The organism is Cupriavidus sp. CP313, assembly GCF_054072015.1.
Genome location: NZ_JBSVZB010000035.1, coordinates 1 through 54,673, shown reverse-complemented (window position 1 = coordinate 54,673; position 54,673 = coordinate 1). Strand labels below are relative to the sequence as shown.

General features: G+C 68.3%; 53 protein-coding genes and 1 pseudogene (1 of these 54 cut by a window edge). 27 read left to right on the top strand and 27 right to left on the bottom strand.

The features are described from left to right. Both ACW4E8_RS33545 and ACW4E8_RS33540 read left to right on the top strand, forming a co-directional pair. Positions 1-96, top strand: the end of a protein-coding gene (locus tag ACW4E8_RS33545; protein ID WP_456808442.1) for a hypothetical protein. It extends 120 nt beyond the left edge of the window; the window shows 96 of its 216 coding nt (coding positions 121-216); the start codon falls outside the window, past its left edge; it ends in the stop codon at positions 94-96. An 83-nt stretch (positions 97-179) separates the two neighbouring features. Continuing rightward, complete coding sequence (locus tag ACW4E8_RS33540; RefSeq protein ID WP_456808441.1) at positions 180-407, top strand: hypothetical protein; 228 nt, start codon at positions 180-182, stop codon at positions 405-407. A gap of 103 nt (positions 408-510) precedes the next feature. Here the strand turns inward: ACW4E8_RS33540 and ACW4E8_RS33535 are convergent, their stop codons facing one another. Together ACW4E8_RS33535 and ACW4E8_RS33530 are read right to left on the bottom strand one after the other, a co-directional pair. Further along, positions 511-1,659, bottom strand: a complete 1,149-nt coding sequence (locus ACW4E8_RS33535) for a hypothetical protein (protein WP_456808440.1) — start codon at positions 1,657-1,659, stop codon at positions 511-513. Positions 1,660-1,700: 41 nt separating this feature from the next. Then, the gene (locus ACW4E8_RS33530) at positions 1,701-2,246 is read right to left on the bottom strand and encodes an N-acetyltransferase family protein (protein WP_456808439.1); all 546 of its coding nucleotides are present in this window, start codon (positions 2,244-2,246) and stop codon (positions 1,701-1,703) included. A 170-nt stretch (positions 2,247-2,416) separates the two neighbouring features. On the opposite strand from ACW4E8_RS33530, the gene ACW4E8_RS33525 reads away from it, so the two are divergent. Next, positions 2,417-2,653, top strand: a complete 237-nt coding sequence (locus tag ACW4E8_RS33525; protein WP_456808438.1) for a hypothetical protein — start codon at positions 2,417-2,419, stop codon at positions 2,651-2,653. A 68-nt stretch (positions 2,654-2,721) separates the two neighbouring features. Here ACW4E8_RS33525 and ACW4E8_RS33520 read toward each other — a convergent pair whose 3' ends face one another. The 4 genes from ACW4E8_RS33520 to ACW4E8_RS33505 form a co-directional block, all read right to left on the bottom strand. Continuing rightward, entirely contained in the window at positions 2,722-3,897 is a 1,176-nt protein-coding gene (locus ACW4E8_RS33520; RefSeq protein ID WP_035815868.1) for an L-rhamnonate dehydratase, read from the bottom strand. A gap of 89 nt (positions 3,898-3,986) precedes the next feature. Next, a complete protein-coding gene (locus ACW4E8_RS33515) occupies positions 3,987-5,003 on the bottom strand; it encodes a 4-hydroxythreonine-4-phosphate dehydrogenase PdxA (RefSeq protein WP_456808437.1) in 1,017 nt (338 codons plus the stop codon). Between the two features lie 16 nt (positions 5,004-5,019). Continuing rightward, complete coding sequence (locus tag ACW4E8_RS33510) at positions 5,020-5,988, bottom strand: Bug family tripartite tricarboxylate transporter substrate binding protein (RefSeq protein WP_456808436.1); 969 nt, start codon at positions 5,986-5,988, stop codon at positions 5,020-5,022. A 109-nt stretch (positions 5,989-6,097) separates the two neighbouring features. Then, complete coding sequence (locus ACW4E8_RS33505; RefSeq protein ID WP_316155228.1) at positions 6,098-7,054, bottom strand: LysR substrate-binding domain-containing protein; 957 nt, start codon at positions 7,052-7,054, stop codon at positions 6,098-6,100. A 113-nt stretch (positions 7,055-7,167) separates the two neighbouring features. Here ACW4E8_RS33505 and ACW4E8_RS33500 point away from each other — a divergent pair, with 113 nt between their 5' ends. Both ACW4E8_RS33500 and ACW4E8_RS33495 read left to right on the top strand, forming a co-directional pair. Continuing rightward, on the top strand, positions 7,168-8,100 hold the full coding sequence (locus ACW4E8_RS33500; protein WP_456808435.1) for a dihydrodipicolinate synthase family protein: 933 nt from the start codon (positions 7,168-7,170) through the stop codon (positions 8,098-8,100). 20 nt (positions 8,101-8,120) lie between these two features. Continuing rightward, positions 8,121-9,704 carry an aldehyde dehydrogenase (NADP(+)) gene (locus tag ACW4E8_RS33495; RefSeq protein ID WP_456808434.1) on the top strand — a complete coding sequence of 528 codons (1,584 nt, stop codon included), beginning with the start codon at positions 8,121-8,123 and terminating at the stop codon, positions 9,702-9,704. 3 nt (positions 9,705-9,707) lie between these two features. Here the strand turns inward: ACW4E8_RS33495 and ACW4E8_RS33490 are convergent, their stop codons facing one another. Next, positions 9,708-10,634, bottom strand: a complete 927-nt coding sequence (locus ACW4E8_RS33490; protein ID WP_456808433.1) for a LysR family transcriptional regulator — start codon at positions 10,632-10,634, stop codon at positions 9,708-9,710. A gap of 155 nt (positions 10,635-10,789) precedes the next feature. Further along, a complete protein-coding gene (locus tag ACW4E8_RS33485; protein WP_456808432.1) occupies positions 10,790-11,275 on the bottom strand; it encodes a SixA phosphatase family protein in 486 nt (161 codons plus the stop codon). Between the two features lie 158 nt (positions 11,276-11,433). Between ACW4E8_RS33485 and ACW4E8_RS33480 the strand changes: the two genes are divergently transcribed. Next, complete coding sequence (locus tag ACW4E8_RS33480; protein ID WP_456808431.1) at positions 11,434-12,090, top strand: dienelactone hydrolase family protein; 657 nt, start codon at positions 11,434-11,436, stop codon at positions 12,088-12,090. A 111-nt stretch (positions 12,091-12,201) separates the two neighbouring features. Then, complete coding sequence (locus ACW4E8_RS33475) at positions 12,202-13,248, top strand: phytoene/squalene synthase family protein (RefSeq protein WP_456808430.1); 1,047 nt, start codon at positions 12,202-12,204, stop codon at positions 13,246-13,248. A gap of 1 nt (position 13,249) precedes the next feature. Here the strand turns inward: ACW4E8_RS33475 and ACW4E8_RS33470 are convergent, their stop codons facing one another. Both ACW4E8_RS33470 and ACW4E8_RS33465 read right to left on the bottom strand, forming a co-directional pair. After that, entirely contained in the window at positions 13,250-14,440 is a 1,191-nt protein-coding gene (locus ACW4E8_RS33470; RefSeq protein ID WP_456808429.1) for an FIST signal transduction protein, read from the bottom strand. Positions 14,441-14,592: 152 nt separating this feature from the next. Next, complete coding sequence (locus ACW4E8_RS33465) at positions 14,593-15,579, bottom strand: Bug family tripartite tricarboxylate transporter substrate binding protein (RefSeq protein ID WP_456808428.1); 987 nt, start codon at positions 15,577-15,579, stop codon at positions 14,593-14,595. Between the two features lie 199 nt (positions 15,580-15,778). On the opposite strand from ACW4E8_RS33465, the gene ACW4E8_RS33460 reads away from it, so the two are divergent. The 3 genes from ACW4E8_RS33460 (at position 15,779) to tcuB (ending at position 19,412) form a co-directional block, all read left to right on the top strand. Continuing rightward, positions 15,779-16,705, top strand: a complete 927-nt coding sequence (locus ACW4E8_RS33460) for a LysR family transcriptional regulator (RefSeq protein ID WP_456808427.1) — start codon at positions 15,779-15,781, stop codon at positions 16,703-16,705. A gap of 111 nt (positions 16,706-16,816) precedes the next feature. Then, the gene (gene tcuA / locus ACW4E8_RS33455) at positions 16,817-18,226 is read left to right on the top strand and encodes an FAD-dependent tricarballylate dehydrogenase TcuA (RefSeq protein ID WP_456808426.1); all 1,410 of its coding nucleotides are present in this window, start codon (positions 16,817-16,819) and stop codon (positions 18,224-18,226) included. Then, positions 18,213-19,412, top strand: a complete 1,200-nt coding sequence (gene tcuB / locus ACW4E8_RS33450) for a tricarballylate utilization 4Fe-4S protein TcuB (RefSeq protein ID WP_456808425.1) — start codon at positions 18,213-18,215, stop codon at positions 19,410-19,412. The genes tcuA and tcuB overlap by 14 nt, the downstream gene beginning before the upstream one ends. Positions 19,413-19,511: 99 nt before the next feature. On the opposite strand, the gene ACW4E8_RS33445 is transcribed toward tcuB, so the two are convergent. The 5 genes from ACW4E8_RS33445 to ACW4E8_RS33425 all read right to left on the bottom strand — a co-directional run bounded on the left by ACW4E8_RS33445 (position 19,512) and on the right by ACW4E8_RS33425 (position 24,132). Continuing rightward, positions 19,512-20,519 carry a Bug family tripartite tricarboxylate transporter substrate binding protein gene (locus ACW4E8_RS33445; protein ID WP_456808424.1) on the bottom strand — a complete coding sequence of 336 codons (1,008 nt, stop codon included), beginning with the start codon at positions 20,517-20,519 and terminating at the stop codon, positions 19,512-19,514. A 205-nt stretch (positions 20,520-20,724) separates the two neighbouring features. Further along, positions 20,725-21,456: an SDR family NAD(P)-dependent oxidoreductase gene (locus ACW4E8_RS33440; protein WP_078198831.1), complete on the bottom strand. Its 732-nt coding sequence runs from the start codon at positions 21,454-21,456 to the stop codon at positions 20,725-20,727. A 90-nt stretch (positions 21,457-21,546) separates the two neighbouring features. Continuing rightward, on the bottom strand, positions 21,547-22,749 hold the full coding sequence (pcaF, locus tag ACW4E8_RS33435; RefSeq protein WP_456808423.1) for a 3-oxoadipyl-CoA thiolase: 1,203 nt from the start codon (positions 22,747-22,749) through the stop codon (positions 21,547-21,549). A 42-nt stretch (positions 22,750-22,791) separates the two neighbouring features. Then, positions 22,792-23,433 carry a CoA transferase subunit B gene (locus ACW4E8_RS33430; RefSeq protein WP_456808422.1) on the bottom strand — a complete coding sequence of 214 codons (642 nt, stop codon included), beginning with the start codon at positions 23,431-23,433 and terminating at the stop codon, positions 22,792-22,794. Positions 23,434-23,460: 27 nt separating this feature from the next. Next, entirely contained in the window at positions 23,461-24,132 is a 672-nt protein-coding gene (locus ACW4E8_RS33425; protein ID WP_456808421.1) for a 3-oxoacid CoA-transferase subunit A, read from the bottom strand. Between the two features lie 487 nt (positions 24,133-24,619). Here ACW4E8_RS33425 and ACW4E8_RS33420 point away from each other — a divergent pair, with 487 nt between their 5' ends. Then, the gene (locus ACW4E8_RS33420; protein WP_456808420.1) at positions 24,620-24,877 is read left to right on the top strand and encodes a hypothetical protein; all 258 of its coding nucleotides are present in this window, start codon (positions 24,620-24,622) and stop codon (positions 24,875-24,877) included. Positions 24,878-24,894: 17 nt separating this feature from the next. Here the strand turns inward: ACW4E8_RS33420 and ACW4E8_RS33415 are convergent, their stop codons facing one another. Beyond that, complete coding sequence (locus tag ACW4E8_RS33415) at positions 24,895-27,957, bottom strand: AAA family ATPase (protein WP_456808419.1); 3,063 nt, start codon at positions 27,955-27,957, stop codon at positions 24,895-24,897. Further along, positions 27,954-29,102 (bottom strand): exonuclease SbcCD subunit D, encoded by a 1,149-nt coding sequence (locus ACW4E8_RS33410; protein ID WP_456808418.1) that lies wholly within the window; start codon positions 29,100-29,102, stop codon positions 27,954-27,956. The genes ACW4E8_RS33415 and ACW4E8_RS33410 overlap by 4 nt, the downstream gene beginning before the upstream one ends. A gap of 137 nt (positions 29,103-29,239) precedes the next feature. Between ACW4E8_RS33410 and ACW4E8_RS33405 the strand changes: the two genes are divergently transcribed. Next, on the top strand, positions 29,240-29,596 hold the full coding sequence (locus ACW4E8_RS33405) for a YgiW/YdeI family stress tolerance OB fold protein (protein ID WP_456808417.1): 357 nt from the start codon (positions 29,240-29,242) through the stop codon (positions 29,594-29,596). A 15-nt stretch (positions 29,597-29,611) separates the two neighbouring features. Here the strand turns inward: ACW4E8_RS33405 and ACW4E8_RS33400 are convergent, their stop codons facing one another. Both ACW4E8_RS33400 and ACW4E8_RS33395 read right to left on the bottom strand, forming a co-directional pair. Continuing rightward, positions 29,612-30,976 carry a sigma 54-interacting transcriptional regulator gene (locus tag ACW4E8_RS33400; RefSeq protein WP_456808416.1) on the bottom strand — a complete coding sequence of 455 codons (1,365 nt, stop codon included), beginning with the start codon at positions 30,974-30,976 and terminating at the stop codon, positions 29,612-29,614. A gap of 38 nt (positions 30,977-31,014) precedes the next feature. Beyond that, positions 31,015-32,565, bottom strand: coding sequence for a TadG family pilus assembly protein (locus ACW4E8_RS33395; protein ID WP_456808415.1), 1,551 nt, complete (start codon positions 32,563-32,565; stop codon positions 31,015-31,017). Here ACW4E8_RS33395 and ACW4E8_RS33390 point away from each other — a divergent pair. Continuing rightward, a pseudogene (locus ACW4E8_RS33390) lies at positions 32,534-33,586 on the top strand (ShlB/FhaC/HecB family hemolysin secretion/activation protein); the annotation flags it as partial. The gene ACW4E8_RS33395 and the pseudogene ACW4E8_RS33390 overlap by 32 nt on opposite strands. A gap of 176 nt (positions 33,587-33,762) precedes the next feature. On the opposite strand, the gene ACW4E8_RS33385 reads toward ACW4E8_RS33390, so the two are convergent. Continuing rightward, a complete protein-coding gene (locus ACW4E8_RS33385) occupies positions 33,763-33,969 on the bottom strand; it encodes a dodecin (RefSeq protein WP_340531098.1) in 207 nt (68 codons plus the stop codon). Between the two features lie 235 nt (positions 33,970-34,204). Here ACW4E8_RS33385 and ACW4E8_RS33380 point away from each other — a divergent pair, with 235 nt between their 5' ends. The 3 genes from ACW4E8_RS33380 to ACW4E8_RS33370 all read left to right on the top strand — a co-directional run bounded on the left by ACW4E8_RS33380 (position 34,205) and on the right by ACW4E8_RS33370 (position 37,424). Beyond that, the gene (locus ACW4E8_RS33380) at positions 34,205-34,921 is read left to right on the top strand and encodes a phospholipase D family nuclease (protein WP_456808414.1); all 717 of its coding nucleotides are present in this window, start codon (positions 34,205-34,207) and stop codon (positions 34,919-34,921) included. Between the two features lie 132 nt (positions 34,922-35,053). Beyond that, positions 35,054-35,764, top strand: a complete 711-nt coding sequence (locus tag ACW4E8_RS33375; protein WP_456808413.1) for a dienelactone hydrolase family protein — start codon at positions 35,054-35,056, stop codon at positions 35,762-35,764. 112 nt (positions 35,765-35,876) lie between these two features. Then, positions 35,877-37,424 carry an acyl-CoA synthetase gene (locus tag ACW4E8_RS33370; RefSeq protein ID WP_456808412.1) on the top strand — a complete coding sequence of 516 codons (1,548 nt, stop codon included), beginning with the start codon at positions 35,877-35,879 and terminating at the stop codon, positions 37,422-37,424. On the opposite strand, the gene ACW4E8_RS33365 is transcribed toward ACW4E8_RS33370, so the two are convergent. Next, entirely contained in the window at positions 37,421-38,140 is a 720-nt protein-coding gene (locus tag ACW4E8_RS33365; protein ID WP_456808411.1) for a glycine zipper 2TM domain-containing protein, read from the bottom strand. The two genes, ACW4E8_RS33370 and ACW4E8_RS33365, sit on opposite strands and share 4 nt — an antisense overlap. Before the next feature lie 131 nt (positions 38,141-38,271). After that, complete coding sequence (locus ACW4E8_RS33360) at positions 38,272-38,730, bottom strand: MarR family winged helix-turn-helix transcriptional regulator (RefSeq protein ID WP_456808410.1); 459 nt, start codon at positions 38,728-38,730, stop codon at positions 38,272-38,274. Positions 38,731-38,968: 238 nt separating this feature from the next. Between ACW4E8_RS33360 and ACW4E8_RS33355 the strand changes: the two genes are divergently transcribed. Both ACW4E8_RS33355 and ACW4E8_RS33350 read left to right on the top strand, forming a co-directional pair. Next, positions 38,969-39,532 carry a YggT family protein gene (locus ACW4E8_RS33355; protein WP_456808409.1) on the top strand — a complete coding sequence of 188 codons (564 nt, stop codon included), beginning with the start codon at positions 38,969-38,971 and terminating at the stop codon, positions 39,530-39,532. A 140-nt stretch (positions 39,533-39,672) separates the two neighbouring features. Further along, positions 39,673-39,954, top strand: a complete 282-nt coding sequence (locus ACW4E8_RS33350; RefSeq protein ID WP_456808408.1) for a hypothetical protein — start codon at positions 39,673-39,675, stop codon at positions 39,952-39,954. A 52-nt stretch (positions 39,955-40,006) separates the two neighbouring features. Here ACW4E8_RS33350 and ACW4E8_RS33345 read toward each other — a convergent pair whose 3' ends face one another. Then, entirely contained in the window at positions 40,007-40,987 is a 981-nt protein-coding gene (locus ACW4E8_RS33345) for a LysR family transcriptional regulator (RefSeq protein ID WP_456808407.1), read from the bottom strand. A 61-nt stretch (positions 40,988-41,048) separates the two neighbouring features. On the opposite strand from ACW4E8_RS33345, the gene ACW4E8_RS33340 reads away from it, so the two are divergent. After that, a complete protein-coding gene (locus ACW4E8_RS33340; RefSeq protein ID WP_456808406.1) occupies positions 41,049-42,647 on the top strand; it encodes an MFS transporter in 1,599 nt (532 codons plus the stop codon). 118 nt (positions 42,648-42,765) lie between these two features. After that, positions 42,766-43,608, top strand: a complete 843-nt coding sequence (locus tag ACW4E8_RS33335; protein WP_035816775.1) for an IclR family transcriptional regulator — start codon at positions 42,766-42,768, stop codon at positions 43,606-43,608. Positions 43,609-43,623: 15 nt separating this feature from the next. On the opposite strand, the gene ACW4E8_RS33330 is transcribed toward ACW4E8_RS33335, so the two are convergent. Further along, a complete protein-coding gene (locus tag ACW4E8_RS33330) occupies positions 43,624-44,445 on the bottom strand; it encodes a phytanoyl-CoA dioxygenase family protein (RefSeq protein ID WP_456808405.1) in 822 nt (273 codons plus the stop codon). A gap of 256 nt (positions 44,446-44,701) precedes the next feature. Here ACW4E8_RS33330 and ACW4E8_RS33325 point away from each other — a divergent pair, with 256 nt between their 5' ends. The 5 genes from ACW4E8_RS33325 (at position 44,702) to ACW4E8_RS33305 (ending at position 50,824) form a co-directional block, all read left to right on the top strand. Beyond that, positions 44,702-45,628, top strand: a complete 927-nt coding sequence (locus ACW4E8_RS33325) for an AAA family ATPase (RefSeq protein ID WP_058698583.1) — start codon at positions 44,702-44,704, stop codon at positions 45,626-45,628. 5 nt (positions 45,629-45,633) lie between these two features. After that, the gene (locus ACW4E8_RS33320) at positions 45,634-46,665 is read left to right on the top strand and encodes a DUF58 domain-containing protein (protein ID WP_456808404.1); all 1,032 of its coding nucleotides are present in this window, start codon (positions 45,634-45,636) and stop codon (positions 46,663-46,665) included. Further along, entirely contained in the window at positions 46,662-48,632 is a 1,971-nt protein-coding gene (locus tag ACW4E8_RS33315) for a transglutaminase TgpA family protein (RefSeq protein WP_456808403.1), read from the top strand. The genes ACW4E8_RS33320 and ACW4E8_RS33315 overlap by 4 nt, the downstream gene beginning before the upstream one ends. 123 nt (positions 48,633-48,755) lie before the next feature. Then, complete coding sequence (locus ACW4E8_RS33310; RefSeq protein ID WP_456808402.1) at positions 48,756-49,244, top strand: MarR family winged helix-turn-helix transcriptional regulator; 489 nt, start codon at positions 48,756-48,758, stop codon at positions 49,242-49,244. Next, a complete protein-coding gene (locus tag ACW4E8_RS33305) occupies positions 49,241-50,824 on the top strand; it encodes an MFS transporter (RefSeq protein WP_456808401.1) in 1,584 nt (527 codons plus the stop codon). Before ACW4E8_RS33310 ends, ACW4E8_RS33305 begins: the two co-directional genes overlap by 4 nt. 153 nt (positions 50,825-50,977) lie before the next feature. Here ACW4E8_RS33305 and ACW4E8_RS33300 read toward each other — a convergent pair whose 3' ends face one another. Both ACW4E8_RS33300 and ACW4E8_RS33295 read right to left on the bottom strand, forming a co-directional pair. Next, positions 50,978-51,310 carry a hypothetical protein gene (locus tag ACW4E8_RS33300; RefSeq protein ID WP_456808400.1) on the bottom strand — a complete coding sequence of 111 codons (333 nt, stop codon included), beginning with the start codon at positions 51,308-51,310 and terminating at the stop codon, positions 50,978-50,980. A 260-nt stretch (positions 51,311-51,570) separates the two neighbouring features. After that, positions 51,571-53,037, bottom strand: coding sequence for a DegQ family serine endoprotease (locus tag ACW4E8_RS33295; protein ID WP_456808399.1), 1,467 nt, complete (start codon positions 53,035-53,037; stop codon positions 51,571-51,573). A gap of 181 nt (positions 53,038-53,218) precedes the next feature. Between ACW4E8_RS33295 and ACW4E8_RS33290 the strand changes: the two genes are divergently transcribed. Together ACW4E8_RS33290 and ACW4E8_RS33285 are read left to right on the top strand one after the other, a co-directional pair. Continuing rightward, positions 53,219-53,695, top strand: coding sequence for a MarR family winged helix-turn-helix transcriptional regulator (locus ACW4E8_RS33290; protein WP_456808398.1), 477 nt, complete (start codon positions 53,219-53,221; stop codon positions 53,693-53,695). Positions 53,696-53,741: 46 nt separating this feature from the next. Continuing rightward, complete coding sequence (locus ACW4E8_RS33285) at positions 53,742-54,164, top strand: organic hydroperoxide resistance protein (RefSeq protein ID WP_010809789.1); 423 nt, start codon at positions 53,742-53,744, stop codon at positions 54,162-54,164. 70 nt (positions 54,165-54,234) lie between these two features. Here the strand turns inward: ACW4E8_RS33285 and ACW4E8_RS33280 are convergent, their stop codons facing one another. Continuing rightward, positions 54,235-54,513 carry a GIY-YIG nuclease family protein gene (locus ACW4E8_RS33280; RefSeq protein ID WP_456808397.1) on the bottom strand — a complete coding sequence of 93 codons (279 nt, stop codon included), beginning with the start codon at positions 54,511-54,513 and terminating at the stop codon, positions 54,235-54,237. Positions 54,514-54,673 lie beyond the last annotated feature (160 nt).

Sequence of the window (54,673 nt, the reverse complement as noted above, 5' to 3'; positions counted from 1 at the left end):
ATCGCCAGCAGATGCCATACATTCATTAAATTTGTCAGTTTCGAAATTTCCTGGCAGACAGAATTAAAAAACGCTGAATGGCATTTTTGCGCTTGATGCAATACATTCCATACATTGAAATCCAGTGCGAGCGCAGTTCCGCCCCCGGCCGCACCTTGCAGCAATCCTGGAGTGTGTCCATGACCGGAAGAATCCTGCTTGCCGAAGAGCGCGACGTGGCCTGGGAAGCCGACGCCGGCGAGCTCCCGTTCGGCATCCTGCCGCCCATGCTCGACAAGGCGCCCATTTACTACCGGCTGCCCGATACGCCGGACGGGCACCATATCAAGGAATACGCCAGCGGGCTGCGCCAGCTGGTGCGCTTCGTCGGCGTCGAAGAACAGGTTGTCAAATACAGCCTGGGCTAACCGGGCACGTAACCGTTTTCCTGTGGTTGTCTCCTCCGAGCCCGTTCCTGCGGGCAGGGACTTGGACCCGCGAATTTCGCGGGTTTTTTCTTGACCGGCCGAATCAGAGCTGCGGCGCGCGGCAGGCCGCGCCGTCCGGGTTGGCCGTTTCCGCCATGCCGAACACGGCCCTGGCGCCACATTGCGAGCCGAACATGCGTGCCTGGTCGTGCCCCACGTCCACCACTTCATAGGCCTGGTGGCGGATCACCAGCCCGGGGCTGGCCAGGTAGCGCTCATAGCGCAGGTAGCCGCGGGCACGCTGCAGGCGCGTGGGACCTTCTGCCTCAGCGCCGCACGCCTTGTCGAGTACGCGGTGGTTGGGGTCGTTGTCTTCCGTGCCGGCCAGGTAGGTCACCTGGCGCCCGGCGTAGCGCTGGTACAGCGACGGGCCATTGGCTCCCCTTGCGTAGGGCACGATGTCCTGCATGCCATAGCGGTATTTGTCGTAATCCGCGCACACCGCCTTGTCGTAAGGCGCAAACGAGCGGCCGTCCGCGCCGGCCGGGCGCACCGGCGTGAAGTACAGGTAGGACGAGGGGTTGGCCACCACATAGCGCAGGTCGATACCGCGCGCGCGGATGCGCTCGTCGACATTGTTCAGCACGGCATAGCGATGCACGATCTGCGCGCCGCCCGAATGCCCGGCCACGGTCACCCTGGCCACGTGCGGCAGGCGCGCCTTGTCGGTGACATAGGCCATCAGGTCATCGAGGACCTGCAGTGAACTGACCGTGAACGGCGTGTTGACCGCGTTCTCGCCACTCATCCAGCCCTGCACCGACCATTGCGGCATGCCGTCGAAGCTCTTGCCGTGGTCGGGCGTGCCGGGGAAGTTGGGCGCGACCAGCAGCACCTCGTCCGGATTGCGGCCGCTGGCCTTGAGCAGTGCAGCACCGGCGGCGTAGTAGTCATCGCCGTTGCGCTGCAGGCCATGCTGCACGAACACCACCTCGCGGATGCGCGACAGGTCGCCATCGAGACGATGGCTGGCATAGACCGGGAAGTCATAGCCTGCGCCCGTGCCCAGGCGCAGCCGTTGCCAGTGCGGCCCGGCCGCTGCTGCCTTGGCCGCCGCCTCGACTGGCTTGCTGGTTGCGGAGGGGGCCGGAGGCGCACCGGCGCAGCCGGTCAGGGCGGCCAAGGCGATGGTCGCGCCGGCCAGGCGCACGGCCGGCTTCGCTGAGAGGACGGGGGCGAACGTTCTAAGCATGAATGATGTCTCCAGTTGGCGTTGGCCGGGCTCGCAGCTGGTCAGCCAAGGCGCCTGACCAGCGCTGCCACGTCTGGCCAGGTCACGCGACGGACCATGACCCTGAGACCCGGGCCCGGGAAATCGTCTTCAAACGCGTCGGATTCCTCACCGTCCAGCCGCCGGTAGAACTCGCGCGCCTGCGTATTGTCTTCCAGCACATAGAGGAACAGCGGCCGGCCGGGCCAGTGCCCGGCCACGCGTTGCGCGCAATGGGCCAGCAAGCGCTTTCCCAGGCCATGGCCGTGAAAGGCGGGCAGGACGTGGAGGTTATCGAGATAGATGCCGAACTGCGGCTCTGCATCAGGCAGCAGGCAGGCAAAGCCGGCGGCTTCGCCGTCGACCATGGCCAGCGTGACTTCCGCCGGGCCGTCCGCGCCGTGGAGCATGCGGGCGCGCCAGGCCGCCAGCCGTTCCGGGTAGGCCTGCTCCTGCAGGTAGGCGGCTGGCAGGATGCCGGGATAGGTGTGCTGCCAGCTGGCGGCGTGCATGGCGGCAAGCCGTTCGGCATCGGCAGCAGTGGCGGGGATCAGCGCAGGATCGGACATGACAGGCGGCACGAATCTGAAGGCCGGGCTCGCCACACACGCGGCGAGGCATCGGGAAGTGCCCATTGTGCCTGCGGCAAGCCCAGGCTTGCAAAATCCGGATGCAGGGATTGCAATTGGCATGCCGGGAACGCAGGATGCAGCACCCGGCACAACGAAGAGGAAGCCCTATGTACATGGTCTACTGGTCCGAAGCCGACGGCACCGGACTCAGTCCGCACGCGCAGTCGTTCCCAGGCGATGCGATGCGTGAAGCCCTGCACTTTACCGAGGCGCTACGCCAGCGCCAGCACGCGGGCGAGCCGGTGAGCTTTGTCACGCTGTGCTCGGAGAATCCCAACGCCGTGGGCCGGGCCGGCGCGGCCGACCCGCCGCCGGACTATGAGTGGAAGAAGAGGCGGCCTTGAAGCGGCGGCGCGCACTGTCGTGAAACATGGCGCGCTGCCCGGCCGGGCAGAACCCGGCAACTGGCCGGTCAGCCGATGATGTCGAACTGGCTGAAATATTCCTCGTTCAGCTCCAGACCCAGCCCCGGCAGGTTGTCGTCCAGCTGCAGGTAGCCGTTGTCGGGTGCGGGATCGCCCTTGAAGATGTAATAGAACAGTTCGTTGCCGACTTCGACGTCGTGCACCGGGAAGTACTCGGCCATTGGCGAAGCGGTCGAGGCCATGGTCAGGTGGTAGTTATGCATCTGCCCGGCGTGCGGGATCACCGGCACCGACCAGGCCTCGGCCATGGCGTTGATCTTCTGCGCCGCGGTGATGCCGCCGACGCGGTTGGTGTCGTACTGGATCACGTCCACCGCGCGGCGCTCCAGCAGGTCCTTGAAGCCGTAAGAGGTGAATTCATGTTCACCGCCGGAGATCGGGAACGGGCTCGCCTTCTTCAGCTCGGCATAGCCTTCGATATCGTCGGCGATCACCGGCTCTTCCAGCCAGCGCGGGTTGAACTCGGCCAGGCGCGGCAGCATGCGGCGCGCGTACTCCAGGGTCCAGCCCATGTAGCACTCCAGCATGATGTCGACGCCGTCGCCAACCAGCTCGCGCAGCAGGCGCACCTGCTCGATGTTCTTCTGCATGCCGGCGGGGCCGTCCTTGGGGCCGTAGCCGAAGCGCATCTTCATCGCGGTAAAGCCCTGGTCGAGATAGCGCTGCGCCTCGGCCAGGAAGGCGTCGCGGTCATCATTGTTGTAGAGCTTGGAGGCGTAGCACCAGATCTTCTCCTTGGTGCGCCCGCCCAGCAGCTTGAACACGGGCTTGCCGACCGCCTTGCCCATCAGGTCCCACAGCGCGATATCGACTGCGGAGATTGCCGCCATGCCGATGCCCTTGCGGCCCCACGCATGGGTGCGGCGGTACATCTTCTGCCACAGGTATTCGTTGTCGAACGGGTCCTGGCCGATCACCACCGGTGCCAGGTACTGGTCGACGATCTCCTTGGCCACGCGCGGCGCCAGCGCGCAGTTGCCGATGCCGACCAGGCCGGTATCGGTTTCCACTTCCACCACCAGCCAGCCATGGAAGCGGAACGAGCCCATGGCGTCGCCGCGCTCAAACAGGATGTCGGTGGCATTGGTGCAGAAATGCGCCTGCGGCGGCACGGTCTTGCCCTTCCATTCAAAAACGCGGGCGCGGACGTTGGTGATCTTCATGTTCAGCTCCTGTGGCGATGCGTTGGCGCGAACGCTCCCCGGCCGCGCCGGGGGCGGTCTTGCTGGTGTTGGTGTGGTGACGGTGGTGGCTAGGACGCGGCGCGCCGCTGCGCACCCATGCTGCAGGCGATCTGGAATGCCTGCAGCGTGGCGCCCGGATCGGCACGGCCCTGCTGCGTAATGTCGAACGCGGTGCCGTGCGCGGGCGTGGTGATCGGCACCGGCAGCCCGCCCTGCACCGTCACGCCGCGCGAGAAGCCCATCAGCTTGATGCCGATCTGGCCCTGGTCGTGGTACATGGTGACGATGGCATCGAACTGCCGCTGCGACGGCCCGCCCTGCACCTTCAGGAAGATGGTGTCGGCCGGGAACGGACCGTCGGCCGCCACGCCGCGTTCACGCGCCGCGGCCACGGCCGGGGCGATCACGTCGATCTCCTCGCGGCCGAAGGCGCCGTTGTCGCCGTTGTGCGGGTTCAGGCCGCACACCGCGATGCGCGGGCGCGCCATGCCGGCGCGGCGCAGGGCGTGGTCGATCAGGTCGATGGCGCCGCCCACGCGTTCCGGCGTGATCATCGCCGGCACGTCCTTGAGCGCCACGTGCGAGGTCACGCGCGAGGTCCACAACCCGTCCAGAACATTGAATTCGCAGAAGTTGCCGTGGTAGCCAAGCTGCTCGGCAAACCAGTGCAGCTCATCGCTGTGCGCCATGCCGGCGGCGTGCAGCGAGCTCTTGTTCAGTGGCCCGAACAGGATCGCGTCGGCCTGGCCCGCCTGCGCCAGCTGCAGCGCCAGCGCCAGCGTGCCCAGGCTGTAGCGCCCGCCCTCGGCACTGGCTTCGCCGCGCGCATACGCCGGGCGCTCCTGCAGCTGCCAGTGGTACAGGCGCGGCTTGCCATCATCGGCAAACGCGGGCGCATCGGTCTCGGCCAGCGCCAGGTCGACGCCTGCGATCCGTATGCCGTGGCGCCATTCGTCGCGGTCGGCGATCAGCAGGATATCCGCCTGCGCGGCGGTCGCGGGGTCGGCCAGCAGCCTGGCGATCAGTTCGGGGCCGATGCCGGCGGGGTCGCCCAGCACCATGGCGATTCTTGGACGGGAATTCATGGGGACTTCCGGGTAGTTATTGGTCGAGCTTGACGCCCAGTTCAGCGATCAGCTTGCCATAGCGCACATACTCGGCACGCGAGAAGGCATCGAACTGCGCCGCGGTCAGCGCGCCGGGCACCGCGCCCACATCGGCCAGCCGGCGCACGGTGTCAGGGTCCTTGATCACCGTGGCCAGCGCGCTGCCCAGCTTCTGCAGCGTCGCGGGCGGCGTTCCGGCCGGCGCATAGACACCGTACCACGCACTCATCTGGATGCCGGGCACGCCCGCTTCAGCCAGGGTCGGCACGTTGGGCAGCAGCGCCGAGCGCTGGTCCGCGGTGACCGCCAGCGCGCGCAGCTTGCCGGCCTTGATATGGCTGATGACCGACGGCATGGTCTCGAAGCTCATGTCCACCTGCCCGCCCATCAGGTCCACCAGCGCGCTGCTGCTGCTCTTGTACGGCACGTGCAGCAGCTTGCCCTTGATCTGCCGCGCAAAGGACGCGCCGGCCAGGTGCTGGGTGCTGCCGACCCCGGACGAGCTGTAGCGGAACTTGTCCGGATTGGCCTGGATCTGCGCCACCAGCGTCTTGACGTCGCGCGCCTGCACCTGGTTGTTGACCACCAGCACATTGGGCACCGACGACACCAGCGCCACCGGCGCCAGGTCCTTGAGCGGATCGAACTGCAGCTTGAGCAGGTGCGGCGCGATCGCTTGTGAAGTCACCACGCCCATCAGCAGCGTATTGCCGTCCGGCGCCGCCTTGGCGGTCAAATCCGCGGCAATGGTGTTGGACGCGCCGGGGCGGTTGTCGACCACGACGGGCTGCTTCAGCTGCGCGGCGAGCTTGTCGGAGACGATGCGCGCCATCACGTCGGTGCCGCCGCCGGGCGCGGCGCCCACCATCAGCCGCACCGGCCGTGTGTCCTGCGCCCAGGCATTGCCCGCTACTGCCGCCACCGTGGCCAGGCCGGCGAGTGCGCCGGCGATCCATGTCTTCATTGCTGTCTCCGTCGTTTTGCTGTCCGGCTCTGCGGCGCGGATGGGCAGACTATAGGAGCATCAGTGATTCGCCACTACTGATGTTTTTTGAATTGGCGATCACCTGGCGTTATACCTCCGCAGCCGCCTGCTGCGCGGTTGGCGGCAATGCCTTCAGGATCGCGACCAGCTGTCGCGCCGCCGCGGACAAGGCGCCGCCGCGCCGCGTCACGATGCCAAAAGTCTGCTGCCGCGACTGCAGCCGCACGGGCAGGATGCGCAGCATCTTCTGGCGCACGAACATCGCCGCCACGCCGGTCGGCAGCAGCGACACCAGCCCGGGGTCGCCCTGCAGCATGGCGACGGTGACCAGGGCCGACGAGGTCGAGATCGCATTGGCGGGGAAGCTCATGCCGGCCAGGTCCAGCTCGCGCTGCAGCAGCGCATGCATCGGCATATGGCCGGCATAGGTGATCCAGCGATAACCCGCGAGGTCGGCAAACCCCATCGCCCGTGCGCGCGGCGCCGGATGCGCATGGCCAGCAACGACGGCGACCTGCTCATCGCCAAGCGGGTGGTAGTGGTACCGGGCCGGTTCATCGCTGACCAGCGAGCGGCCGATCACCAGGTCAAGGTGGCCGTCGTCGAGCAGCCCCAGCAGGCGCAGGCTGGTGTCCTCGATGATCTCCAGCGCCAGTTCCGGCTGCGCCTGGCGCAACTGCGCCAGCGCCGGCACCAGCACCTCCGGCACCGCGCCCATGATCACGCCGATGGCCACGCGCCCGCCGCTGCCCGCGCGGATGCCCGCGACCTCCTCGCACATCGCGCCCAGGTCCGCCACCAGTTGCCTTGCATGCCGGATCACGCAGTGGCCAAAGGCATTGGGGCGCATGCCGCGCTTCGAGCGTTCGAACAACGGCGCCTCCAGCATGCCTTCCAGTTCCTGCAGCGACTTGCTGGCCGCCGACTGGGTCATTGCCATCGCCGCGGCGGCCTGGTGCAGGGAGGAATGCTCGTCCAGCGCGATCAGCAGTTGCAGCTGCTTCATGCGCAGCCGGCCGGTCAGGGTGTCGAGGGTGGATTTCATGACCGGACGCTGTGAGTCGCAAAAGCGATCACAAGATGGAAAGGTTTCAATATACAGCCCGCAGGGCGGCTCGTATATTGGCCCGATCCAATTACCAGCAGCCGGAGGAGACCATGACCCGCAGCCCAACCCCGACCGTCTACCGCGGCGTATTCCCGGTGGCCCCCACCATCTTCGACGCCCAAGGCGGCCTCGACCTCGACGGCCAGCGCCGCTGCATCGACTTCATGATCGATGCGGGTTCGCACGGCATCTGCATCCTGGCCAACTTCTCCGAGCAATTCGTGCTGAGCGACGATGAGCGCAACGTGCTGATGAAGACCGTGCTGGAACACGTGGACGGCCGCGTGCTGGTGATCGTCACCACCACGCATTTCAGCTCGCGCCTGTGCGCCGAGCGCAGCCGCGCGGCGCAGGACGCGGGCGCGGCCATGGTGATGGTGATGCCGCCCTACCACGGCGCCACCATCCGCGTGCCCGAGCGCGGCATTTACGAGTTCTTCGCCACGGTCTCGGATGCCATCGACATTCCCATCATGATCCAGGACGCGCCGGTCAGCGGCACCACGCTGAGCGCACCGTTCCTGGCGCGCATGGCGCGCGAGATCGGCAATGTGTCGTACTTCAAGATCGAAGTGCCGCAGGCCGCGGCCAAGCTGCGCGAGCTGATCGAACTGGGCGGTGACGCCATCGTCGGCCCCTGGGACGGCGAAGAGGCCATCACGCTGATGGCCGACCTGGAAGCGGGCGCCACCGGCGCCATGACCGGCGCGGGCTTCCCCGACGGCATCCGCCAGATCCTCGATGCCTGGCAGGCCGGCGATGCCGAACTGGCCGCGCAGCGCTACCAGCAATGGCTGCCGCTGATCAACTACGAGAACCGGCAAGGCTGGCTGGCCACCAGCAAGGTGCTGATGCAGGCGGGCGGTGTGATCGCGTCGGATGCGGTGCGCCATCCGCTGCAGCCGATGCACCCGGCCACCCGCGAAGGGCTGCTGAAAATTGCGCGCCGGCTGGATCCGCTGGTGCTGCGCTGGGCCCGCTGATCTCATCGAAAGGACAAGGCATGACTCTCTCAGGCGAACTCCTGATCGGCCGCCGCGCGGAACGCGGCGGCAACGGCACCATCCACGCCATCGACGCGGCCACCGGTGCCACCCTCGAACCGGCATTCGGCGGCGCCACGCCCGTGCAGCTCGACCGGGCCTGCGCGCTGGCGTGGCAGGCATTCGACATCTACCGCGAGACCGCGCCCGAGCGGCGCGCCGATTTCCTCGAAGCCATCGCCACCAACATCCTGGCGCTGGGCGATGCCCTGATTGAACGCTGCACCAGCGAATCCGGCCTGCCGCGCGCCCGCATCGAAGGCGAGCGCGGCCGCACCGTGGGGCAGTTGCGCATGTTCGCAAGCCTGCTGCGCCAGGGCGATTTCCTTGAACTGCGTGTCGACCCCGCGCAACCCGAACGCAAGCCGCTGCCGCGCGTCGACCTGCGCCTGCGCCATATCGCGCTGGGGCCGGTGGCGGTATTCGGCGCCAGCAACTTCCCGCTGGCATTCTCGGTGGCCGGCGGCGATACCGCCTCGGCCCTGGCCGCGGGCTGCCCGGTCGTTGTCAAGGCACATCCGGCGCACCCGGGCACATCGGAACTGGTCGGCCGCGCCATCCGCAAGGCCGTCGACGCGTTGGACCTGCCCGAAGGCACCTTCTCGCTGCTGTTCGATGCCGGGCTGGAGGTCGGGCAAGGGCTGGTGGCCGACCCGCGCATCAAGGCCGTTGGCTTCACCGGCTCACGCGCCGGCGGCATGGCGCTGATGGCGATCGCGGCCGCACGGTCCGAGCCGATCCCCGTGTTTGCCGAGATGAGCAGCATCAACCCGGTGCTGCTGTTCCCGCACGCACTGGCCAATCGCGCCGAAGCCATCGGCACGGCGTTCGCTGATTCGCTGACGCTGGGCGCGGGGCAGTTCTGCACCAACCCCGGCCTGGTGCTGGCGGTTGCGGGGGATGACCTGGATCGCTTCCTGCATGCCGCGGCGGCGCGGCTGGGCGTGCTGCCGGCTGCGACGATGCTGACGCCCGGCATCCATCGTGCCTATTGCGCCGGCGTCGATACGCTCGCCAGCCATGCGCAAGTGCAGACCGTTGCGCGTGGCGTGGCGGGATCGGCTGCGCAGGGACAGGCCGCGCTGTTCGCCACCGATGCCGGTGCCTTCCTGGCCGACGAAGCGCTGCGCCACGAAGTCTTCGGCGCCGCTTCGCTGGTCGTGCGCTGTCGCGACCTCAGCGAGATGCGGCGCGTCATCGACACGCTGGAAGGCCAGCTGACCGCCGCCCTCCATATCGACGATGCCGACCACGACGCCGCCCGCACCTTCCTGCCCGCGCTGGAACGACTGGCGGGACGCATCCTGGTCAATGGCTTCGGCACGGGCGTGGAGGTCGGGCATGCGATGGTGCATGGCGGACCGTGGCCGGCAACATCGGACGGCCGCAGCACCTCGGTCGGCAGCCTCGCCATCGCGCGCTTCCTGCGCCCGGTCAGCTACCAGGACATGCCGCCCGGCCTGCTGCCTGCGTCGCTGCGCCCGGACAGCCCGCAACGCCACGCGTGGCGCCTCGACGGCAAGCGGCAAGGCATGCCCGGCTGAGGCTCACCTCGACAACGCCCGCAACGCATCGATCAGCAGGCTCATCGATGCCGTCGGCGGGCGGCCCCGCCGCGTGACGATGCCATAGGGCCCCAGCTTGCGCGGCAGGGGCAGCGGCAATACCGCCAGCGCGCCAAGCCGGCCGTAGTAGGCGGCGACCGACTCCGGCAACACCGCAATCAGTTCGCTGTCCGCCAGCAACGACGTGGTCATCAGCACCGCCGCGGTCTCGATGGTCGACGGCGGTGCCGGCACGCCGGCATCCTCGAACGAGCGGTCGATCAGCGCGCGCATCGGGCTGGGGCGCGGCTGCATGATCCACGGGTAGCCCGTCAGTTCCCCGAACGACAGCTTGCGGCGCGGCGCCAGCGGGTGCTGCGGCCCGACCACGATGGCCAGGCCCTCGTCGCCCAGCTGCTCGAAGTCCAGCCCGCTGCTGTCCCAGCCATCCGGCACGCGCCCCAGCACGATATCGAGCTGGTCGCGCTCAAGCTGCGGCATCAGCACATCGCTGGTCTCCACGTGCACCGCCACTTCCAGCCGCGGATGATCGCGATTGAGCCGCCGGATCACATCGGCAAGCAGCCCCGGCGTGGGCGCCATCACCGCCCCGACCCGCACGCGCCCGATCTTGCCGGACTCCAGCGCCACCAGTTCATCGCGCAGCCCGCCCATGTCGGCAAACACCAGCCGGGCATAGCGCGTAGCCGCCAGCCCGAAGCGCGTGGCCCGCAGCCCGCGCGCATGGCGCTCGAACAGCGGCACGCCGAGCAGGTCTTCCATGTCCTGCAGCATCTTGCTGACCGCGGGCTGCGTCAGCGTCAGCGCCTCGGCGGCCTGGCGCAGCGAACCGCGCTCCTCCACCGCCAGCAGCAGGCGCAGGTGCTGCATTTTCAGGCGGCCGTGGAGGGTGCTGACAGGTGGGATCATGGGTGGAGGCGACAGAGGATGACGTGAGGGCGGGCTTACGCCTGCGATCATAAATTCTTATCGCTTCGCACCGGATGGTCAAGCCGGAGCTATCACTACCATGGCGCTTGTGCCCCGGCCTGGTGGTTGCCGCAGCGCGGGCGCCCGGCGTTGGATTACTTTTTCGGCGTGTCCAGCGTGACTTTCGCCGGGGTGATTGCTCCGACATCCTCCCATGCCTTCGTGTCGAAGTGGAATCTGGCGACGGCGCAGGTAGGCATGTCGGTGATCTCGTCCGACAAGCGATGCGCGAGGTCGGTGAATTCAGGGTTGTGACCGAACAGCATCACGCTGCCAAGCTTCTTGTCGAGCGCACGAATGACGGCCAGCAGCGCATCCGCGCTGCTGGCGTACAGCTGGTCATCGATCACGATGCGTTTGTGTTCGTAGCCGAGCTCGTCAGCGATCAGCTGCGCCGTCGTCAGCGCGCGCACGGCCGGACTCGACACGATCAGGTCGGGCTTCACCTTGCGCTCGGCCAGGCGCTTGCCCATTTCCGGGGCGTCGTGCCGGCCACGGTCATCCAGGGGGCGCTCACGGTCGGGCAAGGACGGATCATCGCGGCTTGACTTGGCATGCCGGACGAGAAACAGGGTCTTCATGTTTCCTCCTGATCCATTGGGATGGTTGTCGATTGCGCGCGCCAGCAGACCTGCACACGGCGACTGGCCTCGCCGCCGCGCCCGCCCTATAGTGGACTTGGATGGGCGCGATTGCAACGCAATGCATGTCAACGCACCACCTGTCGGAGGACTGCGCCATGCGGAGCAATTCAGAAGCCATCGAGGTTGTGATCCCCGCCGGCGGTGTGGACCTGCAAGGCATACTCACGTTGCCGCCCGCCGCAGTCGCATTGGTATTGTTTGCGCACGGCACGGGCAGTTCCCGGCTTAGCCCGCGCAATCGGCATGTGGCCGCGGAGCTCAACCGCTGCGGCATGGCAACGCTGCTGATGGACCTGCTGCTGCCGGATGAAGACCAGGTACAGGCCATCCGCTTCGACGTCGAGCTCCTGGCGACACGGCTGGCGCAGGCGACCAGCTGGGTGGCGCGGCAGCAAGCCGTGCCACAGCGGTTCGGCTACTTCGGCGCCAGCGTTGGTGGCGCCGCGTCGATCCGTGCCGCGTGCCAGTCGCCAGTCCCGATACACGCCGTCGTTTCGCGCGGGGGCAGGGTCGACCTGGCGGGTCCCGACGCCCTTGCGAAACTGCTTGCGCCCACCATGCTGATCATCGGCGGGCAGGATCTGAGCGTCCTTGAACGCAATGAGTCGGCCTATGCCCAGCTGACATGCACCAAGAAACTGGTGATCGTGCCCGGCGCCTCCCATTTGTTCGAGGAACCCGGCGCACTGGAATCGGTCGCTCGCCTGGCCGCACAGTGGTTTGAGCGTTATCTCGGCAAAGACTCGCCCTGACCAGGGCCTGCAATCTGCCCCTGGCGTCGAAGGTACAATGCCCGGGCCCGGCCTGACGGCCACCCGGGCAATGTCACTTTCGCAAACCTCTCAGGGAACAGGACACCACCCATGCGCGACCCCAGCCGGGCGTTCCTCCTCGGTCCGCTGCTCAAAGGCGTCTCGCGTTCGTTCTATCTCACGCTGCGCGTGCTGCCCGCGCCGATGCGCGATCCGGTCGGCCTGGCCTATCTGCTGGCGCGCGCCGCCGACACGATTGCCGATACCTCGCTGATCCCGCCACAACGGCGGCTGGCGCTGCTGTTGTCGTTGCGCGACCAGGTCAACGGTGCGACTGCAGACACAGCGCTGGCCGACAGCATCGCAGCGGAGGTGGCAGGCCGGCAGGAACAGTCGGATGAGCGCATCCTGCTCGAGTCACTGGGTCCTGCGCTGGCGGTGCTGGCGCAGCTGGAGCCGGACGACCAGCAAGCGGTACGGCAGATCGTATCGACCCTGAGCGAAGGCATGGAATTCGACCTGCGGACGTTCCCCGATGAACACGCCAGCCGCATCGTCGCGCTTGGCGAACCGGAAGAGCTTGACCGTTACACGTACCTGGTCGCCGGATGCGTCGGCGAATTCTGGACCAGCATGACTGCCGCCCACGTGCCCGGCGCGATCGGCGTGCCCGACACCATGCTGCGCCGCGGGGTCCGCTTCGGCAAAGCCTTGCAGATGACCAATGTCCTGCGGGACTGCGGCAAGGATCTTCGCATCGGGCGCTGCTATCTTCCGGCGACGATGCTGGAGCAGTACGGGCTGCGCCCGCAGGACCTGCTGCTGCCGGACGCCTCGCTGCGCGCGCGGGCCTTGATGCGCGAGCTCGTGCGCAAGACGCTGGACCACTTTCACGAGGCGATGGCCTACACGCTTGCCATTCCCCCGCACTTCATCCGGCTGCGGCTGGCATGCCTGTGGCCCGTCCTCATCGGCATGGAGACCCTGCTGCTCCTGGTGGGCAACGACGACTGGCTGGACCCGGCAAAGACATCCCGGCTGCAGCGCAGCAAGGTATATCGGATCATTGCGTATTCGCTGCCGATGGTCCTGTCGAACAGCCTGTTGCGCATCTGGTTTGCGCGCCAGATGCGCAACATCGATGCTGTCATTCGCTGATTCAATGGCCGGTAAATACCGTCAGCACCCCCGTATAGCCATAGAGGTGATCCCTTGCGATCTCGCCGCCGGCAAAGAATCCAGCCAGCGGCAGGTCGCCAAGCGCGCGGCGTACGGTTTGCAGCTCGGCATGCGGCGCGCCGAAATGCGGCCCGCCCCGGCCTGAGCAACTGATGTAGAGCGCGCCACGTGCGCGGCTGCCGCCGTGTTCGATCTCTGTGCGAATCTCGGTGGCGACGCGCACCAGGTCCGCGCGCGCCGCGTCAGCATTGCGCGTGCAGAAGGCCAGCCGCATGCCGGGCTCGACCATGTCGGCCAGCGCCAGCACGCGATGCTGCACGTCCAGGCCGATCAGGTGGCGCACCAGCGTGTCCGAGCCGAACGTCGAGCCGATCCTGCCGGGCAGGACCGGGGCATCGTCGGTGGCTGAATTCAAGCCGGCCAGCGTTCCGGATAGTGCCTCCGCCATGGTCTCCACCTGGGCGTCGCGCTCGACGCCCAGGTCATGCAGGATGCAATCCAGGGCCGGCTTGCCGTCCAGCTCGAACAGAAGGTTGTGATCGCTGCGTGTCACGGCGCGCACCGGCCCGATCGGCTGGCAGCCCTGCGTGACGCGGGAGACCATTTCGATTTCGGGGCCGAACAGCACGCCCGACAACCCACCGGAGAACACGCCATCGGCAATATGCAAGGTACGGTTGCGGGCCGACGACAAGCCGCCGAACAGGTAACCGGTGGCCGTGCGCGCGCTCAGCTCATGCAACAGGTCCTGCACATCCGGCGTACTGCCCTCGGCATGCACCAGCGCGGTATGGGGAACGAAGCCGGAAGACGCCGGCGGCAAGGGCTGGCGCCCTGAAAACAGCTGGAAGGCATCGCGCGGAAACGGCGCCGCCATCAGCACCATGGCCGGCTCGTCGAAATACTCCTTGCCACTGGCGGATACGCCCAGGCCGACCGTGCCTACCCAGGACACGCCGGGCCAGTTCTGCTGCAGCGCGGCAAGGATGGCCTCGGCGGCCAGTGCGTAGTAGTCGCTCAGGTAGCACCAGCCGAGCGTGAGCGGCAGCGCGTTGTCTGCCTTCGCCTGTCGCAGGAAATCCTGCGTGTCCAGCTGGCGCTGGCAGTCGGCCAGCGCGACCTGCCATTCGACGTGGGCCGCGTCAGCGTGAACGAAGGAAAGGTCATGCATGGTGGGTTCCTCCGTATTCAGGCTGGCGACATCAATTGGACCCTGGCCGGCAAGGGGTGTTCAGCCCCCGTTCTGGCGGCCGGTCGGCTGCCGCAGCCGCTCCTGCATAGTCTCCTTCTGTAGCGCCAGCGCCGCTCCTGTGAGCGAGGCCGTTATTCCGCCTTCGCCCCCGATTCCCGTGCCACCTTGCCCCACTTGTCGGTCTCGGCGCGGATAAAGGCAGCAAGCTGCGTTGGCGTCATGTCGCCAGCGGTCACGCCCTGCTCGTCAAACCGCTTCTGCACCTCCGGCGCCTTCAGCAGCTTGCCCAGCTCCGCCGATACGCGCTGCTCGATCGCCGCGGGCGTGCCGCGCGGCGCCATCAGCGCGAACCACGTGGTGACTTCGTAGCCCCTGACGCCGCTCTCCGCCAGCGTCGGCACGCCGGGATAGGCGGCGGAACGCTTCGCGGTGGTGACCGCCAGCGCCCGCACTTTGCCGCTGCGCACGTGTTGCGAGGCCGACGGGCTGGTCTCGATCGCCATCTGGATCTGGCCTGCGATCAGGTCAGTCATCATCGGCGCGCCGCCCTTATATGGCACATGCGCAATGTCGGTGCCTGTCAGCGCGCGGAACAGCTCGCCGGACAGGTGCTCGGTGCTGCCGATGCCGGCCGAGCCGTAGTTGACCTTGCCGGGATGCGCCTTGATATAGGCGATCAGGTCAGACACGGACTTCACCGGGATCGCAGGATTGACCACCAGCACATTGGGCGTCAGCGCCACCAGGCCCACCGGATCCAGGTCGCGCGTGAACTCGTAGGGCAGGCTTTTGTAGATGGCCGGCGCCATGGTGTGGGCGACGGTGGCCAGCAGGAAGGTGTAGCCGTCGGCCGGCGCGCGCGCCACGTTGGCCGCGCCGAGGGTGCCGCCGGCACCGGGGCGGTTGTCCACCACCACCGGCTGCTGCAGCGCCTCGCCCAGCTTGTGGCCGATGGTGCGGGCGAGGATGTCAGTGGTGCCGCCGCTGGCGAAGGGCACTACCAGGGTAATCGGCTTGGCCGGCCAGTTGTCCGCGGCGAAGGCGGCGGGCGCGCCCAGCACAGCGGTACCGGCGAGGCCGGCCACCACGGCGCGGCGCATGCGCGAAACGGTTGTCATGCAGTCTCCTTTGCGGGAAGTCATGTTGTTATGGAATGGCGGCTGCGTAGCGTCGCTTCCGCCCGTTTCTGACCGGTGCGACTCTACGCAGCCGCTGGCAAGCGCGCCATCGGGCGGGCGTTAACGGGTCTTCAGGATTCGTGAACTGCGGCAGGTTTTCCGCTACCATGCGGGCAAATTGCGGCAGCGGGGACGCGACATGGAACTGAGGCAACTGCGCTACTTCGTCAGCGTGATCGAGCATGGCAGCATGGGCAAGGCGGCGCTTGAGCTGGGCGTGGTCACGTCCGCGCTGAGCCAGCAGATCAGCCGGCTGGAGAGCGAGCTGTCGACGCGGCTGCTGCAGCGCACTTCCACCGGCGTGGTCGCCACCGACGCCGGGCTGGCCTTCTGGCGCCAGGCCCAGCTGGCGCTGCGCCATATCGACGATGCCGCGCTGGCCGCGCGGCAGGCGCGCCTGTCGGGCCACGTCAGCGTGGGCCTGCCGCCCAGCACCGCCGCGGTGCTGGCGCTACCCTTCATGCAGGCCATGCGCGAGCGTTACCCCGACGTGCGGCTGCGCATGGTGGAGAGCCTGTCCGGCTACCTCGGCACGATGCTGAGCGCGCGCCAGATCGACCTGGCAGTGCTGTTCAGCGAGGAGCCGGCGCAGCGCTGGAGCGTGCTGCCGCTGCTCGATGAGCGCCTGTTCGTGATCGGCGCCGAGGGGCTGGCCGGCATGCCGCGGGGCGAGCAGACCTCGGTGGCGGCACTCGGCAAGCTGCCGCTGATCCTGCCCAGCGGCTCGCACGGGCTGCGCGCGCTGGTTGCTGCCTGCTTCCGCCAGGCCAGGTGCGAGCCCCAGGTGGTGGCGGAGATCGACGGGCTGGCGATCCTGATGGACGCTGTGCGCGGTGGCCTGGGCGCCACCATCCAGCCTGGCGCGGCGCTGGCGCGCAGCCATGGCACGCCCTACCGCAGCATACTGGTCACCGACGCTGGCGCCACGCGGCCCAACCTGCTGGTCAGCCTGTCTGACGATGAACTGTCGCCGGCGGGCCTGGCCGCGCGCGTGGTCCTGGCCGACGTTGCCACCACGCTGGTGCGCGAGGGGCGCTGGCCCGGCGCCACATTGCGCCCGCGCTGAGCCGGCGTCGCCCTGGCCGGGCTTCACGAAAGCTGAAGCCCCCTTGCCGCGCCCCTGATGGCGCGCGCCCGCCTTGCCCGCCAAGATGGCGCCAGCAAGGAGACAATCCCCATGGTCGACGTATTGGTAATTGGCGGCGGCAACGCGGCCCTGTGCGCGGCGCTGATGGCGCGCGAAGCCGGGGCCTCGGTGCTGCTGCTCGAATCCGCGCCGCGCGCGTGGCGCGGCGGCAACTCCCAGCACACGCGCAACCTGCGCTGCATGCACGACGCGCCGCAAGACGTGCTGGTCGATGCCTATCCCGAGGAAGAGTACTGGCAGGACCTGCTCAAGGTCACCGGCGGCATCACCGACGAACACCTGGCGCGGCTGGTGATCCACGCGTCTTCGACCTGCCGGCCGTGGATGCGCAGGCACGGCGTGCGCTTCCAGCCGCCGCTGTCGGGCGCGCTGCACGTGGCCCGCACCAACGCCTTCTTCATGGGTGGCGGCAAGGCGCTGGTCAACGCGTACTACCGCAGCGCCGAAACAATGGGCGTGCAGGTCCGCTATGAAACCCCGGTGGACGCGATCGAGCTGGATGGCGACCGCTTCGTCGCCGCGCGCAGCGGGGGCCAGCGCTTCACCGCGCGCGCCTGCGTGCTGGCCGCCGGCGGCTTCGAATCCAACCGCGAATGGCTGCGCGAGGCCTGGGGCCAGAACGAACGTGGCGAGTGGCCCGCCGACAACTTCCTGATCCGCGGCACGCGCTTCAACCAGGGCGTGCTGCTGCGGCACATGATCGATGCCGGCGCCGACGCCATCGGCGACCCGTCGCAATCGCACTGCGTCGCCATCGACGCGCGCGCGCCGCTGTACGACGGCGGCATCTGCACGCGCATCGATTGCGTGTCGCTGGGCGTCGTGGTCAATCGCGACGCCGTGCGCTTCTACGACGAAGGCGAGGACTTCTGGCCCAAGCGCTACGCCATCTGGGGCCGGCTGGTGGCGCAGCAGCCCGGGCAGATCGGCTATTCGGTCATCGACAGCAAGGCCATCGGCCGCTTCATGCCGCCGGTGTTTCCCGGCGAGAAGGCCGACACGCTGCCCGAACTCGCACGCAAGCTGGGGCTGCCGGAAGCGCAGTTCGTGCGCATGGTGCAGGACTACAACGCGGCGTGCCGCGTTGGCACCTTCGACCATACCGCGCTGGACGACTGCCACACCGAAGGCCTGGCACCGGCCAAGACGCATTGGGCCAGGCCGCTCGACCAGGCGCCGTTCTACGGCTACGCGCTGCGCCCGGGCATCACCTTCACTTACCTGGGGCTCAAGGTCAACGACCGCGCCCAGGTGCACTTTGGCGGCAAGCCAAGCGGGAATCTGTTCGTGGCAGGAGAAATGATGGCCGGTAACGTGCTCGGCAAGGGATACACCGCCGGTGTCGGCATGTCGATCGGCACGGCCTTCGGGCGCATCGCGGGCACGCAGGCTGCATTGGCGGCAGGCATCAACACGGGAGCCGTCCATGCAGAAGCTTGAGGCCCTGGCGCGCGAGGCCGCGCAGCTAGCCGGGCAGGACGCTGCCGCCCCGGCGCCGCAATCCCGCGTCATCCGCGTGCTGCCGCTGACCGACAACGAGGCCGAAGTCGCCCGGCAGATGCAGATCTGCAATGCCTGCCGATACTGCGAAGGCTTCTGCGCGGTGTTCCCGGCCATGACCCGCCGGCTGGAGTTCGGCAAGGCCGACGTCAACTACCTGGCCAACCTGTGCCACAACTGCGGCGCCTGCTACCACGCCTGCCAATACGCGCCGCCGCACGACTTCGGCGTCAATGTGCCGCAGGCGATGGCAAAGGTGCGGCTGGAAACCTATAGCGAATATGCGTGGCCCGCACCGCTGGGCAAGCTGTACCAGCGCAACGGGCTCACGGTGTCGGTGGCGCTGGCCTTCGGGCTGGCGTTGTTCCTGGTGCTGGCCGCCACGCGGGGCGGCGCGCTGTGGCAGACGCATGCGGGCGGTAATTTCTACGCGGTATTCCCGCACAACACGCTGGCGGCGCTGTTCGGCGGGGTGTTCGGCTTTGCCGTGCTCGCGCTTGGACTGGGCGTGCGCCGCTTCTGGCGCGATGTCTCGGCCGGTACGGCGTCGGCACCCGCCGTGGCAGAGGCGGCCCGGAACGTGCTGGCACTCACCTACCTCGATGGCGGCCACGGCGATGGCTGCAACGAGGCCAGCGACCGCTTCACGCTGGCACGGCGGCGGTTCCACCATTTCACGTTCTACGGCTTCATGCTGTGCTTTGCGTCGACAGTGGTGGCGACCGGCTACCACTATCTGCTGGGCAGGCATGCGCCCTACCCGGTCACGAGCCTGCCGGTGCTGCTGGGCACCGCCGGCGGCGCGGGCCTGCTGGTGGGCCCGGCCGGCTTGCTATGGCTGAACCTGCGCCGGCACCCGATGCATGGGGATGCCCGGCAGCGGCCGATGGACCGCGGCTTTATCGCGCTGCTGCTGCTGACCAGCGCCACCGGGCTGGGGTTGCTGGCGGGGCGCGGCACGGCGGCGATGCCGCTGCTGCTGGCGGTCCACCTTGGCGTGGTGATGGCGTTGTTTGCGACGCTGCCGTATGGCAAGTTCGCACACGGCATCTATCGCAGTGCGGCGCTGCTCAAGGCCGCGATCGAGAAGCGGCAGAAGAACAAGCTGCAGCTTGGCAGCGACTGAGTGGCAGCCCTGCCCGCACAAGCCGTCCCCGGCCACGCATAAACAAAAAGCCGGTCCCCGACAGGGACCGGCCTTTCTTTGGCGCAGCCAGGACGTGAATCAATCCACCGTAGCGCCCGAAGCCTTCACCACCTTCGCCCACTTGGCCGTTTCCGACTTCATGAACGCGGCCAGCTGGGCCGGCTTTTCCGGATTGGGTTCGGCGCCCTGGTCGGCCATCTGCTTCTTCACTTCCGGCATGGCCAGGATTTTCACCACTTCGGCGTTCAGGCGGTCGACGATGGGCTGCGGCGTGCCGCCGGTGGCGTACAGCGCGAACCACGAGGTGGCTTCATAGCCCGGCACGCCCGCTTCGGCCACGGTCGGCACGTCGGGCAGCGCCGGCGAGCGCTTGGCCGAAGTCACGGCGATGGCGCGCAGCTTGCCGGCCTTCACGTGCGGATACGACGACGGCATGTTGTCGAACATCAGGCCGATCTGGTTGCCCAGCAGGTCGTTCACGGCCGGGGCGCTGCCCTTGTACGGGATGTGCTGGATATGCAGGCCGGTCATCGAGTTGAACAGCTCGCCCGACAGGTGCATCGACGAGCCGCTGCCCGACGAACCGTACGACAGCTTGTCCGGGTTGGCCTTGACGTAGGTGATCAGTTCCTTGACGTTGTTGACCGGCACCTTGGGATTCACCACCACCAGGTTCGGCACCATTGCCACGCGCGTGATCGGCGCGAAGTCCTTGACCGGGTCATACGGCAGCTTGGAGTACAGCGACTGGTTGATCGCGTGCGTGCCGATGGTGCCCATGAACAGCGTGTAGCCGTCGCCCGGCGCCTTGGCCGCCAGCGAGGCGCCGATGTTGCCGCCCGCGCCCGGACGGTTGTCGATCACCACCGGCTGGCCGAGCACCTTGCCCAGCTGCAGGCCGACGATGCGGGCCAGGATGTCGGTGGTGCCGCCGGCCGAGAACGGCACGATCAGGGTGATCGGCTTGGTCGGGTAGCCGCCCTGCGCATGGGCCGCACCGGCAAAGCCGGCGATGGTGGTGGCCAGCGCCACGCCAGCGGCAAGCAGGCGGCGGCGCGTGGTGGAGGTCTGGGAATCTTGTCTCATCGGTAATGCTCCGGTGCTATATCGGTCCCGGCGGTGATTGGGTACCGCGGGAGGTTGTGCTGAATGGCGTGATTGCCGTTCCCGAACGGATGGCGCGCACATGCGCGCATCCGGTGAGCGGCCCGGCCACGGGCCGCCATGCGTGACGCTTGGTTAACGTCTCTTCTGGTTGAATGCTTGAATGCTGGATGCCGAGGCGCGGTCCTTACACCGGCGCAACGCCGAGCGTGGTGCCACCGCACACGTACAGCACCTGGCCGGTGACGAAGCCGTTGTCTGGCGACAGGAAGAACAGCGCGGCACGCGCGACATCTTCCGGCGTGCCCATGCGCTTGACGGTGATGCTGGCCAGGATGCGCCTGGTCTGTTCGGCGCCTTCGGGGTTGCTCTTGCGGAACAGCTCGGTGGCGATCGGGCCCGGGGCCACGGCGTTGACGGTGACGCCGTCGCCGCCCAGCTCCATCGCCAGCGTGCGGGTCATGCCGATCAGGCCGGCCTTGGTAGCGGAGTACACCACGCGCTCGGCCTTGCCCAGCGCCGCGCGCGAGGCCATGTTGACGATGCGCCCGAAACCGGCGGCGCGCATCGCGGGCAGGCACGCCTGCGTCAGCAGCAGCGTGGCCTGCAGGTGCAGGCCGGTCACGTAGTCCAGGTCGGCAACGGTGGCGGTGTCGGCGGTGCCGGGGCGCGTGGCGCCGGCGTTGTTCACCAGGCGCGTGACGGCGAAGCGCGAGGTCACCTGCGCGGCCACGGCGCGGGTCGCCTCGGCATCGGTCAGGTCGGCCTGGAAGAAGGTCATGTTCGGGTGCGACCAGGCCGGTTCGGCATAGTCGACATTGACCACCTGGGTCACGCCATCGGCCAGCAGCATTTCACAGATGGCGCGGCCGATACCGGAACTGGCGCCGGTCACGAGCGTGGCTACGGGAAGGGACATCTTTGACTCACTTTCAAGACTACTGCGGACTGGCTCCCTCTCCCGCTTGCGGGAGAGGGAGTACACCCTCAGCTTTTCAACTGGCTTGACTTAGACACGCTCGATCACCATCGCAATACCCTGGCCCACGCCAATGCACATCGTGCACAGCGCGAAGCGGCCGCCGGTGCGGTGCAGCTGGTACATCGCGGTGGTGACCAGGCGCGCGCCGCTCATGCCCAGCGGATGGCCCAGCGCGATCGCGCCGCCGTTCGGGTTGACGCGCTTGTCGTCGTCGGCCACGCCCAGTTCACGCAGCACGGCCAGGCCTTGCGCGGCGAACGCTTCGTTCAGCTCGATCACGTCGATCTGGTCCATGGTCATGCCCAGCTGCTTGAGCAGCTTCTGCGACGCCGGTGCCGGGCCGATGCCCATCACGCGCGGCGCCACGCCCGCAGTGGCCATGCCGACGATGCGGGCGCGCGGGGTCAGGCCGTGCTGCTTGATGCCGGCTTCGCTGGCCAGCAGCAGCGCGCAGGCGCCATCGTTCACGCCCGAGGCATTGCCGGCGGTCACGGTGCCGTCAGGACGGACCACGCCGCGCAGCTTGGCCAGGGCTTCCATGCTGGTGGCGCGCGGGTGCTCGTCGCGCTCGACCACGATCGGGTCGCCCTTCTTCTGGGCGATGGTGACCGGGGTGATTTCCTGCGCCAGCGTGCCGTCGGCCTGTGCGCGCGATGCCTTTTCCTGGCTGCGCAGGGCCATCAGGTCCTGGTCTTCGCGGCTGATCTTGTAGTCGGTGGCGACGTTCTCGGCGGTCTCGGGCATCGAGTCCACGCCGTAGGCCGCGCGCATGGCCGGGTTGATAAAGCGCCAGCCGATGGTGGTGTCGAAGATCTGCGCATCGCGCGAGAACGCGCTGGTGGCCTTGCCCATCACGAACGGGGCGCGGCTCATGCTTTCCACGCCGCCGGCGATCATCAGGGTGGCTTCGCCGGCCTTGATGGCGCGCGCGGCGGTGCCGGTGGCGTCCATGCCGGAGCCGCACAGGCGGTTGATGGTGGCACCCGGCACGCTTTGCGGCAGGCCCGCCAGCAGCAGCGACATGCGCGCCACGTTGCGGTTGTCTTCGCCGGCCTGGTTGGCGTTGCCGTAGATCACGTCCTCGACGGCCGACCAGTCCAGGTTCGGGTTGCGGGCCATCAGCGCCTTCAGCGGCACCGCGCCGAGATCGTCCGGGCGCACCGCGGACAGGCTGCCGCCGTAGCGGCCGATGGGGGTGCGGATGGCGTCGCAGATAAAGGCTTCGGTCATGGTGTGTCTCTCTCGTTTTGGTGTGTGTGTCGGGTCTGCTGGTTATGCGGCTTGCTTGAGCGGCACCCCGGTCAGGCGCTGCAGCTCTTCAAAGCTCAGGCCGTCGACCAGGTCGCGCGCGACCAGCCCGTCGGCGGTCACGTCGATGGTCGCAAGGTCAGTGTAGATGCGGGTCACGCAGCCGATGCCGGTAAGCGGATAGGTGCACTGCGGCACGATCTTGCTCTCGCCCTGCTTGGTCTGGTGCTCCATCATCACGAACACCTGCTTGGCGCCGATGGCCAGGTCCATCGCGCCGCCCACGGCGGGGATGGCGCCGGGCGCGCCGGTGTGCCAGTTGGCCAGGTCGCCCTGCTTGGAGACCTGGAACGCACCCAGCACGCAGAAGTCCAGGTGACCGCCACGCATCATCGCAAACGAATCGGCGTGATGGAAAAACGAGCCGCCCGGCTTGACCGTCACCGGCTGCTTGCCGGCGTTGATCAGGTCGCCGTCTTCCTCGCCGGGCGCGGGCGCAGGGCCCATGCCAAGCAGGCCGTTCTCGCTGTGCAGCAGGATTTCCTTGTCTGCGGGCAGGTGGTTGCCAACCAGGGTCGGCAGGCCGATGCCGAGGTTGACCACGGCACCGTCGGGAATGTCTTTGGCCACGCGGGCGGCCATCTGATCGCGGGTCAGGCGTTGCATCTGTGTTTCTCCTGTTGCCAGTCGCGCTTATGCGGCCTGGGCGACCTTGACGACGCGCTTGACGAAGAGGCCCGGCGTCACGATGTGTTCGGGGTCCATCTCGCCCAGCTCCACCACGTGGCTGACTTGCACGATGGCGCATTTGGCGGCCATCGCCATGATCGGGCCAAAGTTGCGTGCGGTCTTGCGGTAAGTAAGGTTGCCCCAGCGGTCGGCCGTGTCGGCCTTGATCAGCGCAAAGTCGGCGTGGATCGGGGTCTCGAACACATAGCCCTGGCCGTCGATGATGCGCGTTTCCTTGCCTTCGGCCAGCGGCGTGCCGTACGCGGTGCGCGTGAAGAAGCCGCCGATGCCGGCACCGGCGGCGCGAATGCGCTCGGCCAGGTTGCCCTGCGGCACCAGTTCCAGCTCGATCTCGCCCGCGTGGTAGAGCGAATCGAAGACGTAGGAATCCGCCTGGCGCGGGAACGAGCAGATGATCTTGCGCACGCGCTTGGTCTTGAGCAGCGCGGCCAGCCCGGTGTCGCCGTTGCCGGCGTTGTTGTTGACGATGGTGAGGTCGCGCGCGCCTTGCGCGATCAGGGCGTCGATCAGCTCTGCCGGCATGCCTGCCATGCCAAAGCCGCCGATCAGGATGGTGGCGCCGTCGTGGATGCCGGCGACCGCCGCTTCCACCGAGTCGTATAGCTTGTTGATCACTTGCGTTCCAGGTCGGAAGATCCGCCAGGCTACCGGAGCGGGCCGCAAGACGCGGCGCATGAAAGGCTGTCTCCGGTAATCCTGCCGGAAGGAGTTTCGTCGCGGCGGGCAGCGCGGGGCGCCTCCCTCTGAACGAGTCCAGCAGTCTGCGTGTGGTCTGCTTTTTGTGGTGTGGACCGGTGGTTCGTTAACCGATTTGTTCGATATACGAACTTGAATTCGCAGAATGAACAGGTTACACCTGCGCGTCGGCGACGGTCAAGCCGACCGGGCGGTCGGCAAACCAGATTGTGCGATAAGCGCGCGCGGGTGACGGGCACGCCCCGTGTGTAGGACGGGGCCGACATCACAATCGGCTCGCACTCGATATGGCCCGGGGACCGTGCGGGCTATTGTGGAGTCAGGCAGGCAACACCCGCACAGCAGCCACCGGACCACCCGGCTGAGCAGGGCAGCCCTGGCAACAAACAAGAACGAGGAGCCCGTCATGGCCACCGTCCACGTCCCGTTTTCATCCACGCCCCATGCAGCGGCGCTTGCGCGCATCCTGCATGTCACGCAGCTGGCGTGGGGACTGAAACCCTGCAAGGATCGACCACTATCCCCCGCGCCTGCCCCGGCAGGCGCCAGCGTGCAATCCCGCACGCCGCCGCTGTCACGCCGTGCGCGCCTGGCCCGGGCAGCCGCCCGCGCGTTTGAAGCGCAAGTGATGGCGATTCGTTGCCGCCAGGTATTCGTCGCCTGACGGGGAAGCCCGCCGCACTACGCGGGTGTCGCCACGCCCGTCAACAGTACCCGGCTGCCGCCGACCCCAGGGCGCACCTCCAACCGCACGTCGATGCGCTCACGCAGTTCGGTGACGTGCGAAATGATCCCCACCAGCCGCCCTGCCTGCTGCAGGTCCAGCAGCGTACGGATGGCGAAGTCCAGGCTCTCGGGATCGAGCGTGCCAAAGCCTTCGTCGACAAACAGCGTATCGAGCTGGATGCCGCCCGCGCGCGACTGCACCACGTCGGCCAGCCCCAGCGCCAGCGACAACGACGCGAGAAAGCCCTCGCCGCCTGACAGCGTATTGGCCGGCCGCGCCGCGCCGGTATCGTGGTCGAATACTTCGATATCCAGTCCGCCCGCACTGCGCTGGTCGGCCTGCTCGCGCACGCGCTGCAGCACATAGCGGCCACGGCTCATCGCCAGCAAACGCGCGGACGCAGCTTCCAGCACCTCATCGAGCAGCGTGGCCAGCACGAAGCGCTGGAACGTCATGCGGCGCGGGTTGTTGCCGTTGGCGACTTCAGCCAGCCGGCCCAGCACCGCGTAGCGTGCCTCGATGTCGCGCCCCTGCGCATCGAGCTGCTGCAGGCGCAGCTGGCATTGCAGCAGCGTGTCGCGCGAACGGCCGCGCTCGGCCTGTTGCCGGACCAGGGCTTCCACCGCGGCTGCCGACACATCCCGCGCTGCGCGCAGGCCGTCCAGGTCCGGCGCGTCCAGCGTTTGCGCGGCGGCCTCGGCGCGTTCGCGCCGGTCGGCGGCTGTGGCCAGTTGGGTATCGAACGCGCGCAGCGTCGCGTCGAGCGCCTGCATGGCATCGTCGCCAAGACAAGCGGCGGCGTGGGCCGGCTCATCGGCAAAGCCTTGTTGCGCGAGCGCCTGCGCAAGCGCGGCCTCGGCCTCGGCCAGGCGGTGAGCCGCCTGCGCCTGTGCCTGCTGTGCCGAAACCAGTCCGGCCTGTGCCCCTGCTGCGTCCGCCGCAGCCTGGCGCTCGGCCGCCTGCGCAGCGGCCAGCGCCTGTTCCAGCGCAGCGAGCATGGCCTGCGCCTGGCGCAGGGCCTCGCCCAGCGCCACGGGGTCGCGTGAATCCTCGGGGACCTGCGCGCTGTTGGCCTGCCATTCGCCACGGCAGTGGGCCAGCGCCTGGGCAGCGGCATCGGCGGCGGCGGCGGCATCGCGGCTGGCGGCGTCCGCCGCTGCGAGCGCCGTGCGGCAAGCGGCAATGGCGGCTTCGCGTTGCGCAAGGCTTGCCGCCGCTTGCCGGCCTTCGGCCAGTGCCGCTTCCAGCGCCGTGATCTCGGCTTTCAGCTTGCGGGCGGACTCGTCGCCGACCTCACCCAGCGCCTGCGCCAGTTCGTCCAGCCGCGCGCGCGCCTGGGCAATGGCGGCTTGTGCCGCCTGGTGCTGGCCGGTGCAGCGCACCACATGGGACTCGGCCTCGAGCGCGGCGTGGCGGGCCTGCTCCAGCGCCTGGTCCGACAGCGGCGCCGCCACATGCTGCGCCGGTGCCGGGTGCGCGGTGCTGCCGCAGACCGGACAGGCATCGCCCGCTGCCAGGGTTGCGGCCAGCCGCGCGGCCTGCCCGGCGCGCCAGGCGGCTTCCGCTTCGGCCAGCGCGGCGCGGCACTGCTCGCGCTGACGCAGGGCTTGCTGTTCGGCAGCGGCGGCAGTGGCCGCCTGTGCGTTCGCCGTATCCAGCGTCCGGGCAGCTTGCTGATGACGGTCAAGCTGCCGCGCGCGTTCCTGCAATGCGGCCAGCTGCAACGCCGTGGCCTGTGCCTGCGCTGCGGCAAGCTGGCCTTGCGCCAGCGCGGACTCCGCGGCAACGGCATCGGCTTGCCGGGTGGCAAGCTGTGCGGCGGCGCGTTCGCGCGCGGTGGCGGCCGCCACCTGCCTGGCTTCGGCCGCCTGCAGCGCGGCCAGCTGCGCACCCAGCTGCTGCGCGCGCGGCAGCATGTCCGCCAACTGCGAGGCCCGCCGCTGCGCGGACTGGCGCGCTTCGGCGCGTGCCGTTTCGGCCTGCAATGCGGCAGCCGCCTGCGTGGCCTGTTGCGCGGCGCGCGCCGCCTGCTCGCCGGCCTGCGTCAAGGCAACCGCGCTGGCAGCCTGGTCGCGCTGCGCGGCTTGCCATGCCTGCAGTGCCGGCCTGACACGCGCGGCGCGCTGGGCGGCATGCAGGCGCACGCGCTCATCCTCCATGGCTGGCTGGCGCGCCAGCAGCGCCGCGTGCGCGGCCTGCGCCTGCTGACGTTCCTGCAACCGCGCCGCGACCTGCTCACCGGCACCCAGCGCCGTCTGCGCTGCGGCCAGCGTGGCGCGCGCGCCTTGTTCCTGCCCTTGCAACGCCTGCAACTCGGCCTGCAGCGCCTCGATTCCCTCTGCCAGCGCCTGCGCCGATTCCATGCCAACTTGCCGCAGCGCTTCGTCGCGCTGGATGGTGATGCGCTCGGCATCACGGCGGATGCCGGCGGCCTCGGCCTTCAGCAGCTCTTCCACGCGCCGGTACAGCTCGGTGCGGAACAGGCGCTCCAGAATGGCCTGACGCGCCTGCGAACTGGCGGTCAGCAATTCACGGAAGCGCCCCTGCGGCAGCACGATCACCTGGCGGAACTGCGCACTGTCGAAGCCCAGCAAGTCGCGCACGGCATCGCTGACCTTGGCGGGCTGGCTGGCCTTGCTGACCCAGTCGTTGCCGTCATGCAGGTCCAGCTGCGCCCTGGCCGGCTCGGTCACCCAGCCCTCGCCGCGCTGCTTGGGCCGCTCCTGCACGGGCGAGCGCACCACGCGCCAGCGCTGCGCGCCCAGGCTGAACTCCAGCGTCACCTCGGTGCGCAGCGCGGGCGCGGCGTTGGCGCTGCGCATGGCCTGCGCACTGCGCTCGCCACCGGAGGTATCGCCGTACAGCGCAAAGCAGATCGCGTCGAGCAGCGTGGTCTTGCCCGCGCCGGTCGGGCCGTGGATCAGAACAAAGGCCTGCTCGCCCAGCCGCGTGAAATCGACCTGCTCGGTCGCGGCAAAGGGGCCGAAGGCCTGCAGCGTCAAATGCAGCGGTCTCATGCCGACTCCCTGTCCGCGGCGGCGATCCCGGTCAGCACCTGGTCGAGCACGGCACGCTGGTCCGGTTCCAGCTCGGCATCCGCCACTTCGCGGAAGAAGTTGGCAAAGAGCTCGCCGGTTCCCAGCTGCCGCAGCTTGCGCCCCGCCTCCGAAGCCGTGCCGCTGCGGGCCAGCACAGTCCGCTCGATCGCGAGCGCATTGGGATAGACCTGCCGCAGCCTGGCCATCGGGTCCAGCAGCGCGCCCGTATCCGTGAGCCGCGCATGGATATAGTCATCGCGTTGCGGATCATCGGCACCCGCCGCCAGCACCGCGGCCAGTTCGCCTTCCACCACCCGCACGTCGCGCAGCGCCTGCAGCGCCACCGGCGTGATGGCGACGGCCCCGTCCGCGCCCAGCTCAATGCGCGACACTGACTTGTCGTGCGCGCACTCTGACAGCGAATACTTCAGCAGCGAGCCCGCATAGTGGATGCGCCCGCCGCCCAGCGTCTGGGGCCGGTGCAGGTGGCCCAGCGCCACCAGGTCGAAGCCGGCGAACAGGTCCGCGGCCACCGCACCGCTGCCGCCCACCGACAGCGGCCGTTCCGATTCGCTCGCCGCGCCGCCCACCACGAAGGCGTGGCCCACCACCACGGCACGCACGCCCGGCGGATGCACCGCGCGGATGGCATCGAGCTGTGCGCGCAGCGCCGCTTCATGCGATGGCAGGTCGGTGCCCATGGCATCGCGCACCACCGCCGGCTCCGCATACGGCAGCGCGTAGATGCGCACCTCGCCGTGGGCGTCGTGCAGCGTCACGCAGGCAGCCTCGGCCAGCGTGCGGCCGGCCACGTGCAGGCCCTGCGCCCGCATCAGCCGCGCGCCGAATTCCAGCCGCTGCGCGCTGTCGTGGTTGCCGGCGATCATCACCACCGGCACGCCGGTGTCGATGACGATGCGGCCCAGCACGTCGTCGAGCAAGGCCACCGCCTCGGGCGGCGGCACGGCGCGGTCGTAGACGTCGCCGGCGATCAGCACGGCATCGGGGCGTTCGGTGCGGACCAGTTCGACAAACTGATTGAGGATATGGACCTGGTCTTCCAGCAGGCTGCGCGCATGGAAGAGCCGGCCGAGATGCCAGTCGGCGGTGTGAAGAAAACGCAATCCGGGATCCGGTTATTGAAAGGGCGAAACCCGCATCATAATGCGTCGCGACCTGACCACCCGTTCAGCAACGGTTCAGGCGGGCGCGCGCATCATGCATGCAGTCGCCCCCAGATTGAAGATAACGGAGAACGCTCATGAAACGCATTTTGACCGCTACTGCCCTGACGCTTGCCCTGGGCCTGGCCGCCACCGGCGCCAGCGCCCAGTACACCGGCCCGTCTGCCATCCCGGCGATGACCGTCAAGGCGCTGCAGGCGGAAGGCAAGGACGACCAGCACGCCGTGCTGCGCGGCAAGATCGTCAGCAACGTCGGCCACGAGCACTACCTGTTCTCGGACGGCACCGGCCAGATGAAGGTGAAGATCAAGGCCAAGCTCTGGCCGGCACAGAAACCGGTGGATGCGCAGACCACGGTGGAACTGCTCGGCGAATACGACAAAGACCTGATTGGCGAATCGCACTTCGACGTGAAGGAGATCCGCCTGCAGTGAGGCGGATGCGCGCGCTCACACCGGCTCGGCCTCGCTGTCGGCGATCTGGAACTTGCGCATCTTTTCCCACAGCACCTTGCGGCTGATGCCCAGGCTTGCCGCCGTGTCCTGCCGCCGCCAGCCATTGGCATCGAGCGCGGCCAGGATGCGGCGGCGTTCTTCCGTATCGGCACGCAGGTCGTTGCGCTCGCCGCCATCGAACGCACCTGGATGCAGCGAGCGGAACAGCGGCCGGATGTGCTCTTCGTCCCAGTGCCCGGTTTGCTGCACGGTAATGCCCACACGCTCAGCCAGGTTGCGCAGCTCGCGCACATTGCCGGTGAAATAGGCGGTGCCGACCGCGCCCTTGAGCCAGTCCGGCATCGGCGGCAGCGCATCGAAGCCGGATTCCCCCAGCATATGGCGCAGGAACGACTGCAGCAGCGCCACCTTGTCGGCCGGGCCACGCTCTTCCAGGCTGGGGATGCGCATCTCGATCACCGCCAGGCGGAAGAACAGGTCGGCGCGGAAGCGCCCCTGCCGCACCGCATCGCGCAGGTCCTTGTTGGTCGCCGCCACCAGCCGGAAATCCAGCTTGACCGCCAGGGTCGAGCCCAGCCGCGTGATCACGTTCTCTTCCAGCACGCGCAGCAGCTTGACCTGCTGGAACAGCGGCAGGTCGCCGATTTCATCGAGAAACAGCGTGCCGCCGTTGGCCTGCTCGAAATAGCCACGGTGCGCGAATGAGGCGCCGGTGAACGCGCCCTTGGCATGGCCAAAGAACTGCGACTCGAACAAGCCGTCAGGGATCGCGCCGCAGTTGACCGCGACGAACGGCCCCTTTCCATAAGTGCCGTTGCGCTCATGAAACAGGCGCGCGATGCGTTCCTTGCCCGCGCCGGTTTCGCCATACAGCATCACGTTGCTGCCGAAGTCGGCAAAGGTTTCCACATGCTGCAGCAGCTGGCGCATCGCCGGCGAACCGGCCACCAGGTCGGCCTCGCGCTCGCCGGGCGCGTCCGTGGCTAGCAGTTGCGGCAGCAGCTTGCCGATCTGGCTGCGCAGGTCCGCGCCGGTGAAGTCGTCGGCAAGGATATGCGCGTACTCCGGCGGAAAGCGGCCGGGATCGGCCTCGCGGCCAGGGCCGGCCACCCAGATCACCGGCATGCCGTGCGCGGCCTCCCAGTCCAGCGAGAAGCGCGCCGCGCCGATCACCGACACGCTGATCACCGCGATGCAGGGCTTCAGGCGCGGCTCGGCGGGCAAGGCTTCAAGCGCGCCGGCGCGGATCACGTCAACGCCCAGCGGCGCCAGGAAACGCGTGACGCGGTCGGCAATCTCGTACTTGCCTTCCCACACGTAGACTTCAAGGTTTTCGTAGGCCCAGCGGTCTGTCTTCATTCGATTTCTGCCATCAGGCGGTTTGGCGCGATCATGGCTCAGTACACCAGTTCGGCATTGTTGCAGTCGATGCTGTGGACCCAGAGGTCGGCGGTGCCTAGCTGGATGCCTGCCTGCGCGAGAACGGATGGCAGGACTGCGTCCAGTGCCGCGCCGAGGGGGACCAGCAAGCCGCTCAAGTCGAGGGAAAGCGGGATTGGGATGCCCAGCACCTCGGGCGTGACCTGCAACGCGAGCACTTGGGAGAAAATTCCTCCGATCGGGTTGGTCGTGCCCACTTGCGCATGTCCACCAGGCGCGAGGGTGATATCACTGCCCGCTGTACCGCGGTTTTTCGGGTTATCGACTACCACAAGCTTGATCAGCGGTTGGAAGAGTGCCGATGCCGTGCCGATCGTCACCTTGCCACCTGTGCATTGGTTCGTGAGACAAGCGCTTACCAGGCTGGGTGTGACATGCAACGTGGCACGACGGTCGGCAGGTGCCGCCGCACACTGCAGGCCGGTCAGATCAGCCGTAGCTTCGGCAGCGGCGATATGCAGGGGTACGTTGAGTTGGACGCCGAGCAAGCCGCTGATTGGACCACTCGATACGGTAGCGGCCAACGCGACCTCTACCTGTGCGGAGTGCGCCGAGGTCTGCCATGTTGCCGGGTTGTCGGTCAGCTTGCGCGCGGGTCCGACCGCCATGACCGGCGGCTGGATCACCTGCACGCTGGCACTCAGGCCACCCAATCCTGCCGGCAATTGCACCGTCACCGGAAGCGCCACCGCCGCGTCGCCCCGCGCCACCTGCGCCCCGGCCAGTAGCAACTGGGCCACGCTAAGCCCCACCTCCGCAGCCGACGATGCCGCTGGCGCCAACACCCCAAGCTGTAGCAAACGGGCCAGCGACACCGCGACTCCCGCCCCGCCCGCGCCCAGCGTGGTCGGTGGACTGCCCAGCATCGTGTTCAACAGCGCATCGCGGCCAGCCGCACCGAGCACGAGCGCGTAGAAATCCCTCAGACTCAGCGCAGTGTTCAGCAACTGGTCCACCGTACCCACGTTTGCCCGCACGCGTAGCTGATCCAGCGTCACATTGGCATTGACCAGTCCCTGCCAATCCACGGCCGACAATTGCACCGAGCTCCCCAACAAAACGCTTAGCAGGCTGTTGGCCGAATTGACATCCAGCAACCCGGTCCCGAGCGAAAACGCCGCCACCGGCGGACTGCCACTGGCAATCGATTCCGCAAACAGCTGCCGGCCGCTGCCACCATCGAATACGAACAGGATCGGCACGGTCTGCGTAGCTTGCACGCGCACGGCGTTAGGAGATAACCTGGCCGGATCGTAAGCGGCGCTGAAATGCCTGGGGCCGCCACTTGCCGGATCCCACACGCCCAGACAGGCGGTCATGGCATCCGCGCTGCCGCCGGCGGCATCGCCGCACCCCATGGCAATGCCTGATGGATACCCGTTCTTCGCGCCGATATTGCTGACGGTGCCCAGCACGGCGCCGTTGAGATTGGCCGGCGTATCCGCCCGCTTGAGCTGCTGCGCCGCCGACATCGCCGACGGCGCCTGCGAGATGGTGCTCGACGTCAAGCGCAAGCCGTTCACCTTCGGCACCGGCATCGAATACATGTCGCCGGGCCTGCGCGCCATTGCCACCGCCACCACCAACAGCCTGACGCCGCTGGGCGAGCAGATCTCGGTCTCGGCACTGTTCCCCAAGGGCCGCGACAACGAGGAGTACTACGCCGCCAGCTACGCGCAGCCGCTCGGCACCGAGGGCATGATCGCGCGGCTCAACGCCTCGCACTACCGCGGCGTGCCGCAGAACGCCACGCTGGAGGCGATCGGGTTCAACCCGCGCTACGTCAACGACACCAAGCGCATCGGCGGCTCGCTCAGCTATCCGCTGCTGCTGTCCAACGCGCACTCGCTCACGCTGACCGGCGGCTTCTACGGCGCCGACCAGTTCGAGCGCTACACCCACAGCGCCACCGGCACGCGCGTGACGCTGGGCACCAACGTGCGCGTAGGCACCGCGGAGCTGACCTACGCGCAGCGCGGCGAAGGCGTGAGCCGCAACGCCACGCTCGGCCTGTACAAGGGTTTCGATGCGCTGGGTGCGAGCCGCCAGAACAACACCAACGACCTGAGCTTCTTCCGCACGCGGCTGCTGCTGTCGCAGTCGAAAGACCTGCCGGCGGGCTTCGGCCTGACCGTGGCCGCGGCGGGCCAGTACAGCGGCGACCGCCTGGCCTCGGGCGAGCAGATCAGCTTCGGCGGACGCTTCTTCGGGCTGGGCTATCCCGCCGGCGAAGTGGCGGGCGACAAGGGCTGGGGGGCCTCGGCGGAAATCAGCCGCCTGTTCCTGCCCGACATGGCCTACCTGCGCACGATCCAGCCCTATGTGTTGGCCGATGTGGCGCGCGTGTTCTCCAACAGCGTGTCGCTGTCGCACCGCAGCCTGTCATCGGTGGCCATCGGCGCGCGCTTCTCGGACCGGCGCTACTACACGCTGGACCTGTCGGTGGCACAACCGGTGGGTGACAAGCCGACCAATGCGAGCCATCGGTCGCCGCGGATCAACATGACCTATTCGTACCAGTTCGATTGAGCTGGTCGCGTTTGGGCTGACTACACAAGGTTTCCCTGCACCCGGCCGACGGCAGTCTCGCGTCGGCCGTTTTTTTATCCCGAAGGCTGCGTCTGGAGCGAGCACGCGCACCAACCCGCACAGGCAGCGCAGCCTGTGCCGGCACGCAATACCGCCGCGCAAGCGCGGCGCCGCACTCAGGTCACGCGGAAACCGACCTTCAGTGTGACCTGGTAGTGCGCGATCTTGCCGTTCGTGATGTGGCCGCGCGTTTCCACCACTTCGAACCAGTCGATGTTCTTGATGGTTTCACCGGCCTTGTCAATGGCGCTCTGGATGGCCTGGTCGCAGCCATCGGGTGAAGATCCGACGATCTCGACCAGCTTGTAGGTATGGTTGCTCATATCCCTCTCCTTGGCGGGCGGCCCCGCGGGGGTTCCATCCATCATAGGCGCGGGTGCGGATAGTCCCAAGGGCAGCGGCGGTGCACCGATGCTGCACCGCATAGCCGGCAGCAGATCCTGTTACACAATCACGCTTTGCCAGTGGCGTATGCGGCTGCTACGCTGCGGACCCGCCCCCGACAGCATGCGGCGCGCGGCGCGCGCATGCTGTCATTTACCGACGCAAAGATCCGCCGTGACTTACAGATTCATTCGCCGGGCCGTGCTGGGCCTGGGCCTGGCCGCCGCCGTGTCGGCCTTCACCTCGTTCAGTCCCTTCGCGCTGCTGGCGCACGCCCGGTCGGCTTCCACCTTCGACCAGGTGACCGACACCATCGCCAACAGCATCAGCGAGACCTTCAACGAGGCCGTCGCCAACCACTTTCCCACGCGCACCGGCAAGCCGGCCCAGCCGGCCCAGCCGCCGGATGCGAAGCCGGTGCCGGCCAAGCCCTTTGCCGATGGCAGCGGCTACACGCTGTGCTTCGTGCCCGATGGCGCGAGTTGCCAGGCGCTGCTGGTCAATGCCATCCGCAGCACGCGCCATCGCCTGCTGATCCAGGCCTATTCGTTCACCAGCGCACCAATCGCCGAGGCCGTGGCGCAGGCGCACCGGCGCGGCGTGGACGTGCGCGTGATCCTGGACAAGAGCCAGCAGTCCGAACGCTATACCAGCGCCACCTACCTCAAGCACGCCGGCGTGCCGGTGGTGATCGACAACAAGCCCGCGATTGCGCACAACAAGGTGATGGTGTTCGACGACCAGGCGGTCTTCACCGGATCGTTCAACTTCACCAAGTCGGCGCAGGAGCGCAACGCCGAGAACGGCATGCTGATCCGCGGCGACGCCGCGGTGGTCAGGGCCTACACCGACAACTGGAACAAGCGCTACCAGCAGTCGCGCGCGTACTGACGGCAGCGGCGTCGGGGCGCCCTGCCCTGCATGAAGCGGCGCGCGGTGGCAAACTTGCGGGTTGACGCCGCGGCATGCCGCCGCGGAACCCGCCCGTTTCCTGTTCAGAGCCCTTCCGGAGAGCCTTTCCCCATGACAGCCATCCCCGACAGCCAGTGGATCCGCGTTGACACCGCCGCGGGCAGCTTCGATGCCTACCTGAGCCTGCCGCCGGCAGGCGTGCAGCCCGGCGCGCCGGGCATTGTGCTGCTGCAGGAGATCTTCGGCGTGAACGAGCATATCCGCGCCGTGGCGGACCAGTACGCCGCCGACGGCTATGCGGTGCTGGCGCCGGACGTGTTCTGGCGCCAGGCGCCGCGCGTGCAGCTGGGCTACGAAGCCGACGACATGGCGCGCGGCATGGCGCTGCGCAACGCGGTGGATGTGCCGGCCGCGCTGGACGATATCGCCGCCACGGTGCAGGTGCTGCGCCAGCACACCGGCGCCGGCAAGGTGGCGGCGGTAGGCTATTGCTTCGGCGGCCTGCTGTCGTACCTGAGCGCGGCGCGCGGACTGGTGGATGCCGCGGTGCCCTACTACGGCGGCGGCATCCAGAACCAGCTGCAGGAGGCGGCGAACATCCACGTGCCGGTGCAGTTCCACTACGGCGCGCTCGACGCGCATATCCCGCCAGAGGCCGTGCAAGGCGTGCGCGACGCCATGATCGGCAAACCCGGCAGCGAGATCTTCGTCTATGAGGGCGCGGACCACGGCTTCAACTGCTGGGCGCGCGGCTCCTACCACCAGCCCAGCGCCGCGCTGGCGCACGGGCGCGCGCTGGTGTTCCTGTCGGAAGCGCTATAGTCGCTCATCCCCGAGAGCCGCTGCCGCCTTGCCATGGCCGGGCGGCAGCCTTTATCCTCGGCGCTTGGCTTCAAGACTTGCTGGACCCCAAACCATAACAATGGAGACCACCATGCAGTCAGAGCAGCAGCGCGCCCTGCGCAACACTATCCCCGACGCCATTGCCCGCGCCGTGCGGCGCAGCCCGGGCAAGACCGCGATCCGCTTCGGTGAACGGGCCTGGACCTACCGCCAGCTGGATGAGGCCGCGGCCCACGTGGCCGGCGCCCTGGCACAGTGGGGCCTGCGCCCCGGTGACCGCGTGGCCGCCTTCGGCAAGAACTCCGACGCCTATGTGCTGCTGTGGCTGGCTTGCCTGCGCAGCGGCCTGATCCATGTGCCGGTCAATTTCTCGATGACGCGCGCGGAGGCCGAGTACATCGTCACGCAATCGGGCGCCAGCGCAGTCTTTGCCGATCCGGCGCTGGCCGACCGCGTCGACGGCCTGCCCTGCAAGGTCAGCGGCACGCTGCACGGCGGCAAGGCGCGCGATATCCTGGTGGCCGCGGCCAACGGCCCCGTTTCACCGGTGTCCGAAGCGCTGACCGACAGCACGCCCGCGCAAATCCTGTACACCTCGGGCACCACCTCCGCGCCCAAGGGCGCCGTGTTGACCCACCGCGCGCTGCTCGCCGAATACGTCAGCACCATCGCCGCCTGCGATATCCGCGCATCGGACTACTCGCTGGCCGCGCTGCCGCTGTACCACTCGGCGCAGATGCATGTCTTCCTGATGCCGCTGCTGCTGTGCGGCGGCACCACGCTGATCGCCGACAGCCCCGAGGCCGGCTATTGCCTGCGCACCATCCATGCCGAGGGCATCACCAGCTTCTTCGCGCCGCCCACGGTGTGGATTGCGCTGCTGCGCCATGCGGATTTCGATCCGGCGCGGCTGGGCTCACTGACCAAGGCCTATTACGGGGCCTCGATCATGCCGGTGCCGGTGCTGCTGGAACTGCAGCAGAAGCTGCCGGCGCTGCGTTTCTACAACTGCTATGGCCAGAGCGAGATCGGGCCGCTGGCCACGGTGCTGGGACCCGACGAGCATGCCGAGCGCCCGGCGTCCGCCGGCCGGCCGGTGCTGAACGTCGAGACCCGCATCGTCGACGAGACCATGCAGGACGTGCCGCCTGGCGAGCTGGGCGAGATCGTGCATCGCTCGCCGCAACTGCTGACGGAATACTGGGACAAGCCCGAGCAGACCACCGAAGCCTTCACCGGCGGCTGGTTCCATTCCGGCGACCTCGGCTATATGGATGCCGAGGGCTACCTGTATGTGGTGGACCGGATCAAGGACGTGATCAATTCAGGCGGCGTGCTGGTATCGAGCCGTGAGGTGGAAGAGTGCCTGTACACCCACGGCGCGGTGGCCGAGGCAGCGGTGTTCGCGCTGCCGCACCCGAAGTGGGTCGAGGCGGTGGCCGCCTGCGTGGTGCGCAAGCGCGGCCATGAAGACGCCGCCGAGGAAGAGCTGATCGCCCATGCCCGCCAGGCGCTGGCGCCGTTCAAGGTGCCCAAGCGCATCGTGTTCGTCGCGGACCTGCCGCGCAACACGGCGGGCAAGCTGCTCAAGCGCCAGCTGCGCGAGGATTACGCGCAGCTGTTCGGCACGCAGGCCTAGTACGGCACGGCTACGCCGTTCTCGACCTTGACGCGATCGCCGATGCGCATCTGGTAGGCGTTGGACTGCGTCAGCGTCAGGTAGGCGTTGTCGCTGGTGCGCACGCGCACGCGGTAGGCTGCGGCCGAGGATCCGGTGCGCTTTTCGACCTCGTTGCCGGCCACCGCGCCTGCAACGGCGCCGCCGATGGTGGCCACGGTATTGCCGCGGCCGCCGCCGACCTGGTGGCCCAGCAGCCCGCCCACGATGCCGCCGACCACGGCGCCCGCGCCGCTGGTCGAAGGCGGCTGGCCGGGCACCACCTCGATCGCCTCGACCCAGCCGTAGCGCACGCCGTAGGCCTGGTTGCCGTAGTTGTTGCCGTAGCTGCCATCCGGATATGACTGTTGCGGATACGGCTGCTGGGGATAGGAAGACTGCGGGTATTCCTGCTGGGGATAGCCTTGCTGCGGGTAAGCCTGTTGCGGATACCCTTGCTGGGGATACCCCTGCGGGTAGCCCGATGCCTGCGGGTAGCCCTGCTGCGCCGGGTAGCCGCTGATGGTGGTGCTGCCGCCATAGCCGCTGCTGCCGTAGCCGCTGCTGCCATAGCTACCACCGTAGCTGCCGCCGTACCCTCCGCCATAGCCGTTGTCATAGCCATACGGCGTGGCACACCCGGCCAGCGCACCGGCGCCAAGCACCGCAAGCACAACCGAACGAAGGGGGATGGACATGTCAGGACTCCTGCGCGCTGCGCGTGTTGGGGAATGCGCGCGAGTCTAGGGCCGCCGGCGGCCAGCGGGTGTCACCGGAGCTTGTGATTGGTAACCGCCTGTAACCGGCCGTGGCGCCGGCGTGCCGGGGCTCAACCGCGCTCGGCGCCGTCGTCGTTGAACTGGGTGATGCGGGCCACGCGGAAAGCGCCGCGCAGCGATTCCAGCTCGGTCCGGTGCAGCATCGCCAGGCGGTTCAGGTAGCGCTCGCCCTTGGCCAGCAGGTGCACCTGCACCACGCGGCGGTCCTCGGGGTTGAGCCGGCGCTTGACCAGCCCCGCCGCCTCGCAGCGGTTGACCAGCGCCACCACGCCGTGCTGCTTGGCCTGCAGCCGTTCTGCCAGTTCGCCGATCGAGGCCCAGTCCTTATCGGCACAGCCGCGGATATGCAGCAGCAGCAGGTATTGCTGCACGGTCAGCCCCTCCTCGCGCGCCGCGTCTTCGGAAAACCGCAGGAAGCGCCGCAACTGGTAGCGGAAATCCGAGAGCGCCTCGAAGTCGGCCTGGGTAAGCGGTGTGGATTTCCGGGACGGGGCGGACTTGCTGGGCATAAGGTGGCGAAAAAGCGCAAAGGAGGATGAAAGCGCAGGAACAACGCGCAAGACCACGGGCGCGCGGCCGGTCCCGCAACCGGGGCGCACGCAATTATAGGGGCCGCGCACCGCGCCGCCAGCACAAACCTGTCCGCCAGCTCACGTGCCCGGCGCACAGTTGCATCGTGCCGGCGTCCGGCTATGGCAGAATCTGTGCGGTTGCAGACACCTTCACCCGTCACCGGAAAACGCACCGATGTTCTCGGAAATCGCTCTCTTCCTGCTGGATACCGTCTTCACCCTGTTCGGCATGGCGCTGTTGCTGCGCGTGTGGATGCAGCTCACGCGGCTGCCTACGCGCAATGCGGTCTCCCAGGGGGTGTTCCAGATCACCGACTGGCTGGTGCGCCCGCTGCGCCGGGTCATCCCCGGGTTGGGCGGCATCGACTGGGCCACGGTGGTGGGCGCATGGCTGACCGCGGTGGTGTTCCTGGTGCTGGTCGCGCTGCTCAGCGGCATCGACTTGCTGGGCTTCCTGCCGGCCATGCTGCTGACCGCCCTGCTCTATGTGCTGAAATGGGCGATCAGCCTGGTGATGTGGGTCACGCTGCTGATGGCGATCCTGTCGTGGGTCAACCCGCATTCGCCTGTCACCCCGGCCATCGACCACCTGACCGCGCCGGTGCTGCGCCCGATCCAGCGCGTGGTGCCGCGCCTGGGCGGCTTCGATGTTTCGCCGCTGGTGCTGTTCGTGATCGCGCAGATCCTGCTGATGGTGATCGCGCGGCTGGGCGCCGGCATCTTCGGCATGCGCTACTGACCCACCGGTGGCTCGGCACATTGTCCAGAGCCTTGGACAGTGTGTCGAGAATTGACCCTTTTTCTGCCCAGTGTGAAGTCCTACATTACAGGCACCGCGGCGCTTCCGCCACGCACCCTGCCTTAGAAGGACCACACACCATGAAGACCATCGCCCAACGCCGCAGCCTGACGCTTTCCCTGCTGTGCGCCGTCAGCCTGTCGTTTGCCGCGGCCGCTGCCCACGCCTCCGAACCCGTTTCCGACATCGCCCGCCTGGACGGCAGCATCGCCCACGCCGGCAAGGCCGATCCGTTCCTGGACGGCGCCAGGATCGGCCGGGCCGATCCGTACACCGATGGCGCCAGGCTGGGCAAGGCCGACCCGTTCACTGACGGCGCCAAGACCACCGACCGCCGCGACGCGTTCACCGACGGCGCCTGAGCCCCTGCCCCTTCCCTTGCCACGGCCCAGCCGTGGCGGCCCGCCAGCGCCCTCAACCCGCCGGGCGGGCCTCTCCTTCAGCATGCCCGCTCGCGGCTGCTTCCGCCCCCAGCCCCCCGTCCAGGCCCGCCTTGGGCTCCAGCTCGGACACCATCATCGATTCGATCGCTTCCATGAAGGCCCGCACCTTGCGCGGCTGCAGCCGCCGGTCCGGCAGCAGCGCGAACACGCGCAGCGGCGGCAACGGATAGTCAGGCAACACGCGCACCAGCCGCCCTTGCGCGATCTCGGCCTCGCAATAAATGACCGACAGCCGGGCAATGCCCAGCCCCGCCAGCGCGCCCTGCAGGCGCAGTTCGGCGTTGTGGGTCTGCATGCGCGGACGGATCGGAACGGACACGGTCTGGCCGTCGCGGCTGAATTCCCAGACGGTGTCGCCGGGCGTGGTCAGCGTCGGCATATTGGCCAGGTCTTCCGGGCGCAACTGCGCCGGCAGGTTGGCGGCCAGCGCCGGCGCGGCAAAGAGGCCGCGTTCGACGTGGTAGATGCGGCGCGCCACCGTGCCCGAGTCGGGCAGGTCGGTATCGACGACGACGAAGGCCACGTCAAACCCGTCGCGGATCGGGTCGACCAGGCCCTGGGTGATTTCCACGGCTACATCCAGCGCCGGATGCGCGGCCAGCGTGCGGCAGATCACGCCGCCCAGCTGCTGGGCGCCGAACTCATAGGGTGTGGCGATGCGCAGCACGCCCTGCACGCGTTCCTCGCGCGCCAGTGTTTCCTGGCGGATCTCGCGCAGGCGCGCAAACAACGGGGCGACATCGCGGTAGACCGCCTTGCCAGCATCGGTGAGCCGCATGCGCCGCGTGGTGCGCTCCAGCAGCTTGGCGCCGATGGCGGTTTCCAGCCGCGCCACCGCGGCCGAGACGCGCGACTTGGGGCAGTCCAGCTGCTCCGCCGCGGCCGTGAACGTCCCCTGCTCGACCACGCAGCAGAACGCCTCCCAATCATTCCATTGGATTGTTTCGTTCACCGGACAATGTTTCCCTGACAAGCTGTAGTTCCCGACGGCAGGCCTACATTATGCTTGAGCGATGCAACAAACGCCTGTCCCGGCTGGACCGGACGCCTCAGCCCCCGCAGTTCCAGCAGCCCTAGCCCCCGCCCCCACGCCCCAGCGCCCACGCATGCAACTCGCCAGTCACCCGGAAATGGGTCACTGGCGTCTTTCATTGTTCGGCCTGACGCTCGGGCTGGTGACCGGCATCGACTTCTCTTCCACGCTGATGATGGGCGTGGCCAGCCAGCATATCCAGGGCGGCGTCGGTGCCGCGCCGGAAGATTATCTGTACGCGATCTCGGCCTACGCCGCCACCGCGGTGCTGATGAACATGGTGCTGGACCAGGTCGCGCGCCGCACCACGTACAAGCGCTTCACCATCGGGTCGCTGCTGGTATTTATCCTGGGCTCGCTGATCTGCGCCGAGATTGCCAGCCCCACCGGGCTGATCACCGGCAAGGCGGTGCAGGGGCTGGGCGCCGGCGGCCTGTTCGCGGCCTCGCGCATCCTGGTGCAGCTGGTGTCGACGCCGGCCGAGCGCGGCCCGCTGATGCTGCGCTTCGGCGGCGGCGCGTTCTCGATGCTGGCCATCACGCCCTGGCTGACCAGCATCTTCCTGGACGATATCGGCTGGCGCGCGGTGTTCCTGTTCCAGGCCGGCATTGCCCTGCCGGTGCTGCTGTCGGTGGCGCTCACCTACCCGACCCGCGCGCCGCGCGACCCGCATCCGCCGGTATCGACACTGGACTGGCCCGCCGCCATCGCCGCCGCGCTGGGCGCGCTGGTGTTCCTGCACACCCTGCAGGAGATGCGCTATACGCGCTTCTTCAGCTCGCTGGAAATGCCGCTGGCCGCGCTGTGCGGGCTGGCACTGTTCGCCTTCAGCGGCTGGCGGCTGTCTCGCCATCCCGACCCATGGATCGACTTCTCGCGCCTGGCCGGGCGCCAGTACCTGTACGGGCTGGGCTTCTACACGCTGTACTACCTGCTCTCGTCGGCCTGGTCGTTCCTGCTGCCTTCGCTCACGCAGACCGGCCTGGGGCTGACCTTCCGCACCACCTGCATGCTGTTGTCGACCAGCGGCACGGTGTCGGCCATCGGCGCCATCGCCATCACGCTGGGCATGGCGCTGGTGTTCCGCAAGCGGCGCGTGATCGCCATCGGCTTTGTCGTCTACGCCTGCGCGGCGATGCTGCTGTCGCACCAGCTGATGCCGGGCGCGCCGGACTACGCGCTGGTGCCGGTAGTGCTGCTTGAAGGGCTGACGCCGGTGCTGCTGATGGTGCAGGTGGCGTCGATGACCTACCTGGAGGTGCCGGTCGAGGACTTCTCGCACGCCTACCAGTTCAAGAACGTGTGCAAGCAGATCGCCTCGGCAATGGGCACGGGGCTGGCCAGTGTGTTCATGCAGGACGGCCTGGCGCAGCACCGCACCCACCTGGTGGAGCACATCACGCGCTACAACCCGGTGCTGCAGGCGCCGGATGCGCTCTCGGCAACGAGTCTGGCCAGGATCACGCTGGAAGTCGACCGGCAGGCCACGCTGCTGGCCGGCATGGACATGCTGCACGGCTTTGCCGTGTTGTGCGTGGTGGCGGCGGTGTTCGTGCTGGCGCAGCGCAGCTTCCGGTAAGGAGCCCCCTCGCCGGGCGCCAGGCCATGTCCGGGGCCGGTACTGGCGCAATCCCGGCATTTCCTCTACCCTTTCGGCCTTTCCGTGCCAATCCGGCGAACCGCGCCGGGCTACGTAAATGGCCAGCCCCACCGATTCCCGCCAGAACCCGCCGCAAGCACCGCAGACCGCCGACAGCGCCGCCGCCACGCCCGAAAAGCCGAGCGACAGCTATGTGCAGTCCTTTGCACGCGGGCTGTCGGTCATCCGGGCCTTCAACGCGCAGCACCCGGCCCAGACGCTGACCGAGATCGCCCAGGCCAGCGGCCTGACGCGCGCCGGCGCGCGCCGCATCCTGCTGACGCTGGTGGGGTTGGGCTACGTGCAGGCCGACGGCCGCCTGTTCCGGCTGACGCCCAAGATCCTGGACCTGGGCTTCGCCTACCTGACCTCGATGCCGTTCTGGAACCTGGCCGAGCCGATCATGGAGACGCTGTCGCAGCAGGTGCATGAAAGCTGCTCGATCTCGGTGCTCGACGGCACCGAGATCGTCTACGTGCTGCGCGTGCCGGCGCGCAAGATCATGACCATCAACCTGTCGATCGGCAGCCGCCTGCCGGCCTATTGCTCGTCGATGGGGCGGGTGCTGCTGGCCGGCCTGGCCGAGCCCGAGCTCGACAGCGTGCTGCGCGCCACCGAACTGCGCGCGCGCACCGGCCGCACCGTCACCGACGTGGATGCGCTCAAGGCCATCGTCGCCGACATCCGCAAGCGCGGCTGGGCGCTCAACGACCAGGAGCTGGAAGAAGGGCTGGTGTCGCTGGCCGCGCCGATCCGCAACCGCGCCGGCCACACCATCGCCGCCATCAATATCAGCGGCCAGGCCAACCGCACCAGCGCGCAGGAGATGCTGGAGCGTTTCCTGCCACCGCTGCTTGAAGCTTCCGAGAAGATTTCCGGGCTGGTCGGGCTGCGCACCTGAGCGCAGCCGCCGGGATCAGACTGCCGCGGGCAGCTCCACGCTGCCGAACTCGGCCGAGCGCGTGCCATCCAGCGGCCGGTTGCTGGCCCCGAAATACGCAAACGCCACTGACAGCTTGACCGCGTTGGACGCATTGCGGCCGGCCGCATGGAACAGCCGGCTGTCGAAGAACAGCACGTCGCCGCGATGCAGCGCCAGCGGCTGCGCGGCATCCAGCAGGGGCTGGCTGGCCGGGTGGGCTTCGATCAGGAATTCGGCCGGGTCCAGCTGGCCCGGCTCCAGCTTCGCCTGGTGCGAACCCGGGATGACGCGCAGCACGCCGTTGCGCTCGTCCTCGTCGCCCAGCGCCAGCCACACCGTCACCAGTTCCGGCCGGGCAAACGACCAGTAGCGCGTATCGCGGTGCCAGCCAGTCTGGCTGCCATAGTGCGGATGCTTGGTCATCACGCAGTTGTGGTGCGCCAGCGTGATGCGGGCGGGCTCGCCCAGCAGCGCCTGCACCACCGCCACCAGCTTCGGGTCGCTGGCCCAATGACGGAAGACCTCGTCGCGCCCATAGGCCTGGCGCAGCCGCCTGACCGTGCCGCCGCCGGCGGCATCGCGCGCGGCCGGCGCGCCCGGATAGCCCAGGTCGGCCTCGAACTCCACCGGCGGCACCGCCGCGGCCAGGTGCTCACGCGTCACCGCCTCAAGCGCCGCGCACGCCGGCTCATCGGCAAAGCCGCGCAGGATCACGAAACCGTTGGCGTGGAAGGCCTGCACCAGGCGCGGCAACGCGCCGGCATCGGCAGACAGGACGGAGGAAGGCAGGTCGGCGGAGGGGTCCAGCGAGGTCATTGCAGCAGGCGCGGCACAGGCCGCGGAAAGAGGAATGGGAAGGGCCGCGGTGGCCCGACAGGCTCATGATGCCAGAACCGGCGCGATCTGGCGCAGGCGCTGCACCATAACCATGCAGGCAGCGCCGGGGCATCCACTGTCTCCGTACGGAAACAGACGGTGCCGCGTGCCGCCCGCGCCGCTACAATGCGCTGGTCTTCACCCGATATTCCCTGCATCCACCCGCCCTTTTTCACCTTTTGCGCCGAGGTCCAACGTGACAGCTCGCCCACGCATCGTCGCTTCGCTGGCCGAGGCCCAGGCCCAGTTGGGCCGCATCGTTCTTGGCAAGCCGCAGCAGGTGCGGCTGGCGCTGGCCTGCATGCTGGCACGCGGCCACCTGCTGCTGGAAGACGTGCCCGGCGTCGGCAAGACCACGCTGGCCCATGCGCTGGCGCGCACGCTCGGGCTGCAATACCAGCGCGTGCAGTTCACCAGCGACCTGCTGCCGGCCGACCTGATCGGGGTTTCCGTCTTTGTCCGCGACGCTGGCGAGTTCCGCTTCCATCGCGGCCCGGTGTTCGCGCAGGTGGTGCTGGCCGACGAGATCAACCGCGCGCCGCCCAAGACCCAGAGCGCGCTGCTGGAGGCCATGGCCGAGGGGCAGGTGACCCATGACGGCACCACCCACGCGCTGCCATCGCCGTTTTTCGTGATCGCCACGCAGAATCCGCTGGAGCAGATCGGCACGCATGCCTTGCCCGAATCGCAGCTGGACCGCTTCACCATGCGGCTGTCGCTCGGCTACCCTGACCCCGCCTTCGAGCGCGTGCTGTACCTGGGCGGCGCCAGCGCGCCGGAGCTGCCTCCGGTGATGGATGGCAGCCAGGTGCTGGCGCTGCAGGAGGCTGCCGCACAGGTGTACGCCAGCCCGGCGCTGGTGGACTACGTGCTGGCGCTGGTGCAGGCCACGCGCAGCCACGGCGGCTTTGCCGCGGGGCTGTCGCCGCGCGCGGGGCTGGCGCTGCTGGCCTGCGCGCGCGCCTGGGCCCTGCTGGCGCAGCGCAACATGGTGCTGCCGGAAGATGTGCAGGCGGTCTTCACCGCGGTGGCCGCGCACCGGCTGCTGCCCGCCGGCGCGGGCGGCCACGCTGCCGTTGCCGGCGAACTGGCCGCGCTGCAGGCCGGCGTGGCCATTCCCTGAAGCCCATGGCGGCGCGCAAAAGCGTGCTCCGCGGCGCGCCGGTCATGGCTCAACGCCGCACGGCGGGCCGGCACCCGACCGGCGGAACCGGCGGCACGCTGCTGCTGGATCGCCGCCACCTCTATATCCTGCCCACCCGCGGCGGCCTCGGCTTTGCGGTCGTGCTGGCGGCAATGCTGCTGACTTCGCTGAACTACAACATCAGCCTGGGCTTTGCGCTGACCTTCCTGCTGGCCGGCATCGGCATGGCCTGCATGTGGCTGGCCTACCGCAACCTGCTCGACCTCGCCGTGGCCGCGGGCCCGGTGGCGCCGGCCCATGCCGGGCAGGATGCCGTGTTCCAGCTGCGCATCGACAACCGCGATGCCGACGCGCGCATCGGCATCGAGGCGCGCGTGCCGACTCTGCCGAACGTGGCAACCGCCATGCTGACGCTCGATGGCAGCGCCAGCGGCATGCTCGCCCTGCACGTGCCAACCGCGCGCCGGGGCCGGCTGGTGCTGCCGCGCGTGGCGATCGCCAGCCGCTTTCCGTTCGGGCTGTTCCGGGTCTGGAGCTATGCAGACCTAGACATGTCAACGCTGGTCTATCCCGCCCCGGAGCCCGATGCCCCGCCGCCGCCTGCCGCATATCGGCCCGACGATGGCGATGGCGTGCACACGGCCGCGAGCGCGGCAAGCAGCGACGACGGCATCGACCAGCTGCGGCGCTACCGCAGCGGCGACCCGCTGCACCGCATCGCCTGGAAGCACAGCGCGCGCACCGGCCGCTGGCTCAGCCGCGCCGGCGATCCGCCGCAGCAACCGGCCCGCTGGCTGGACTGGCACGCACTCCCGGCCGGCATGGAGGCGGAAGCGCGGCTGTCGCGCCTGTGCGCGTGGCTGCTGGCCGCCGGTGACGATGCCGAGATCGGCCTGCGCCTGCCCGGCGTTGAACTGCCGCCGGCGCGCGGCGCCAGCCACCGGCGCGCCTGCCTGGAAGCGCTGGCGTTATGGCCGCAACGGCCTGCGGCTTACCGCGCCGGAGACCGGGTGTGAAATCCGTCGCGCGGCCGCTGCGGCATGAAGACCATGGACTGCTGCTGGGCCAGCTGGCGCTGGTGCTGGCGCCGCAGGCGCGCACGCTGCCGGTGGCGGTCAGCCTGCTGCTGGTGCTGCTGCTGGGCTGGCGCTGGCTGCTGTGGCGGCGGCGGGCGCCGCTGCCCTCGCGCTGGATGCTCGGCATCACCGCGGTAATGGTGCTGCTGGTGGCCAGCGCGCTGGTGTGGCAGGACGGCGGCGGCATGGGGCGCGAGCTCGCCGTGGCGCTGCTGGGCGCCTTTGTCATCCTCAAGCTGCTGGAATGCCGCGCGCTGTCGGACGCGACGCTGGTCACGCAGCTGTCGTTCTACCTGCTGCTGACGCTGTACCTGTCCGACCAGCCGTTCTGGCTGGCACTGTACAGCCTGGCGATCGGTGCCTGGGTGCTGCGCAACTGGCTGCTGCTGCACCACCCCGAGGCGCGCAGCCGGCTGGCGATCTGGCCGCTGCTGGGACGCATGGCGCTGCTGGGCCTGCCCTGGGCGCTGGCGCTGTTCGTGCTGTTCCCGCGGCTGGAGCACCCGCTGTGGCAGCTGCCGCAATCGGCGCCGCGCGGCACCACAGGCATCAGCGACACCATGCGGCCGGGCAGCGTCGGGCAACTGATCCGTTCGCCGGAAGTCGCCCTGCGTGCTGAAGTCGCCGGCCCGCCGCTGCCCGCGGCGGCGCTCTACTGGCGTGCGCTGGTGCTATGGGAATACGACGGCACCACCTGGCACCCGTCGCGGCAGCGCCGGCTGCAACTGGCGCCCGCCCCCGCCGCCGGCAACACGGATGGCATCGACGTCAGCATCACGCTCGAGCCCAGCCAGCAGCGCTGGCTGTTCGCGCTGGACCGCGGCCAGGCGCTGTCCGCCGGCGTGGACGCCGCCGCCACGCCCGACGGCGAATTCATGGTGCGCCGGCCGGTGGACCAGCGCATCCGCTACCGCACGCATTCCACGCTGTCCCCCGCGCCCGAAGCGCTGACACCCGCCACGCGCCGGCTGGCCCTGAGCCTGCCCGACGGCAATCCGCGCGCCCGCGCGCTGGCCGCCCAATGGGCCGACCGCCATGCCGATCCCGCCGCGCGCGTGCAGGCCGCGCTGCGGCTGTTCGCGGCGGCGCCCTTCGCCTATACGCTGAGCCCGCCGCCGCTGGGCAGCGAACAGGTCGACAGCTTTGTGTTCGACACCCGGCGCGGCTTCTGCGAGCACTACGCCAGCAGTTTCGTTTTCCTGATGCGCGCCGCCGGCGTGCCCGCACGCGTGGTCACGGGGTACCAGGGTGGCGAGTACAACCCCATCGGCAACCACTACGTGGTGCGCCAGTCCGATGCGCATGCCTGGGCCGAGGTCTGGCTCGACGGCCGCGGCTGGGTGCGCGTGGACCCGACCGGCGCCGTCGCGCCGAGCCGCATCGAGCAGGGACTGGATGCGGTGGTGGGCAGCGAAGCCGCGGACTGGCGGCCATCGCAGCAACCGGCATGGCTGAAGGACCTGCGCTGGGCTTATGAAGGCGTCGTCTACACCTGGCAACGCTGGGTGCTGCAGTACGACCATGCGCAGCAGCAGCGGCTGCTGCTGGCACTCGGCGCCGGCGTGGGCGCCGGGCAGTTGCTGGCCGGCGTGCTGGGCGCACTGTGCCTGCTGGCGCTGGTGCCGCTATGGCGGCGCCGCGGGCCGGCAGACCCCGTCGATGCGGCCTATGCCCGCTTCTGCGCCCTGCTGGCCCGCCACGGCTGCGAGCGCGCCCAAGCCGAAGGACCGCAAGACTTCGCCGCGCGCGCCAGCGCTCGGCTGCCGCGCGCGGCCGACGCGATCGCTGCCGTCAGCGCCGCCTATGTCGGCTTGCGCTACGGCAACCTGCCGGCCGCGCGCCATGCGCAGGCGCTGGCAGCGATGCGGGCAGGCATCCGCCAGATCGCCGCGGCGTTGCGGCATTAAGCCCCCGCCAGCCAAGCCGGCCGGCACGCCCTGTCGGGATTAGCTTCGTTTGATATAATTACATCTGTAACTATATCGAATGTAACCGATTCGCCGCTCGCGTGGATCGCAACGCCTCCCGCCATGTCTTTCGAACAACGCATCGACCGCTTCTGCGCCAGCCATCCCGAGGCCCCGCGCGACCTGATCCTGGCCTCCAGGCTGCTGCTTCGCACCGCGCGCCTGCTGCGCGGCCATATCGACCAGGCGCTGGCCCCGTTCGAACTGGACATGAGCCAGTACCTGCTCCTGAGCATGCTTGCCGTCGACGAAAGCCAGCCCAGCATGCCGTCTGAGCTAGGCACCACGCTGGACGCCACGCGCACGCAGATGACGCGGCTGCTGGACGGCCTGGAAGCGCGCGGGCTGCTGCGCCGGCGGGCGTCGGCCAGCGACCGGCGCAGCCTGGAGCTGACCCTGACCCCGGCCGGCCGCCGGCTGCTGGAGCGCGCGGCGCCGGCGGTGCATGCCGCCTACGGCGAGGCCTGGGCGCCGCTCGGCGCAGGCGGCCTGGCCGGCGCCACGCGTGCACTGACCCAGTTGCACCAGACCCTGGAGGCGCTGCAGCCATGAATCCCGGCTCACCCTGGCAGCCGCTGCGGCGATTGCGCGTCAGCATGCGGTGGCTGCGCTGGCTAAGCCACCGGCAGCGCCAGACCCTGCTGATGATGCTGCTGGCACTGGCCACCGGCGTGGAGTTCCTCGAGAACATCATGTTCGTGTTTGCCTCCAGCCATATCGTCGGCGGCCTCGACGCCGACCCGCGCAGCTTCGCGCTGGTGCAGGCGGCCTACGCGGTGGGCAGCATGCTGATGATCCTGAAGCAGCAATGGCTGTCGCGCCGGTTCGGCTACCGCTACTACCTGACGGGGGCGCTGCTGCTGTTCATGGCGGGCACGGTCGTGGCCGCGACCAGCCATGCGCTGCTGCAGATGGTGGTGGCGCGCTTTTTCCAGGGCGTGGGCGGCGGTGCGCTGTTCACCAGTTGCCGCATCCTGGTCAACGTGTTGTTCGGCCCGACGTCGCGCCCGCGCGCCACCCGCATTTTCATGATCGGCATCTTCTCGGCGTCGGCGCTGGGCCCGGCTTTTGCCGCCGAGCTGATCGACCATGGCGTATGGCAGGACGTGTTCTACGGCGTGCTGCCGTTCGCCGCGCTGGCCACGCTGGGTGCCTGGCTGCTGCTGCCGGATGCAGAGCCGCGCGCCGATACCGGCGGCCCCGCGCTCGGGCCGCTGCTGCTGTTCGGCGCCGCCATCGTGACCTTGCAGGCGGCGCTGACCGAGGCGCGCTTCGACGTGTTCTCGCACCCGCTGCGGCTCGCGCTGGTGGCTGCCGCGGGCCTGGCGCTGCTGGCCGTGTTCCTGTGGCACCAGTGGCACCACAGCGAACCGGTGCTGCACCTGCGCGCACTGCGCCACCCGGTGTACCTGACCGGCCTGGCGATGTACTTCGTGTACTACGTGATCAGCAACCTGAGCGGCTACCTGTTCCCGATCTACGCCGAGCAGGCACTGAAGATCCCGCTGGCCACCACCGGCTGGCTCAACACCTTTGCCGCGCTGGTCAGCCTGGCCGGCATCTTCGTCTACCTGCAGGTGGCGCCGCGCCTGACGCGCAAGAAGCCGCTGATGGTCGCCGGCCTGGTGCTGATGGCCGCCACGGCATGGTGGTTCTCGCAGATGCCGCCCGACGCCGGCCCGCCGGCGCTGGCATGGGGGCTGGTCGGCAAGGGGCTGTTCGGCGTGCTGGTGATCATCCCCATTGCCGGGCTGACGTTCCGGGCGCTGGGTCCCGATGAATTCGCCCATGGCTACCGCAGCAAGAACCTGATGCGGCAGGTCGCCAGCTCCTTTGCCTCGGCGCTGGGTGCGGTGCTGCTGCAGAACCGCCAGTTCGCGGTGCACGACAGCCTGCTGCACGCGGTGGGCCAGCGCCCGGCCGAGACCGAACACTGGATGGCTGCCATGCAGGCGGCATTGGCCGCGCGCGGCTTCGATGCGGCGCAGGCCCACCTGGGCGCGCTCGCGCAACTGAGCGGACTGATCGAGCAGCAGGCCAGGCTGATTGCCTGCGAGGATATCTATCGGCTGATTGCCGTGCTGGCGCTGGGCGCGGCGGCGTACATGCTGCTGCAGCGGCGGCTGGCCTGAAGCCTGCGCGAGCGGCTATGCGCAAGCTGTGCGACGACTGGAACTACTGCGGGACAGACGCGGAATTTTGGGGAGAAGCGAAGGCACCGCGCACGAGGCGATGGCGCGGACGGGTCGCAGTGCCGGCGGATGCGGCAGCGGCAAAGTACCTGCTCAGAACAGCGACAGCTGGCGCATGCCGAAACCGATGGTCTCTTCCACGCGCGCACGGGCGTGGGCCAGCGAGCCTTCTGCGCCAGAGTAATTGCCGGCGGCCCAGTGGTAGACCACGGGGAGGTCGCCGCGCTCGGACAGGCGCACTTCGCCAAGCTTGTCACCGCGTTCGTTGCGGTAGAAGTGTGAGCGGTAGCCGCGCTCCCAGTGGGGGGCGACAACCTTCTTGCGCCGCCGGGGCTTCGGCGCGGAGCCGGCGGTGGACGTCGTGGACGTCAGTCGCCGCGCTCTATCGGTACCCGGCGTGATGGCGCGGGTGAAATCCAACTGCATAGACTTCCTCTTTGTCGATTCAGCAGAACCAGGGTCGGCGGGGGCTGCCGCCGCATGCTTCGTGCATCGCAGTCGAGATAATACCTGCTGGCGCGCTTTCTGTAAGCAGTTCGTTGCGCTGAATCCCGCCTCCGGCAAGGCTTAGCGGGCCGTATACCCCCTTCGTATACGTGTCGGTATACGTCGGGGTATACGGCCCGCGCGGGCAGCAAAGCCTTGCCAGTTAACGGCTTGCGGGCAGTCTGGCGTGCCCGCGGCAATTAGCCCAGGTCGAGCGGAATGAAGATGCGCGCATCGTCGCGCTGCACCAGCAGTGCCACCTGCTTGCCCGATTTCGATACCAGCGACTTGAGCTGCTCGGCCGAGCTGATGGGCGTGCCGTTGAGCGACAGGATCACGTCGCCCGGCTGGATGCCGACGCGCGCGGCGGGACCGGCCACGTCCTCCACCACCAGGCCGCCGTCGATGCCGCTGTCACGCTTCTCCGCCGGCGTGAGCGGGCGCACTGCCAGCCCCAGCCGGCCACCGGCCTCGCTGCCGCCGCCCTTCTGTGCGACGGCACGGTCCTTGGCCGTGCCCACCGTCACCGACAGCGTCATCGGCTGGCCCTTGCGGATGATCTTCAGCGAGGTCTGCGTGCCCGGCTTGATATCGGCCACATGCTCGGGCAAGTCGCCCGAATGGTCGATCACGTCATTGTCCAGCTGCATGATGACGTCGCCGGGCTTCAGGCCAGCGCGCGCGGCCGGGCTGTCGGGCTCGACCGAGTTGACCAGCGCACCGGTAGGCTTGGGCAGTCCGAACGATTGCGCCAGCGCCTGGTTCACCTCCTGTACGCTGATGCCGAGGCGCCCGCGCGTGACCTTGCCATGTGCCACCAGCTGCTGCTGCACCTTGGTGGCCACGTCGATCGGGATCGCGAACGACAGGCCCTGGTAGCCGCCGGTCTGGCTGTAGATCTGCGCGTTGATGCCGACCACCTCGCCGCGCTGGTTGAACAGCGGCCCGCCCGAGTTACCGGGATTGACGGCAACATCGGTCTGGATGAACGGCACATAGGTATCGTCCGGCAGCGATCGCGACTTGGCGCTGACGATGCCCGCGGTCACGGTGTTCTCGAAGCCGTAGGGAGAACCGATCGCGAGCACCGGCTCGCCCACGCGCACCCGCGAAGGATCGCCCAGGCGCACGGCCGGCAGGTTCCTGGCGTCGATGCGGATCACGGCCACGTCGGTCTGAGGATCGCTGCCGAGTACCTTGGCCTTGAACTCGCGGCGGTCGGTCAGCTTGACGGTGACCTCCTGTGCGCCGTCGACGACGTGCGCATTGGTCAGGATCAGCCCGTCCGGGCTCACGATAAAGCCCGAGCCCAGTCCGCGCACCAGTTGCTGCTGGCCGCCCTGCGGACCCTGGAACTGCGGCCCGAAACGCTTGAAGAACTGGAACAGCGGATCGTCCGGATCGATGCCCGGCGGCATCTGCGCCGCGGTGCGCTGGGCGCGCGCGGTGACGCTGATATTGACCACGGCGGGCCCGTACTGTGCCACGATGCCGGAGAAATCCGTCGGCGTGGCCACGGCGGCCGCCGGCTGCGCAGGCGCGGCGGCTGGCGCTGGTGCCGCGTACCCCGGCGTGATGACTTCCTTCTGCAGATAGGCATAGCCGCCGCCAAGGGCGGCAAGGGCCGCGATACCAACGGCCGTGCGAGCAATGGTCTGGCGCATCATGTGTGGTTCCTTTCCTTGAGCATCAGGCGTCGGCACTTTGCGACGCGACACGGTCATGCTAGCGACCCAGACTTAAAACAGACTTAAGGTTCAGCACTGGCCATGCATGGGCGTATCGAGCACATTTTGGGAAAATGTAAATTTATCTTGCGTACAATCTAATTGCGTCTAATATATCGCCATGGAACGCGACAATGACTCCTCCCCAGACTGGCTGTTGCTGGATCGCCAGCTGTGCTTTGCGCTGTATTCGAGCTCACTGGCCATGACCAAGTTGTACAAGCCACTCTTAAGTGAGCTTGGACTTACTTATCCGCAATATCTCGTGATGCTGGTGTTGTGGGAGACGGAAACGCTGACAGTCTCGGAACTCGGCGCCCGGCTGGCGCTGGACTCGGGGACGCTGACGCCGCTGTTGAAGCGGCTGGAGACGGCGCGGCTGGTCACTCGCACACGTGACGCAGCCGACGAACGGCGGGTGCTGGTCAGCCTGACTGACTCCGGCCGCGCGTTGCGCCAGCGTGCTGCTCGTATTCCTGAACAGATGTTGTGCGCCACGCAGTGCCCGGTAGAAGAGATCCAGGCCCTGACGCAGCGCCTGCATGCACTGCGGTCGACGCTTGAACAAGCGCGGACCGATTCCAGCCTGCCGGCCTGACGGCAAGCGTTGATACGCCCTCTCGGGCAACAAACCGGAGCCTTAGATGAAACTCGAAAAAGTCGTTTATACCGCCCATGCCACCGCCACTGGCGGCCGTGATGGCCGTGCCACCACGTCCGATGGCCAGCTCGACGCCAAACTGGCCGTGCCCAAGGAAATGGGTGGCGCCGGCAACGGCCTGAATCCGGAACAGCTCTTTGCTGCCGGCTATTCGGCCTGCTTCCTGGGCGCCATGCGCTACGTGGCCGGCCAGCAGAAGATCACCGTGCCCGCCGATGCCACGATCGAGGGCGCGGTCGGCATCGGCCCGATCCCGCAAGGCTTCGGCATCCAGGTCGAACTGAAGATCTCGCTGCCGGGCTTCGAGCGCGAGGCTGCCGAAAAGCTGGTCGAACAGGCGCACCAGGTGTGCCCCTACTCGAACGCAACGCGCGGCAATATCGACGTGACGCTGACTGTGGTCTGATCCTGCAGACATGGAAAAGGCCGGTATCGCGAAAGCGATACCGGCCTTTTTTATTTTGTCGCGCTGCCGGCTACTGATCCGGCTCGGCTGCCGGCAGTTGCGCGCAAAATGCGCGCTTCTGCGTCGAACTCAAGCGCTTGATCTCGATTTCCGCCCTCAACGCTTCGGATTTCGTCTCGAAGCGCAATTGGCCCAGGACGCGTATGGGCTTGCGCGATCGCGTATATTTGGCGCCTTTTCCGGACAGATGCTCGGCGAAGCGGCGGGCAACATCGGTCGTGATTCCGGTGTAGATGGAATCACCCGTGCATTCGAGCAGATAGAGATACCAGGCGCTGTCAGCCGACATGGAAGGGTAATGGGGGATTCAGCGCTAATGGTATTACGCCGGAGCGGCGGCGGCGAGCCATTGCATTTTCGCCGCGCCAAAGCAAAAACCCCCAGCCTTTTGGGGCTGGGGGTTCTGCGGTATAAGAGCCTGGCGATGACCTACTTTCACACGGGTATCC

Bases quoted from the DNA above. Each gene is read 5' to 3' on its own strand.
- ACW4E8_RS33540 (WP_456808441.1), top strand. From the start codon at position 180: ATGACCGGAAGAATCCTGCTTGCCGAAGAGCGCGACGTGGCCTGGGAA.
- ACW4E8_RS33535 (WP_456808440.1), bottom strand. From the start codon at position 1,659: ATGCTTAGAACGTTCGCCCCCGTCCTCTCAGCGAAGCCGGCCGTGCGC.
- ACW4E8_RS33530 (WP_456808439.1), bottom strand. From the start codon at position 2,246: ATGTCCGATCCTGCGCTGATCCCCGCCACTGCTGCCGATGCCGAACGG.
- ACW4E8_RS33525 (WP_456808438.1), top strand. From the start codon at position 2,417: ATGTACATGGTCTACTGGTCCGAAGCCGACGGCACCGGACTCAGTCCG.
- ACW4E8_RS33520 (WP_035815868.1), bottom strand. From the start codon at position 3,897: ATGAAGATCACCAACGTCCGCGCCCGCGTTTTTGAATGGAAGGGCAAG.
- ACW4E8_RS33515 (WP_456808437.1), bottom strand. From the start codon at position 5,003: ATGAATTCCCGTCCAAGAATCGCCATGGTGCTGGGCGACCCCGCCGGC.
- ACW4E8_RS33510 (WP_456808436.1), bottom strand. From the start codon at position 5,988: ATGAAGACATGGATCGCCGGCGCACTCGCCGGCCTGGCCACGGTGGCG.
- ACW4E8_RS33505 (WP_316155228.1), bottom strand. From the start codon at position 7,054: ATGAAATCCACCCTCGACACCCTGACCGGCCGGCTGCGCATGAAGCAG.
- ACW4E8_RS33500 (WP_456808435.1), top strand. From the start codon at position 7,168: ATGACCCGCAGCCCAACCCCGACCGTCTACCGCGGCGTATTCCCGGTG.
- ACW4E8_RS33495 (WP_456808434.1), top strand. From the start codon at position 8,121: ATGACTCTCTCAGGCGAACTCCTGATCGGCCGCCGCGCGGAACGCGGC.
- ACW4E8_RS33490 (WP_456808433.1), bottom strand. From the start codon at position 10,634: ATGATCCCACCTGTCAGCACCCTCCACGGCCGCCTGAAAATGCAGCAC.
- ACW4E8_RS33485 (WP_456808432.1), bottom strand. From the start codon at position 11,275: ATGAAGACCCTGTTTCTCGTCCGGCATGCCAAGTCAAGCCGCGATGAT.
- ACW4E8_RS33480 (WP_456808431.1), top strand. From the start codon at position 11,434: ATGCGGAGCAATTCAGAAGCCATCGAGGTTGTGATCCCCGCCGGCGGT.
- ACW4E8_RS33475 (WP_456808430.1), top strand. From the start codon at position 12,202: ATGCGCGACCCCAGCCGGGCGTTCCTCCTCGGTCCGCTGCTCAAAGGC.
- ACW4E8_RS33470 (WP_456808429.1), bottom strand. From the start codon at position 14,440: ATGCATGACCTTTCCTTCGTTCACGCTGACGCGGCCCACGTCGAATGG.
- ACW4E8_RS33465 (WP_456808428.1), bottom strand. From the start codon at position 15,579: ATGACAACCGTTTCGCGCATGCGCCGCGCCGTGGTGGCCGGCCTCGCC.
- ACW4E8_RS33460 (WP_456808427.1), top strand. From the start codon at position 15,779: ATGGAACTGAGGCAACTGCGCTACTTCGTCAGCGTGATCGAGCATGGC.
- tcuA (WP_456808426.1), top strand. From the start codon at position 16,817: ATGGTCGACGTATTGGTAATTGGCGGCGGCAACGCGGCCCTGTGCGCG.
- tcuB (WP_456808425.1), top strand. From the start codon at position 18,213: ATGCAGAAGCTTGAGGCCCTGGCGCGCGAGGCCGCGCAGCTAGCCGGG.
- ACW4E8_RS33445 (WP_456808424.1), bottom strand. From the start codon at position 20,519: ATGAGACAAGATTCCCAGACCTCCACCACGCGCCGCCGCCTGCTTGCC.
- ACW4E8_RS33440 (WP_078198831.1), bottom strand. From the start codon at position 21,456: ATGTCCCTTCCCGTAGCCACGCTCGTGACCGGCGCCAGTTCCGGTATC.
- pcaF (WP_456808423.1), bottom strand. From the start codon at position 22,749: ATGACCGAAGCCTTTATCTGCGACGCCATCCGCACCCCCATCGGCCGC.
- ACW4E8_RS33430 (WP_456808422.1), bottom strand. From the start codon at position 23,433: ATGCAACGCCTGACCCGCGATCAGATGGCCGCCCGCGTGGCCAAAGAC.
- ACW4E8_RS33420 (WP_456808420.1), top strand. From the start codon at position 24,620: ATGGCCACCGTCCACGTCCCGTTTTCATCCACGCCCCATGCAGCGGCG.
- ACW4E8_RS33415 (WP_456808419.1), bottom strand. From the start codon at position 27,957: ATGAGACCGCTGCATTTGACGCTGCAGGCCTTCGGCCCCTTTGCCGCG.
- ACW4E8_RS33405 (WP_456808417.1), top strand. From the start codon at position 29,240: ATGAAACGCATTTTGACCGCTACTGCCCTGACGCTTGCCCTGGGCCTG.
- ACW4E8_RS33400 (WP_456808416.1), bottom strand. From the start codon at position 30,976: ATGAAGACAGACCGCTGGGCCTACGAAAACCTTGAAGTCTACGTGTGG.
- ACW4E8_RS33385 (WP_340531098.1), bottom strand. From the start codon at position 33,969: ATGAGCAACCATACCTACAAGCTGGTCGAGATCGTCGGATCTTCACCC.
- ACW4E8_RS33375 (WP_456808413.1), top strand. From the start codon at position 35,054: ATGACAGCCATCCCCGACAGCCAGTGGATCCGCGTTGACACCGCCGCG.
- ACW4E8_RS33370 (WP_456808412.1), top strand. From the start codon at position 35,877: ATGCAGTCAGAGCAGCAGCGCGCCCTGCGCAACACTATCCCCGACGCC.
- ACW4E8_RS33365 (WP_456808411.1), bottom strand. From the start codon at position 38,140: ATGTCCATCCCCCTTCGTTCGGTTGTGCTTGCGGTGCTTGGCGCCGGT.
- ACW4E8_RS33360 (WP_456808410.1), bottom strand. From the start codon at position 38,730: ATGCCCAGCAAGTCCGCCCCGTCCCGGAAATCCACACCGCTTACCCAG.
- ACW4E8_RS33355 (WP_456808409.1), top strand. From the start codon at position 38,969: ATGTTCTCGGAAATCGCTCTCTTCCTGCTGGATACCGTCTTCACCCTG.
- ACW4E8_RS33350 (WP_456808408.1), top strand. From the start codon at position 39,673: ATGAAGACCATCGCCCAACGCCGCAGCCTGACGCTTTCCCTGCTGTGC.
- ACW4E8_RS33340 (WP_456808406.1), top strand. From the start codon at position 41,049: ATGCAACAAACGCCTGTCCCGGCTGGACCGGACGCCTCAGCCCCCGCA.
- ACW4E8_RS33335 (WP_035816775.1), top strand. From the start codon at position 42,766: ATGGCCAGCCCCACCGATTCCCGCCAGAACCCGCCGCAAGCACCGCAG.
- ACW4E8_RS33330 (WP_456808405.1), bottom strand. From the start codon at position 44,445: ATGACCTCGCTGGACCCCTCCGCCGACCTGCCTTCCTCCGTCCTGTCT.
- ACW4E8_RS33320 (WP_456808404.1), top strand. From the start codon at position 45,634: ATGGCGGCGCGCAAAAGCGTGCTCCGCGGCGCGCCGGTCATGGCTCAA.
- ACW4E8_RS33310 (WP_456808402.1), top strand. From the start codon at position 48,756: ATGTCTTTCGAACAACGCATCGACCGCTTCTGCGCCAGCCATCCCGAG.
- ACW4E8_RS33305 (WP_456808401.1), top strand. From the start codon at position 49,241: ATGAATCCCGGCTCACCCTGGCAGCCGCTGCGGCGATTGCGCGTCAGC.
- ACW4E8_RS33300 (WP_456808400.1), bottom strand. From the start codon at position 51,310: ATGCAGTTGGATTTCACCCGCGCCATCACGCCGGGTACCGATAGAGCG.
- ACW4E8_RS33295 (WP_456808399.1), bottom strand. From the start codon at position 53,037: ATGATGCGCCAGACCATTGCTCGCACGGCCGTTGGTATCGCGGCCCTT.
- ACW4E8_RS33290 (WP_456808398.1), top strand. From the start codon at position 53,219: ATGGAACGCGACAATGACTCCTCCCCAGACTGGCTGTTGCTGGATCGC.
- ACW4E8_RS33285 (WP_010809789.1), top strand. From the start codon at position 53,742: ATGAAACTCGAAAAAGTCGTTTATACCGCCCATGCCACCGCCACTGGC.
- ACW4E8_RS33280 (WP_456808397.1), bottom strand. From the start codon at position 54,513: ATGTCGGCTGACAGCGCCTGGTATCTCTATCTGCTCGAATGCACGGGT.